Raw genomic sequence first — 48,525 nt, 5'->3', positions numbered from 1 at the left:
GTAGTGGAAGGACGACGCCGCGACGAACATTTCCAGCGGCAGCCCCAGCACCGCCAGCGGCGCGACGAAAAGAAACGAGGTCAGCGACGAATACCAGGAGTTGCGTATGCCCAGCGACAGGCTGAAATGCTCGCCCTGGTGATGCACCACGTGCACCGCCCAGAAGATGCGCCAGGTGTGGTGGGCGCGATGCATGCAGTAAAAGCTCAGGTCCCAGGCGACGAAGGCGAATACCCACTGCCAGAACACCGGCAGCCGGTCCACCAAATGCAGGTTGGCGTATTGCAGCAGCAAGCCGAAGCCCGCCACCTCCACGCCGCGGAACACCCACATCACGATGTGGCCGGAGTTGAGGTTGAAGATGATTTCGCGCCAGGGGATGGCCTCGCGGCGCCAATGGCGCAAGGCGAACAGCTCCAGCAGCACAACCGCCAGCATGACGGTGAAGGTGAGGGCGAATACGTTCATGTGCGTCGATAGGAAAAAGAGAAAACAGTGGCCGGCCGCGCCGCCAGCAGGCCGCAAAGCAGCCCCAGCGCCACGCCGGCGGACAGGTCGATGAACAGATGGCGGCGCAACTGGATCACGGAGAACAGAATGGCCAGCGCCCACGCCAGCGACAGCCATGAGCTCAGCTTGCGGCGGCCATCCCACAAGGCCCAGGCGGCCAACGCGGTCAGCGCGCCATGCAGGGAGGGCAGGCAGTTGTGCGGCGTGTCGAAACGCAGGAAGAAGCGCAACGCCTCGGCATGCCATCCATCGCCGAGGATGGGCGGATAAACCAGCGTGGTCGGACACAGCAGGAAGGCCGCGCCTGCGGCCAGCGCGCACCACTGCATCGAACGCTGCAGCCAAAGCAAGCGTTCCGCACGGGCGAACAGGTAGGCCGCGGGCACGATCAGGAAAAACGACGCGTACAGCCAGATCGCCACCGGGTCAAAGGGAATCCAGCGATCCACGGCCAGCTCGGGCAGGACGATCGCGCGCCGGGGCCACAGGCTGCCCAGCGAGTACGCGCAGCCAACCGATGCCCAGCCCAGCAGCATGTGGCGCAGCCTGGGTGGCAGCCAGTCCAGCGCGCGCCTCATGCGAACTCCCTGACGATGCGCCGGCGCTTGCGCGTGGCATCCATCGGCGGCACCTGATCCGACAGCCGCCACCGCAACGACTCGGCGTCCACGCCCAGGCCCGCCAGCGTCCGCTCCAGGCGATGGCGGATGGCCGGCAATGCCGCTGCCGGCACCTCGGCGTCCAGCGCCAGTTCGGCCGGCCCGGTCTGACGCAGCCGGTAATCGGCCTCTAGCGGCAGGGCGGTCGCCAGCGCGCGGCCCATCACGTCGGCGAACACCGTCAGCTCGCCGCCATCGCGGCCCGGCAGGCGCAACATGTCGTCGCAGCGGCCTTCCACCGCGTCCAGCGCCATCGCCGCCCGCCTACAGGGACAGGGCTCGGCGCGCGCCTGCAAAACATCGTTCAGCCGATAGCGGACGATGGGCTGGGTGCGGCGGCTGAAGTCGGTGATCACCGGCACGAAACGGCGCTTTTCCTCATCCAGCCATTCGGGCTCGACATGGATGTATTCCTCGTTCAGATGCAACGTGCCGTATTCGCAGCTGCTGGCCAGGAAACCCTCGGTCGCCTGGTAGATTTCGTGCACGCAGCCGAAAGCCTGCTCGATCACTGCGCGATCCTGCGGCTCCAGCACCTCGGCGATTGAATACGCCCGCTTGGGGGACAGGCGCAGCCGTCCGTCCAGCTGCGCCAGCGCCAGCGCGCGCAGCACCTGGGCCGGCGCCAGCAGAATGGTGGGCGCGTAAGCGTCAAGTAGCGGCAAATGCCCATCCAACAGCTGGAACAGGTCAAAAAAGCGGAAAGTCAACCAGCGGCTGCGCACCGCGCCGTAGAGATTGCTGTTGGCGCGCAGGAACAGCGCCACTTTTTCGCCGGCCAGCAGGCCATCTGGCAACGCCTTGGCCAGCATGATGCCGGCCCATCGCGCCTGTTCGCGCTTGCTGACGACGAAAGCGCCGCGTTGGCCGGAGGTGCCGGACGACAGGCCAACCGTATGGCCGTTCAACGCGGGGGAAAAGTCTCGGCTGCGCTCAGCGCGCAGTGCGGCGTCCATCACATCGGCCAGCCTCAGTCCCGCGGTGTTCATATCGTCGAAATGCTCGAGCATCGCGGCTTTGTCCATCTGGGGCCACTGCGCGAAGGGCAGGGCGCCCAGCCTGGCGAAATAGGGGCTGCGCCGGCGCAGCCCGGCCAGAAAGCGGCCCATCTGCCGGGCTTGATGGCGCTTCAGCGCCGCGCGGTCGCGAAAACGCAGCCGCCGCGTCCGCCAGTAGGCGGCCAGGATGCGGATCAGCCTCAGCATGCGGTGTCGGCCTCCTGGTGCGTCAGCAGAATCTCCACGCGGCCGCCCCGGTGCAGCGCGTGAAGCCTGGCCAGCGTGTCGTAATAGGCGCGGCGGCTGTGTTGCACCAGGAAAGACAGCTCGGAAGGACCGCGCATCTCCCGGTAGCCTTCTTCCGCCCAGGACGCGTCCGACGCCAGCAGCGTCCAGCCTGAATCGCCCAGCACAAAAGCGCCCAAGTGCCCAGCCGCATGTCCCGGGAGATCCACCACGAACACTTCTCCGCTGCCGCTGACGTCGCGGCCATGGCCGAACGGCGCCAGCTCTGCGGGCAGCGCCTGCAAGGGAAGCGTCTCGATAAAGGACAGACGGTTTTCCATATCGGCCGGCAGCAGGCCAGGCAGAAAGGCCTGCCGCACCGCGGCCAGCCCGCTCAGACCCCGCACCGCGCGCCAGCCTTGCTCCGAGGCCATGACGCGGGCCTGGGGAAAGTCCCGCAGGCCGGCGATATGATCGGCATGAAAGTGCGACAGCAATAATGTGTGTATATCGTTTGGGCTTATGCCGCGTCCGCGCAGTTGCTCGCGCAGCGATCGGGCGTCGTCGAAATGCACTGGCGTCACCATCGGATACAGCCGATAGGCGCCGCGGCGGCTGGCATCGAAAAAATGCTCGGAATAACCGGTGTCCCAAAGCAATAGGCGATCCCGGGTTTCGATCAGGTAGGCGCGCGAAGGGAAGCAGCGGCTAGCCAGCCCCGCGCCTTTCAGCGCCATGCAGGCCGGATGGGTGCAATGCCCGATGCTGAACGCGGTGACGCTAGCCATGTCCATGCTCCCTCAACCAATTCGCCGTGCGCGCCAGGCCTTGGTCCAGACTGTACGGCGGCAGATAACCCAGCACATCGCGCGCGCGAGTATTGTCCAGCGTCATGTCGAAATGGATCGCGCCCAGGCTGTAAGGCGTCAATGCCGGCTCCTTGCCCGTGACTGCGGCCCACAGCTGCGCGAGGCGGCTGGCCGCGCTCAGCAAAGGGTAAGGCAGGCTGACGATGCGCAAGGGCCGGCCCAGCTCCTGGGCGAACACCCGCGTCAGCACATCGCGCAGCACGGCCGGTTGCTGATTGGTGATGTTGAACGCCTGGCCGCTGGCAAGGCTGGGATGCGCGGTGGCCAGCCACATCGCGTGGACCACGTTGCCGACATAGGTCAGATCCAGCGTCACCGCGCCGCCTCGCGGCAGCGGCAGGCGTCCGCCGCGTTGGCTCAGCATGCGCGCCAGCCTGGGCATCAACACCTGGTCGTGCTCGCCGAAGATGGCGCGCGGCCGCAAGATCGTGGCACGCAGAGCGGGATAGGCGCGCGTAGCTTGTAGAACCTTGTCCTCGGCCAGCGCTTTGGTCCGCGCGTAGGCGTTGACGTAACGGCGCGGCCGGAACCATTCCGGCACCGTGTAACGGTGCTGAAAGTCGAAATACAAGGCTGGAGTGGAAATATGGATGAAGCGGTTGGCGCGCGATTGCCCCGCGGCCTTAAGCAGCTTGTCGGTAGCATGAACATTGGCGGCGACGAAATCGACCTCCCGGCCCCAAGGCGCGGAAAGGGCGGCGCAGTGCCATACCGCATCCACGTCCTCCAGCAGGCCGGCCAACTCGCCGTCATCGGCGGCAGCCAGGTCCAGCGCGACGAATTCAGCCCCTAGGCCAGCCAGCTCGACGCCCGCCTGCCGATTGCGGCCGGTGGCGCGCACCGCGCAGCCCTTGCCCAACAGGCAAGCGACGGCGTTGCGCCCCAGGCCGCCCGTGGCGCCGGTGACCAACACCCGTGTCACAGATCCCATACCAACCCGCCCAGATTCAATCCCGCCGCGGTGCCCACCATCAACAAACGCTTGCCGGCGCAGGCGCGGCCATCGACAAAGGCCTCATGCAGAGCGGTCGGCATGGAAGCGGCCACCTGGTTGCCGTGCGAGGCGTAGATGTCGACGATGCGGCCAGCCGCGATGCCCAGCCGCTTGGCCATGTGCTGCATGCCCAGGTGGCTGGCTTGGTGCGGCACCACGCAGTCTATGCTGTCCAGTCCGCCCGGAGTGGCGTCCATCAACGCGTCCAGAAAATCCGGCATCAGCCGCGACGCCAGCTTGAAAACGGCCTTGCCGTTCATGTCGAACAGGAAGTCGCCGTCGACGACGCCCCGGCGCGGGTTGCGCTGGGTGCCGCCGGCGCGAATCTCGCAAAAATTGCGGCCCTCCGGATAGGTGGCCAGCTTGAAAGTCCGCAAGCCGCGCCCAGCCGCGCCGCGCTCGACGATGGCGGCGGCCGCGCCGTCGCCGAAAATAAGCGAGGCCTCCGGATTGGCCCAGTCCAGCCCGCGCGAGGCCAGATCGGCCGATACGATGGCGATGCGGCGATACGCGCCGGAGAGCAGCAGGCTGTCCGCCACTTGCAGCGCGGACAGAAAGCTGAGGCAGCTGGCGTTGACGTCGAAGGCGGGCAGTCCGGCTGGCAAGCCAGCCGCATGGGCAATGAAGCTGGCGGTGCCGGGCAGCGCCTGCTCCGGAATGCCGCAAGCGCCGATCAGCAGATCGATGCCGGCCACGCTTATTTCCGCGCGGTCCAGCGCATCCTTCAGCGCGCGGGCGCCGAGTTGGCTCTGGGATTCATGATCGCCGGCGAAATGCCGGGTGTGGACGCCGCTTTTTTTCAAACTTTGGCCGCGGCGGCAGCCAAGCTTCACATCGAGGTCATCAGCGGTGACGAGCTGGCTTGGCAGCGTCTTGCCGGTTGCAATCAAATTCATTCAGGTTCAAGGTGCAGTTTAGATTTGCTTGCATTTTCATGTATTGCAACGTTCTCACACAAGCTTATCCATATCAAAACCATGTGGGTGCAACGATAAATCCTGAGTAAACCGCTGACGGGCAATGCCAATCATCATAACTGTCAATTAGTACAGTTGTAGGCTTGTTGTTATGGTTTTAAGCATTGTTTTCAGCCACGACGGCCATGCAGCAGTCGGCGACGATTCGCAATACATTGAAAAATACTCATGAATCAAAACGAGGACAGGAAGGGTCTCCTGGGGGAGCAAGCTCAGTCATGAATACCCGCATCGCCGATCAGTCGAGACAGGCGCCATGGCAAAAAAACACTTCGAACGACAACAGCGTCCATTTTCCTACTCGATGCGCAGCCGCACCCAGGCGCGCATTCCACGCTTGCGCCCCGCAATGAGCTGCGCGGCGGCGCTGAAACGCATCGTTCTGGAGTGCTTGCGCCAACTCATGGCCAACACGCCAAGCATTTGCGAAGGGAATGACGCCGAGCCTATCCATCAGGGCAGGGTAGCCATCCGGCGGCTGAGAACGGCTCTCAAAACCTTTGCGCCGCTGATCCGCGGCCGGAGGTGGAAAACCATAGCCGGCGACCTGAAATGGCTGGCGGGCATATTCGGCAAAGCGCGCGATCTGGATGTGCTGACACTGGAAACATTGCCGGCCATTCAGGTCGGCCTATCCAGCGAAACGATGAAACCCGCCCTGGTCGCCCTGAGCGCCGCCCGACGGGATGGCCGGGCGGCCTGCCGCGTGGCGCTTGCTTCCCGTCGATGGCGCACGCTTCCAACCCGCCTGCTGGATGGTCTAACCAGCCTGCCGCCCTCGCATCTCGACAATCTGCCGCGATTCGCCAGCCACGCGCTGGAACGCCAGCGGGCGAGCATGCGCAAACTATGGAAACAAAAAGGACATTCCGCCGAACAGCTGCACGAACTACGCAAGCAAGGCAAAAAACTACGCTACGCCATCGAGTTCTTTTCAGACCTGGAACTCGATGGCAACCACAAGCGCTTTCTGAACAAGTTGCGCGGCTTGCTGCAAGCCTTGGGCGATTATAACGACGCCGTTTCCGCCAAAGAGTGGTGCAAACACCTTGAACCGGAAGGTCTCCGGATTCTTCTGGAACAACGGTTGGACGAACGAGCCGGCCAAGCAAAGACGAAGATGCTTGCTTACTAAAACAATCAAGCATCAGCGTGACCCACGGGCAGGCAATTCGCTTGCCCTTTAAGACTGGCTAGGATAAGAGTCCGCCAGCTCTAAGCGAGACATCGATGGCGGGAAAGTTGCAGCTGGTTACGACCAGACTAACTGAGAGCAGGGCGCTAGCATCTAGCCGGCAACGATTTGAAAGCAACGCCCCGCCTTTGGCGGGGTTTCATAAGTGTTTCCTCGTACATCCCTATGCTTTCGCCAGCGCTAGATTGGGAGTATGTCCTCACAAAAGGTGGGCACCATGCAAGGCTTGATTGTTGATTTCATGGGTGGCGCATCTGACAAGCAGCACCGGGTCGTGGCTGATGAGGCCGAGCTAGATCGGCTAGGGTATCGGGCTTATCTGACTACGCGCGACAAGGCTGGAGAAATTCATACCCTTGCCGTCCCGCTTGCGTGGACTGAAGACGAAGCAAGCTGGGCCATCCTGGAAAAGATGTCCTTCAAGAGCCTGGGCAATCCGGTGATGTGGTGACATTGCCGCAGAGCCGGCGAAGCCGGCCTAGACGGGTGACTGGTATTACCCGTCTTTTTCCCATTTTGACCAAAAACCGCCCGTTTTTGCCTTGGTTTTGAGCGATCAAAATTCCAATGTCATCTACCAGTATCCCGCTCCACGGCGCGCAGCGGAACCGGGTCACGGCGCGGGGCAGGGGGCTGTAACGTCACGCCTGCCGCCATTGGCTGCGGGCTGGCCATGCCGCGCAGCCTCATGGCGATCCGTGCGATGTCCTCTTGCTTCGCCGGGCCGGCAATCCGCAGCGCCTTCAGTCCTACGCTTTCCACAACGCCATCCCGCGCGCGGTCCTTGTCTTGCTTGCCCTGGTGCGACCGGTCATCCAATTCCAAGATGGCCAGCATGGTGAGGTCGTCTTTGCAGATGACGAAATCGGCCACTTTCTGACTCATGGTCATCCACAACTTTCTGTTTTCGGACTGTGTGCCACCAGTCACGTTGAGGATCTGGCTAAAGGCAACTTGCGGGAACACGATGAATTCCGGCCCGAGCTCCTTGACCAGCAGCTTGTAGCAATCGATCTCCCGACCTGTGAGCAGTTGCTTCCTTTTCAGCAGGAAACGGCACTTGCTGGCCTGGGCGTGACTTGTGCGTGCCATTCCTGATGTTTTCTTTAGGGCCAGAACGATGAAGGCGAGAAGGACCAGAAGCAGCAGGACAAAAACAAGTAGGTAGCTCACGATAGGACTCCAGCAAGGAAAACCTTCATTGTCTACCTTTTTGTCATTGCGAATCCTGATGGTGTGCAAAAGGCCGGGCTAGCCTTTATCTCTGTGATTGAAGATGCCGCTCAGCAGCATGCCGTAGCGGGCGTCTTGGTGACAGTTATGGCGATAGTAGTCGCGTTCCTTCATCAGCTTTTCAATCAACTCCGCCTGTTGCTGCGCCAGCCGGTGTGCGCGTCGATACTCGGCCAATAGCGGCAGCTCGGCGTAGTTGATCCGTGTGCCGGTCCCTGGGCAAACCAGGGCGTCGGCGCGGTCGCTGAGTTGGAAGTCGCGGAACGGGCCGTACTGCTTGCCAAGGGTCGTGCCTGTGCGATTGATGAGGTAGAGATAGACCAGCTTCGGCACGGGGTCGCGGCCACGTCGCCAGCGCTCAATTTTCTGAGGAGTGACGTCTAGTTCGTTGGCCAGGGTCTGGACGTCGCCAAAGCAAAGCGCCCGGTACAGATCGTCCGGGCGGCATGGAAAGGTGGCCACAGGGTTGTAGTGCTTCATCTGACGGCAAGCATTGAATCAGGGAATGACGTCAGTTTCGCGAAAGTGTTGCGTGCATGCGACATGAATCGTGTCAGTCGCGTAAAAATTTTCCGGAGCAATCTTGCCCATAATTTGACTGACAAGATTTGACATAATATAGATTGTCTATTTTGCTCAAATCGTTGATTCCAATAGCCTTTGCTGCCTCAGGATGTGCGAGAAGGGCGGCCCCTGCGACCCATCCTGCGAGCCCAAGGACGCCTAGTTTTTTTCTTAGCTCCTCCCAAAACGCGCGACGCTCTTCGCTTTTCTCTCTTTCCATTTGCGCAGCTGCAATTACCTCGATTCCTTCCAGGCCCAACACCTGAGCAACCATCATGCAGGCGTAGTTATCCATGATGCGTTCACCCGATAGATACATGCTCATGCCACCGCTGCTGATGCCTAGTTTTTTAGCCTTTTGGTTCTGGCTGATATCGCCCATGGCCTCTAGCGCGTCTCTCAGATAATCGGAACTCCGTTTCATGTCGTCTCCATTGCGCTTACGTATGTGAGCAGTTTATCATCCCCTTAGCTGCTTACGTCCGTGAGCAGTAAATTGTTAACCGATTTATCCAGGGGGATAGCATGTATAGGGTTCACAAGCCACACGCGCCCAAGATAGGGCAGTACCTCAGCCGCCGCCCCTATGCATCGCAGTTCGTGCTCTTCACCTTGGTATCCCGCAGCACGCTGTTCTTCTGGTTTCTGCACAGCGGCAAAAATTCCAAGCTCTACAACTTCCGCCGCGCCAAGTCTCATGCGATCCGCTTGCATGCCTACCTGACAAGTCAGCAACTGAAAAACGTCCAATGTCCTGACTTATCACAAACTGTTGAAATGTCAGTGCCCGCAGATGCCTGGGATTTTGGTCCTTCAGGCATGGATCTGATTGCCGCCCTAGAGGTTGCCTACCAGGACGCAGACAAACAAATGAGCGTTTGGGCGCTTCAGGTGGCGGATCAGCTTCTGACTCGCCGCCACGGCCACAAACCCGCCTTTCTACTCGGTTATGAACAGACTCGCGAAACCTGCTGCGAGTGGATGCGCCGGCTGTTCATGCTGGAAACCCGTTACGGCGTTTACGCCTTTTAACCCGGCCCGTCCCGGCCCTTTACCCTGATGAGGACTTTTCAATGAACGCACTTTTAGCCGGCTTCACCCATTCCAAGGGCATTGGCAAAGAGTCACAACGCCCATTTGACATTATATCGGCCATCGTCCTGAACCCGGCCGGCAATGTCTCCAAAGACAACTTTTCCAAGCAAGGTTTTGGTTACGAAGCCATGGAAATCCCGGTGACTGAGTCGGCCAAATCGGCATTTGTGTCACTGACGTACCCCTGCCGCGTCAAGCTGGTCATTGATCACGAGATGTTTGCCGGCAAGCTCAAAGCCGTGATTTCCGGCGTACAGCATCCGGTTCCGCTGGTGGAGCAACAAGTCAAGGGCTCTGCGTAGGATGAATTCGCTTTTTATCGACAGCATCACGATTTCGCAGACGTATCCGGGGCGTTACAACCCGGATACCGGCGAAGTCGAGCCGACTCTGCCACTGGTGGACTCGGGGGTTGTCGGTAAGTGGGGGCGGGACATGGAAACCGGCGAGCTAGTTGAAGATGCAGAATGGGGGCAGTCCTCCAAGCTGTTTATTCGCGGCTCATTTGACAGCCTTGTGGTGATCAAAAGCGACGGTTTTCGTGTTTCCCTCACCGGGAATATTGGCCGCCTGGATAGGGCTGATAACCTGTTCAATCTCGATTGGGATGCCACCATTGCCAAGTGCAATGAGATCCTGGGGCGTTTCCGTTTGCCTCCTTTCACCAAGGGTGAACAGGTGATAAACGCAAATCCTTCAGCGTATGACCTTCAGCACGGTATCAACTTGATCAAGTGGACCGGCGCAAAGGTTTCAAACTTCCACGTCACAGAAAATCTAGCCACCGGCAGCCCGGAAAACGCGGCTGCTTTTATGGGCTGGGCCTCTACTCAGTCCATGAACAATATCAAGCGGAATCGCACCTGCCCGGAGTCTTGCTCCTGGGGCAGCAAGGCGGGCCGCAAGATGTTCAAGCTGTATATCAAGCACCTTGAAATGCTCGCCCCTGGTCACATGCACGGGCGCTCTAAAACCGAAATCAAAACTGACCCTGTTTATCAATTCGCAAAGGAACAAGGCATTGTGCGGGCAGAGCTTGAGGCAGGTCGCCTTCTGCTGCGTGACAAGAGCCTTCAGTACCTTGGAGACATTACGATGGAAAAAATCGTAGCTCTTTTCCGCTCAGAAACGCAGCCCTTGCTTAACCGCGTCCGCGAGGACATTACCCGCCTGGACATCGAGGGCTTGCCGTCCAAGATCCGCATGACTGCCGCCTGCTACCTGCGCGGCGAGGACGTGCGCCCGCTGCTGTCCCAGGCCACGTTCTACCGCCACGCCAAGCAGTTGCGTGAGTACGGCATCGATATCAATGAACCGTTGGCCAAGTTCGAAAAAATCAATCACGTCATCAAGGTGATTGAGGTTAAGCCCCTCGAGTGCCCTGAATGGTATTGGGCGCATCAGCAGCGGCTGTACGTGGACCGGGTGCGCAAAGAAACCGCCGAGTCGTTGCGCAAGATCGAGCAGCAGGAACGCATGGCCGCCGTCGCGGCGAACGAACAGGCTCCGGCGCTGATGGTCAGCAACGGCAATGTGATCGACGACCCCGACCGCCTGGCGGCCTTTGCTCAGGCGCTGGGCGACTACAAGATTCCGGCGCGTGATGCCTCCGCGCCTCCGCTGGAGTCGGCGCAATTCTCGTCGCCGTCGCAGGGCTATTACCAGGCCTCACGCGGCGGTCGCCAGCTAGGGGAGGGCAGTCATGGCCATTTGCGTCAGCGCTGATGCCGCTGGCCAGCTGCGCACCGTCGCCACGCCGGTCGAGCAGTGTGCCGGGTTGATCATGCTTCAGCCTGGCGATTACCAACAATTTCAGGCTGCCAATGCGCCGTTTGATTACGGCAACGCCTCGGCGATTTGGGCCTTCGCTTTTTCGACTGTTGTCGGCCTCTGGCTGGTCAGTCATTCCATCGGGTTGGTGCTTGGCTTTTTGCGCCGAGCCTGATCCACGCACCGGACGTAATCCGGGATCTACAAGGAAATCCGTGATGTTCAAAAAATCTTTCTCCGTCGCCCTCGCTGTTGTCGCTCCGGTTGCCGCGCTGCTGGCTCCCGCCGCTGCCAAAGCTGCCGCTGTCGGCCCGGATCTGACGCCGCTGACCAGCAATATCGACTTCGGCACCGTCAGCACCGCCGTGCTGGCCATCGCGGGCTTGCTGGCTGTGGTCTACCTGGCCATCAAGGGCGCAAAAATCGTGCTGAGTATGGTCAAGAGCGCCTAACGCAGCAGGTCAAAAACGAGTTGTTGGACTTCGGGGCGCTTCGGCGTCCCTTTTTTTCGCGAGGATGGAATGTCGATCAATGCGCTTTGGTATCTGTTTATTTTTGCGTTCGGCATGGTCTGCGGCTTTGTCGTCGTCCAGGGATTGCGGGGGCACTGATATGAAACTGTGGAAGCGGATCGTGCTGATTTTTTCGCTGACGTCGGTGCTGTTCCAGCAGCAGGTTTACGCCAGTCCCGCCCTGGCGCTGGCGCCGGTGTTTGAAGGGGTGGTAAACCGGGCGATAGGCAAGGCCATTGTGATGAACCTGGAGCGCCGGGGCGTGATGTACGCCGCCAATGACGCCGTGTTCGCACGCACCATGACCTATGTAGGCAATGCGGCGAACGATGCCATGTGGGCCAGCACTGCGGTGACGACGATTGCCGCCGTCGCCGGCGCGCCGGTGTGGCTGACCTGCGCCCTGGGCGTGGGAGCGGTGGCCGCCGTGGGTGCCATCGCCTGGGGCGCGTACAAGCTCACGCAGGAATCCGCCACGGTGCCCGGGCCTAATGGCCAGGAAACGCCCAAGCTGATGCCGAACGGCCAGCCGGAGCCGGCCGCGCTGACGCTGTCCCATGCGACCGCCACCGACACGCCCACCACGCCACAACCGCAGCCGGTGCCGGTGCCCGGCGCGGGAAGTTTTCGGCTTTACCGCAGCCCGCTATGCAATGCTTCGCTCAGCTCCGATTGCGCCGCCCTGCCCGAAGCGGGTCCGGAGTTCCCGCTCTGGACCAAGGCCGTCGGCTCCGCCAATCAAGCCTTGTTCGTGATGTCAGGGGCCGATGCCACGCAGCAGTATCAGGCGAATTTGCTCAGCACGCTATGCAAGCCCAGCTACAACCGGAACAACTGCCGCGTGACCTGGCTGAAGCCGATTGATTATCAGCTGGAGGATCAGCCCGCGCCGCCTGGTTGGCCTGGCCCATGGAATCCATCGCCAAGTAAACGTTGGTACGGCATCTATCGGTTTGAGTACGACCGGGGCGGGCCGACTCAATTCGATGGCGGTACGGTCTATCTCATGCCTAACGAGGCGTACAAACCGCCCACATCGACCACGGGCACGCTTGAAGATGTCGTCAAGTCGCTGACGGACGAGGATCTGAAACAGCCGGTACCGGATGCATTGATTGCCCAGCTGGCGAATCGCCTCTGGCAGCAGGCTGCCGGCAAGCCTGGCTACGATGGCCTGCCATACTCGGCGACCGATCCCATCACGGCGGAGGACATCGCCAAGATGCGCGCCGAGAACGCGGATATCCGCCCGACCTGGGGCGACATGATCAATAGCACGCCGTCCCGAGCGCCTGGCCAGCCGGTGCCGATCTCGCCGAATCCCATCCCGCTGACGCCGCCGACGCCCACCCCGAATCCCAACCCCACGCCGGATCCCAAGCCGAATCCAGAACCCAGCTCGAAACCCGACTTGGGGCCAGATCCGGGCGTAGGCGTGCCGGGCCTGGAGAACATCCCGTCTGCCGCCGAGATCCTGCGGCCGCTGCTGAACCTGTTCCCGGAGCTGCGCAACTTCCGCATGCCGAACCATTCAGGCGAGTGCCCCAAGCCGGTGTTTGATCTGTTCGGCCAATCCATCCAGATGACTACGCACTGCGACCTGGCCGAGGAGAACCGCGCGGCGATCTTCTCCACGATGTCTGTCGTTTGGATGCTGGTCGCGCTGTTCATTATCCTTTCCGCTTGAGGTCGCCATGGCTCCACTTTTCGGCATTCTGGTTTCCGCGCTCAATACCGCGCTGGCGTTCCTGGTGCGCAGCATCATCGTCAAATTCGTGACCTTCTTCGCGATGTTCTTCGTCGTGCATGAGTTCGTCCCGGTCATTGAGTCGTTGCTACCCAACGGCTACGGCGTGTCGTCCAGCCTGGTCACGCTGACGTCCGGGACTTGGTACTTCCTGGATCTGTGCGCCTTCTCTATCGGCTTCCCGGCGGTGGTCAGCGCCGCCGCGATCCGCTTCATCATCCGCCGCATTCCGATCATCGGGTAATCGCCATGCCAATCAATGTCTATACCGGCCTGATGCGATCGGGCAAAAGTTATGAGGTCGTCTCCTCGGTGATCCTGGACGCGATCGCCCAGGGCCGCCGCGTCGTCACCAACGTGGACGGCATCAACAATGAGCGCATCCGCGCCTACCTGGCTGACAAGCGCAAGCTCAAGCCTGAGCAGCTGGGCGAGGTGAGCCATGTCACCAACGAGGACGTGTTCCGGACGGACTTCTTTCCGTACTACGACGACGCCAAGTCGGCCCACACCGACACCGTGGTGCAGCCGGGCGACCTGGTATGCGTCGATGAGGCCTGGCGCTTCTGGGGCACGGACTGCAAGCTGCTGAAGGAACACAAGTCCTTCTTCCTGGAACACGGCCATTTCACCCACCCGGAAACTGGCGTGGCCTGCGACCTGGTGCTAATGATCCAGGACATGGGCACACTGCACCGCTTCGTCAAAAATGTGGTGGCCTTCAGCTTTCGCACCCATAAGAAAGTGTCCCTGGGGCTGGGCCAGGTCTACAGCATCAATATGTATGAGGGGTGGAAGCAGAACGGCAAAACCTCGACCGGAACCTGGGTCAAGAAGTACAAGCCGGAAATCTTCCCGCTGTACCAGTCGTTCAAGGACGGTGCCCAGGGCAAGACCGTCAATGCCGACGCTCGGCAAAACATCCTGGCGAGTAAAAAGCTGTGGGCGCTGGTGGGCGGCATGGTGCTGACGGCAGGCATGTCGGCGCGCTACACCTGGCTGTTCTTCCACCCGAAGCCGAAGGACGAGGCCACTGCTGCGCCCGCAGATCCTGGCAGGCCTTCTGCACCAGGCACTGCGCCCGCCGCACCCGCTGCGCCTGCGAGTCCGGGCTATTCCGACGCCTGGCGCGTGGTGGGCCGTTACGAGAGCAACGGCACCGCCTGGGTGGTCGTGGCGAATGGTGCCGGCCATCTGCGCGTTGAGTCTCCCTCGGTCTTCAACAACGACGGCATGGCCATGATCGGCACGATTGATGGCCAGCGCGTCACCCGCTGGACTGGCGGGGTTTCCTCTTCACTTGTCGGCGAGTCGAAAAAATGAAATACCTGTTTGCCTTCTTCATCCTCTTGGCCAGCGTGACGCGCGCGGCGGATCTGCCGGCGAAGGCGGTCAAATTCGACTTTCAAGGGGTGCCGGTCTCCCAGGTCGTTCAGCTGGTCTACACGGATGCCTTGAAGTCGGGCTACGTGCTCGATCCCAAGGTGTTGCAGGATACCCGCGTCGTGTCGTTCCGCTTCGACGGCAAAGGCGATTTGCGGGCCTTCTGGCGCGCGTTCATGGACAGCCTGGGCTATCAGGTAGACAGCCGCGCCGGCATCGACTTTGTCCAGGCCAAGCCGGAGGCCCAGGCGCTGGCGGGCGAGGTGTTTGTCTACCGGCCCAAATATCGCGACGTCAGCTATCTGGCGGATCTGCTGGGGCCGTTCGTCAAAGGCTCGTTCGCGGCCAATCGCACCATTGCCGTGCCGCCTGAACAGCGCTCGGACAAACCGGCGCCCCAAGGCTCAGCCGCGGCGCTGCTCGACAAGGCCGGCTCTGATGTCCTGCTGTTCCAGGGCGACAAGACCGACATCCAGCGGCTCAAGCAGATCCTGCCGCAGCTGGACACGCCGACAGGACAGGTAATGGTCCGTAGCCTGGTGTACGAGGTGAACACCGGACGAAAGGAGGGCAGCGCTTTCGACCTGCTGCTGTCTGTCCTGGGCGGCAAGCTATCGGTAGGGCTGAACACCACAGCCAGCCAGCAAGACAGCTTCATCCGCTTCAAGTCTGGCACGGTTGACGCCGTGTTCAGCGCCTTGGCCGGCGATAGCCGGTTCAAGGTGGTGACCAATAGCCGGCTCCTGGTCAACTCCGGCCAGGTGGCGCATTTGTCGGTCGGCCAGGACGTGCCCACAGTGTCGTCAATCTCGTACCCGAACGGCGGCAGCACCCCGGTTCAGTCGATTGAATACCGCTCTTCGGGCGTCATCTTCGACCTGACGCCGAATGTTCGCCCTGGTGGTGTCGATATGCGGGTACGCCAGCAGATCAGCGACTTTGCCAAGACAGAAACCGGGGTGGACAACAGCCCGACGCTGACCAAGCGCGAACTGTCGACCTCGGTCGCGGTGGCGGATGGCGAAATGGTGTTCCTGGGCGGCCTGCAGCAGAACAAGGAGGGGGGCAGGCGCAAGGGTTTCAGCTTCCTGCCGCGCGCCCTGGACAGCGCGTCGTCGGATGCCAGCGCGAGCGAAATCGTGATGCTGTTGCAGGTCAGCACGCAAGGCCGGGGCGGATAAGCGCCCAGCAGCCGCCCGCCCGCAGCGGCAGCGAGGACGGACGGACTGCGGGGCGGGAAGCCGCCGGGCCACATCGAGCGGGCATGCCCCACATCGTCGCGCCGAAGCGCGCGTTAGAACCTCTCCTGCCTGTCAATATCCAAACCGGAAGCCGCACGCGGAGCACAGCCATAGGCGAGCACCGAACGGGTGAGGATTTGCGTTATTGACGGGCCTGCCCACGTAAAGACCCTCCACGGCAAGGCCGGGGGATGTTGGCTTGCCAAACATCCCCGGGGCATGCCGCCCGGCGAGGGCGCTTTTGACTTCCCTTGGACGAGATCCACACCAACGGTCAGCAGACAGTTTGTGCGGACTTGGTTTAGCATTTCCTGAAATTTCACGGAGAAACGCATGCGGGATTTGAGTAGATTCATGGCCCTGGCGTGCCTGCTGCTGGCCGGTTGCAGCACTGCCGCCACTTCGCAACAGGATGACGTCTTTACCGATGATGCTAGGGCCTTGGGCATTGTCCTGGTCAACCATACGGATCGCTATGTTTCCCAGGCCTATGTCGGCAAATATTGGGCGGCAAATATTGGAAAACGCTATGAGGATGGCTCGCCACGCGGGGGGAACTCGTCGGTCTGCTGCTATTCAGGCGTGACCGACTGGCGCAAGCCGGTTCGAGTGGCCTGGACATGGGGCCGAGAGGAAGAGCCCGGAGTCGCCAATAAAAATGGCACTTATACGCCAGGCAAGCTGATTCTTCCCGATGAAAGACATGAGGTGATGGCCAAATTCCCGCCGCGCTTCCCGCTTGATAGCCCGGATCGCTTCAAGCAAGAGACCGCGCTTTGTGTGATTTTTAGAGATTTGAATACGGTGGATTTGGCGTATTCCGTTGGCGGGTTTGATTGCGATAAAAAATAAGGATCTTTAATGAGCTTGCGGCAATCTGGAAATTACATCGAAGATAATATCCTGAATGAAGCGGCAAAAAAGGCCAGGATAGATCGTTACGAAAAAGAGCGTGGCGAATGCAAAAGCATAATGGACAGAATCCGGTGCCGATTATGCGTCAAGATTAGTATTTATTTTGACGGCACCGGAAACAACCTATACGACCAGCAAGCGAAACCACCCGAGAAACAGGCCATATCCAATATTGGGAGGCTGTACCTTGCGAATATAGACGACAAAAGCCAGGATGCTTTTCGTGTTTATGTTCCTGGCGTTGGCACAAGCTTTCGTTCTGAATTTTCTGGCGTGGGAGAAGATAAGGGTGGCAAGCTGGGCCTGGCATTTGGCAAGGGCGGCGAAATGCGCCTGGAACATGGCTTGCGAGCCATGAAAGACATTCTTGATATTAAATATGGCGATGGTGCCATGAAACACATCCCGGTTATTCAGGTGGATGTGTTTGGCTTTTCGCGCGGTGCCACTCTGGCACGCGCATTTGTGCTTCTCTTGCTCAAAGAGCAATGCCGGATACTGGATGATGACTCCATTGAATGGAAATCTCATTTCGGCAAGTGGGTTCCGCTAGAAATTAACTTCCTGGGCATATTCGATACGGTCGCTTCAGTGGGTGGGCCGGGTCTGCATGCCGGCTGGGCATCCGATTTGCGCATTCCGCCCCAGGTGAAGCGCTGCGTGCATTTGGTGTCGGCGCATGAGGTGAGGCGGGCTTTCCCCCTGGACTCCATCGCGCATGATGGCGCGTATCCCAACAATAGCGAGGAAGTCGTTTATCCGGGCGTGCATTCCGACGTGGGCGGTGGCTATTACCCAAACGAGCAAGGCCGAAGTAATGATTTGGCTAAAATCCCGTTAAGGGAAATGTATCTTGAGGCAATTAAGGCAGGGGTGCCGCTGCTCTCTTTAAAAGAAATAGATCCAAAAGTACGGTCTGAATTTTATCTGAGCGATGACTCATGCGTAGATTCATATCTCGCATACCGGGAAGCGCTTACGAGCTCAGGCGGGGACTTGATCAGTCAGATCCAGGCGCACCGCACCCCCTTGTTCCGATGGCGGGGCGAGCTGGCCAGGCGCAACGACATGATTGCGCTGATTTCCGGCCTGGAGGCCAAGGCAGACTGTGCCGCCTGCCAGGCTGCGCCGGCCACAAAGCCGCAAGTCAAATTTAGTGACAACCGGCAATGGAAGGACACGGTGCCCGAGGATGCGACCGAACAAGGCAAGCAGCTTGTCACGGAGCAAAAGCGGTTGATCCGGCGCGTTGAGTTCATGCGCGCCCCCTACGACGAAAGCAGCGGCCAGGAACGGACGCCGCGCGCCCCTACGGATTATGAAAAACTGATTCTGGCCGCCTGGGACAGCAAGGTGCCAGTGCCGGATGCCGTGGCGACGTTCCTGAAGGATCACGTGCACGACTCTGTGGCCCACTTCTCCGGCTGGCCCTGCGCGCTGTACGAGCCCAGGGAGATTTTCTTGCACAAGGACACTATCCTGGCGCAGAGCCCGACAACAGGGCAGGGCGCTATTGTCTAGCCAGCATTGCATGAAAAAAAAGACCCGCCTCGGCGGGTTTTTAACTATTACGATAACGAGCTTGCATCACAAGGGAGGGTCGCATGCAAACTACTATTCATCTTCTCGGTCACGTATTGCAGGCGAATGCAGTCAACATTTCCGTGGACCATGATCCGGTAGTGAACTGGGACAGCCCTGACATTGATCTAACCATGGCATTTAAGATTAAAGTTTTAAACTCTCAAATCGACATTACTTGCGAGCTGAATCGATGGAGTGAAGACTTACTCCCTCATATTTACATGAGAGCTTTTGATCTGAGCCGAGCTTCTGTCGATGTGGTTGCATTTGCAATGGGAAGCGGGCTTTCAGTGCATCTTCATACATTAATCAGGCCTGACGGAACATCAATCCCTCTCTTATTTAATGACCTTAGATTGCCTTCACTTTGTTCGGCTTACAATTTATCAGAGGGGTTTGACGAAATTCTCAGCATGGCTTTGCTAAGCCCAAACCTTTTTATGGCATTTAATGATTTAATTCAATCAATCACGCTTCCTCATAAATCTTTAGTGAATTGCGCGAGAGCTATTGAGAGAATTCGAAACCTCATTACGCCAGGGAAGGGTAAAGACAAGGCTGCTTGGGCGGCCATGTGTGATGCTTTGCGCATTGATGCCACGTATCTAAAGTACATCACTGACCATTCAAAAGCGCCTCGACACGGTGAGCCCAGCCACACCCCCGGTGACATTACGAATGAGGTAGTGGCCCGTTCGTGGTCTGTCATGAATCGTTACCTTGAATATCGAAAAGCTGGTGGAGTGCTGCCAAGTAGCTTGCCTCAACTGACTGGCTAGTAACGTCCCACAAGGCCGCGAAGCGGCCTAGACGGGTGACTGGTAATACCCGTCTTTTTTCTCATTTTGATCGAAGAGCAGCTGTTTTTGCCCTATTTTTATCCTCAAAAAATTCCATTGTCATCCGCAAGTATCCCGCTCGACGGCACGCAACGGAACCGGATCACGGCGCGGAGCAGGGGGGCTGGGGCGGCGGCGATGACTATCGCGTACATGCCACCTTCCATTAGCATTCAGGCACACCCACCGTTTACTAGGGGTTCTATGGACAAAATCCAACTCTTAGACCGCGTTGCGTTTGCTACTGCTGTCATATCTGCGTCAATCTCAGCACTGGCTGGCGGATATGGCTGGACTAAGACAGCCGTTATCAGTGGCTGCATAGCAGCAATCGCCCCAATTGCCAACCGAATCATAAGCAATCGAGTACTAGCGCCTCTACAAGCTCGAGTACTCACACCCAAACAGTCCCAAAAAATCACCACGAAACTACTGGAGGGAGGGCCCTTCAAGGTGTTTGTTGCACACAACCGCCATGAGGCTGAACCCGCCATGTATCACGCACAGTTTTGTGAGGCTTTGAAGGCTGGAGGCGTTGAAATTACATGGTTTGGCGGCATGTCAAATACCACGATAGGCATTGAGCTCAGCGGCCCCGAGACACCTGACATGCGACGTCTCATGGATGCTCTTGACGCTGCAGGTATCAAGTACCAGCTGATTGTCTTTACTGATGCGCCAGGCCTTGCTCTGTGGGATGGTATCGCGCTGTGGATCGGAGGGCGCTTGTGAGGTTGTTGAATGGCCCGCGCGTTCAAATTTCATCACGATCATTGAATATACCGCCCAGCAACATGCCATAACGCGCGTCTCGGTGGCAGTTTTGACGGTAGTAGTCGCGTTCTTTCATCAGCGTTTCAATCAATTCAGCCTGTTGCTGCGCCAGCTTGTGCGCACGCCGATATTCGGCCAGCAGTTGCAGTTCGGCGTAGTTGATCCGGGCGCCGCTTGATGGACATACAAGGGCGTCGGCCCGGTCGCTGAGCCTGAAGTCACGAAACGGCCCGAACTGCTCGCCGAGGGTCGTTGCGGTGCGATTAGTGAGGTAGTAATGGACCAGCCTCGGCACAGGGTCGCGGCCACGTCGCCAGCGCTCAATTTTCTGCGGTGTGACATCCAGCTCATTGGCCAGCGTCTTGGCGTCACCAAAGCAAAGCGCCCGGTACAGTTCGTCCGGGCGGCATGGGAATGTTGTGGTTGGGCTGTAGTGCTTCATGAGAAGGCAAGAACTTGATCAGGGAACGGCTTCAGTTTCCTCAAAGTGTTGCGCGGATACGACATGAATCGTGTCAGTCGCGTAGAAATTTTCCGGCGCAATCTTGCCCATAATTTTGAAATCCAAGATTTGACATAATATAGATTATGCGAATCAATGCGAGGCAGGATGTCGTCGAGTCCGATGGCAAAATTCGTATCCACGAACAGACTGTACGGGGCTCGCATGGCGGGTTGCCGGCTGTTTTGACTAAGTTGCCGACGCAGCTGTCAGAGCGGACGGCGTCTGGCAGCCCACAATAGCCGGCGCTTGCTGGATTAGCTCATCATTGCTCAGCGCTTCCACCATGAACATCGCGAAGTCAACTCGACGCGTGATGTTGCTGGCCAGAATGGCGTCGCCCACGTGCTGGCTCCAAACCGGCAAGCCCTGGCTTGCGCCCTCTTCTAGATTGCTTCCTCGAACCACGGTCCAACGCGTATTACTGGAAAATATGCGCCGGAACGCTTCAACTTGGTCATTGATTTCGCCGATGCGAAGCACTCTCATCAGCCAGCCGCCGATGAGGACCGCAGCTCTGATGGACAAGGGATAGACGTCGCGCCCATCACGCGTAATGTGCCAGCCGCATGAAAAAACCAGCCGTGCGCGTGGCGGTGCGAAATCAAGAACAGCCTGAGCGGTTCCCGTGGAGTATTTTTGCATGCCCCATGGCACCAGTACGGTCAGGACTCCATCGCACCCTGCCACAGCCTGTTCCACTACGCGCCGATCATCCGTCGCGCCAGGAAGAATCGCAATTCGATCCTTGAAACGCTCCAGCTTCCCGACGCTTGCCGCGCGGCAGACTGCGACGACCTCGTATCCGCGGTCCAGCGCATGCTGGACCATGTATTGCCCGAGCTTGCCAGATGCTCCGATGATGCAAATTTTCTTCATAGCCTTACCCGCCAATTTGAACGTGAAACATTGCGTTCTGCTACTCAAAATACTTCGCCGCAAGTTAAGAGACGATTGAATCCTGTCTCGAATCTAACTCGGACCTGAAACAGGTAGGACGGTTACAGCGAAGCGCCGCGCAACGACGCGAAACGTTGCGGCTTCGCTTTGCCATGCATTCATTCATCTGTCCGCCTGCAAGCAGAAACGAATTTGCTAGAGTCTGCCGCAAGCGCGAGTGCTCAGCGCGGCCATGCCGTTTTGAATAATTGTTTCTCCAGCACTTCGAAAGGACGAGCCATGCATACGCCCACCACTTCGGTTCGTTACCGCATTTACGGCGCCAGCCCTGCCCGGGAATGCAGCTTGCTGATCGATTACGTCCCCGCCTCGTCGGATCTGGATAAGATCGCCCTGCTCCGCCACATTCAGCTGGCGGCAGATGAGCCGCTGCGCAGTTGGCCGGCGCGAGATGCCCTGCAAACAGATGACTTGTTTGAAATCGAATGCGTAAGCGGCCAACAGGCCGCATTGCGCGCGGTCGAATTCTGGCGCGCCTATTTCCGGGCATTGGGCGAGCCGGTGATTGAGTCTGGCCATCTGCCTCCGATGGACGCTGTTCGCGAACCGGCTTGATTTGGGCGGGCGTCGATGATCACGATATTCATGTTTTCGGGACAGGGATCGCAATATTTTCAGATGGGCCTGGAGTTGTTTGGCTCAAACCCGGAATTCCGCAGTTGGATGGAAACGCTGGACTGCCAAGTCAGGGAGCGAACCGGCGCATCGGCGTTGGAAGCGATCTACTCTCGCGGCAAGAACGAGACGTTCGACCATATTCCGCATACCCATCCAGCGATCTTCATGCTGGAGTACGCGCTGGCTCAGTGCCTGCAAAGCGAGGGGCTGCATCCGGACCTGACGCTTGGGGCCAGCATGGGGTCGTTCGCCGCCGCCGCGGTTGCCGGCTTTGTTTCTGTTGAGGATGCGCTGGATGCGGTAATCAGCCAGGCAGGCGCTTTCCACGATAGCGCCATGCCCGGCGGCATGCTGGCAGTCCTTGCTCCGATGGACAAAACGGTCGGTCGCCTGGATGGACTGCAATGGGAGCTGGCGGCCGATAATTTCGACGGCCACTTCGCCTTATCGGCTCCCGCGGCGCAATTGACGGAAATCGAAGCCAGGCTGCGCAGTCTGGACATCGCTCATCAACGGCTTCCAGTGCGCCACGCCTACCATTCGCGCTGGATAGACGACGCGCGGGACGATTTTCTGCGGCGCACCTCGCATCTATCTTTCAAAGAAGGCGCGCTGCCGCTGATCTGTTGCGAGCAAGCCGACCCGTTGCGGCGTCTGCCGGCCGACTTTTTCTGGCGCGCAGTGCGCAACCCCATCCGCTTGCGTGAAACCATCGCGCGGTTGGAACGCGATGGCGGCTGTCGCTATATCGATGTCGGTCCGTCCGGCACCATGGCCACATTCGTTAAATATCTGCTGCGAAAAGATGGCGGCTCCAGCGCGCATGCCATCCTGACCCCTTACGGACGCGACCTGAACAACTTGGCTCGTTTGCGCGAAACCATGGTCTGAACCGCTGGTTTCAACGCATGAGAAGCCGCGGTGAACCTCACCGCGGCTTCTCTATACGCGCCAACGCCAGATCACGCCGGCGACACTTCGTCCAGGTCGAAATAGCCGTTGTAACCCTTCATATAAACTGCCGCGCGGTGGCCGAACAGCACCATGGCTTCGGTGCGAGTCTCCAGTTCCGGATAGCCTTCCATCGAGGTTTTCACCTTGCTGCCGATCGGATGTCCACGATTCCAGGCGGCGACTTTGTCGGCTGCGCTCTCCGTGGCCTGCCCGGAGGCGGACTGCTCCGCTTGAGCCGCCTCCTCGGCTGGCTTCTCCGCAGCCTGGCCGGTGGAAGCCGGCATCTGCTGTTTGATGCCGTAAACCAACCGGGTCAGCACGTCGCCGGCGCCCATTTCCTCGAATGCCGCGTCTTGGCCGCGCTCCGCGGCCGTTTCCAGCAGGTACTGGATGCTTTCGGACCAACGCACCGTGCTGGCGATCTGCCGCGACAGCGTGTCGGCGACCTTCTTGTCCTCGTAGGGACGAGCCGAGTAATTGGCGATCACCGGAATCTGCGGCTTGGCGAACTTGAACTGCTTCAAGAATTTAGAGAACGCCTCCTTCGCCGGCAGCATGAAGCGGGTATGGAAGGCGCCGCTGGTATTGAGCGGGTAATAACGCATCTTGCCGCGTTGGAACAACTGCTCAGCCCGGGCGATCTCGTCAGCCTGGCCGGAGATGACGATTTGCGAGGGGGTATTGTAGTTGGCGATGAATACGTTGGAGAGCCCGTTCTCGGCCAGCGCGCTTTCAATCTCCTCCTTGCCTGCGTTGACGATGGCGGCCATCGCGCCGTTGCTCACTTCGCCCATCAGCTCGCCGCGCTTCTGCACCAGTTTGAGCCCGGTTTCGAAGTCGTAGCACCCTGCCGCCATCAGTGCGTTGAATTCGCCCAGGCTGTGGCCGGCCAGAAAGTCCGGCTTGCCGCTTCCCTCTTCCAGCTTGCGGAAATAGCTCAGCGCATTGACCACGTACAGCGCCGGCTGGGTGAAGCGGGTCTGATTCAGCTCGCCGCGCGGGTCGTCGATGCACAGTTCGCGCAGCGAATAACCCAAAATGCCATCGGCCTTGTCCGCCAGGTCCTTGAAACCGTCGAACAAATCGCCGCCCATGCCCTTGTACTGAGAGCCCTGGCCGGGAAACATGAACACTTTCATCCTATTTCACCTCCACTGAATCATTGTTTTACAGATCAGACGCGGCTAAAACAGACCGCTGTGTTGATGCCGCCGAAGCCCATGCTCAGATTCAAGGCATGCCGCATTTCGTGCCGCGCCGCCTCCGAGCCGGTCCAGCCCAAATCCGGAGCCATCGGACTATCCAGGTTGCGGGTGGGGTGCAAGCGCCCTTCCCGCATTTGCAGCAGGCCCGCGATCAACTCCACCCCGCCGGCGGCGCTCAGCCCATGGCCGACCAGAGCCTTGGTGGCGTTCAGGCGAACGTGGTCCAGTCCGCTGGCGCGCAGCGCTTGCAGCTCAGTGGCGTCGCCCAGTGCGGAACCTGTTCCGTGGGGATTGATGTAATCGATGTCCGCTGCGCGCAAGCCAGCGGTTTCGAGCGCTTGCCGTATCGCCTCCACCTCGCCCTCGAGTGCAGGATTCGGATTGCGGTTGCCATCCATCGCGATGCCCCGGCCGGACAGCCTGGCATAGGGGTTGATGCTCTTGCGCCCCGCGCGCTCCACCACCACCGCGCCGCAGGCTTCGCCGTAGATGAAGCCGTCGCGCCCCTCGTCGAATGGCCGGCAAGCGAGCTGGGGCGCGTCCGCGTAACGATCCGACCCCATCGCGCCCAGCGAGCGGAAGCTCTGGCACTCCCAATAGGACAGATCCATCAGCGCGCCCAGCGCGATGCAGACATCCACCCGGCCGCTTTCAACCGCCTCGCATGCCTGCAGCACCGCCAACTGTCCGCTGGCCGACGCGCCGCCCGCCGTATACGCCATGCCCCGTATGCCGAAGGCCTCGGTGCACAATCCGCAGATGTCGCTATCCATGAAGGACAACGCATAGGTCGGCCGTAAAAAGGATTCGCGGCCCCGATAGGCTTCCCGCGACAGCATCAGCTCGCGCTGCTGTAGGTTGGATCCCCCCACCACCAGGCCGATCCGGTGCGGCGGGACCTCATCCAGGCAAGCATCCAGCCAGGCTTCGCCCAGCGCCGCCAGCGCCGCCTTGCCCGACCAGGATGCGGCGCGCTGCAGCGATGGGGAGACTCGATCCGGCAGGCCTAGCTCGCCGATTTCCGCGCCGAGGAAGAGCGACAAGGCCGGATCGGCCTCCGGGCGTTGCCGGCCAGGCCGCTGCATGGCCGCGAAACGCTGACGGCCCTCCATCAAGCCCTGAAGGAAGTCCTTCCTGCCCTGGCCGATGGCCGAAACCACGCCCAAGCCGCTGACGAACAGATCCCGTCGCTCAAAGCTTCGCATGGATGATGCGGGCCAGTTCGCCGATGTTTTCCGCCTTGGCCATTTCGATCAGCGGGGCGTTGAGCGACAGCGACTCCAGCGTCATCATGATGATGTCGGCGCGGTCCACCGAATTGGCGCCCAGCGCGCGCAGCGAGTCGGACTCGCTGAACGCGTGGCCTTGCAGGTCCGGCACGATTTCCCGCGCGTGACGGGCGATGATTTCCAGCACGCCTTCCTGATTCATTCGTTTGCTCCTCTAGATTAAGCGATTGCGTGTCAACGCCCGAACAAGGCCTCGATCCGTTCCCGGACCTCGGGTTGGTGAAAGGTCTGTTCGTGCAACTCAAGTTCCTGCTCGATGAACGCCGGCAGCCTCGCGCGCAAAGAGGCGCTCAGGTGCCGTTTCAGCGTCACCAGCGACTGCCTGGGCTTCTCCGCCAGCGATGCGGCCAGCTCCAGCGCATGCGGCAGCACCTGCTCGCGCGGCAGCACGGGAAACGGCGCGCCTCGCCGCTGCAGCTCTTCGCCGCGGTAGTTGCCGGCGCCCAGCATCATTTCCTGGGCCAGCGCCGGTCCCAGTTTCTCCGGCAGCACCAGCGTCGCGCCCATGCCCGGCGTGAAGCCGTATTTCATGAAATTGGCGGTGTAGACACTTTCCCGCGCCAGCACAGCCAAATCGGCGAACAGCCCTAGCACGAAACCGCCGCCGATGCCGTGGCCCTGCATCGCCGCCACCACCGGCAGCGGGCAATTCAGCGCCACGCTGTACAGGTCCTTGTCGGTGAAGCGGTAGCGGCCCTCGAACAGGTCGCGCAGCCCTTCCTGGGTGCCGCCGCTGGAAAAATAGCTGTCGTAGCCGGTCAGCACCACGGCGCGGACATCCTGCCGCGCGCCGGCTTCGGCAAAGGCTTCGGTCAGCCGATCTATCATTTCGAAGGTGAAGGCGTTCTTGTTGGCGCGGTCCTGCATCCGGATCAACGCCACGCCGGGCAAGGCGTTCTCCACCGCGACGACAGGCCCGCTCATGGCTGGCCTTCCCACGGGAAGCGGCCGGTCCTGACGAAGCGGGCGATCTTTTCCAGGTTGTCCGCGTCGGAAAACACTTCGACGTTGGCGGCCAGCGCCGGCGCCATCGACCGCTGCAGCGAATCGTCCAACTCCGCGGCATAGCGCTTGTAGCGCGCGATGCCGGTCTTGCCCATGCGGCGCAGCCGCAGCAACTGGGCGCGCAGCAGCTTGTCGCTGTTTTCGTCGCAGGCGTCCACCAGCCCCCACTCTCTCGCCAAGGCCGCAGAGACCGGCTGGGTGGTCAAGGTCATGTAATTGGCCTTGGAGAAACCCACTCTCCGGATCAGGAAAGGCAGCACGCAGGCCGGCATCAGGCCGAATAGCAGCTCGGACAGGCCGAAAGTGGCCTTGTCGTCGCTGAGCACGATGTCGCAGGCGGAGACGAAACCGATGCCTCCCGCGTTGGCCTTGCCCTTGACATGGGCGATGGTGACGTAAGGTCCGCACGCCAGCCTCTGCCACAGCCGGTACAAGGGTTCCGGATGCTGGCCCCCGCTCGCGTCGCCCGCGCCCAGCCTTTGCTCGATCTGGCGGAAGTCGGCGCCGGCGCAGAACACCTCGGGCTGCCCTTCCAGCACCACCACCTTGGCCGCCTCGTCGCAGGCGGCCAGCGCCGCGGACATTTCCTCTACCAGCATGTCGTTTATCGCGTTGCCGGCATCCGGCCTGTCGATGCGGATGAAGCAGACCTCATCCTCCAGCCGAACCTGCAGCGTTTCCCCGCTCCGGTTCAGGAGATCCATTCGTACTCCCGATGGAACTCCTTGATTTCTTTCAGGAACAATACCGGGCGGCCCATCGTCTTGCGCGCTTCGGACACGAAGCTGGTATCCACCATCAGGTTGCGGGTGCCGAATTTCAGCCTCAGATTGCGTTCCAGCAATTCGTCGTACTCCGCGATGGTCAGCGCGCGGCGGCGGTCCAGATGCTCGCCTATCCTCATCCCGCGCAGCCGGCGCTGACCTTCCGGGGTGGCGATGCCGCTGAAAAACTCGGAGCAGCAGCCGGAGCCGTAGGAAAACACGCCGATGCGGCGCGGCGCATCGATTTCCGCGTGGTCTATCGTGCTGGCCAGCGATAGCGCCGCCGTCGCGCCCATGATGTTGCCCACGCGCTGGCAGTGCGTCATGCCAGGCATCACGCGGCGTTGGAAATCGGCCTCGATGTCCGCCGGGGTGGCCTTGGCCAGCTTGCGCATCATGTTGCGGTGCGCGCCTTTGACCATGCCGCCAAACGGCGTGTGATAGGCCAGATAGGAAAAGGTTTGGGCGAAATCGGCCCCCGTCACGCGCTTCTGGTATTCCAGGAAAGCGTTTTCGCAGCAATTCAGATAGGACAGCAGCGACAGGTCGGTGTCGCCGGCATCGGTGTCCGGCGAAGGGCGGCAGGTGTCCATCACCTCGTAGCCGTAATAGCCGTTGGCGCCGACATCGATCTGGAAAATATGCGGCCGGTCGCTGACCAGCATGGCCACCGCGCCCGAGCCGCTGCTGGGCTCGGCGAACGACCAGTCGGCCGACAGCGCGTCGCCGCCCGCTTCCACCATGAAGCGCGACACGTCGGTGGCCAGCACCAGCGCCTTGGCGCCCGGCGAGGCCTGGGACAGCACGAAGTTGATCGCGTTCTGCAGGCCCACCACGCCGGAGTAGCAGGCATTTTTCAGCTCGAACAGCCGGCAGTTGCGATTCAGCCCCAGCAGGTCGTGGCAATAGGTGCTCATCGACTTGCCGAAGTCAAACGCGGACTCGGTGCAGGTGATCACCATCTCGATCCGGTCCTTCTCCTCCGGACTCAACGCGTCGATGATGGGCTTGGCCGCGTTGACCGCGAAGGTGATCGGGTCTTCGTACGGCAGCGCCACCGACTTTTCCTTCATCAGCAGGTTCTCGAACCGGCTCATGTCCAGTCCCCTATGCTCCGCCAGCTTGAACACGTCCAGACAGACCGTGCCGGAGAACACATTCATCGCTTCGATTCCAACGATACTCACGTCATTCCTTTCGAGTCACTGTGGTCGGCCGCGCAGGGCAGGCGCGCCGGATCTAACGGAAAGCGAGCAGCTTTTGCATGCTCTGCCCGCTGCGCAGCCGGTATGCCGCGAAGCTTTCCCGGTCGCGAAACTGGAGATAGATGTTGCAGGCCAGCACCTTGGACAGCGGCTGGCCGGGTTCCAGTTGGTAGGTATGGCCCGGATAGATGCGCGTATCCCTGGGCAATGTCCCCTTCAGCCGCTCCAGGCTATCGAACATCTGATGGGCCGCCGCTTCGTCGGGACAGATGCCGCAACCTTCGATGAACAGCACATCGCCGGTGAACAAATGGCCGCCGATCAGATAGCAGGCGCAGCCAGGCGTGTGGCCCGGGGTGAGGATGGGCTGGATGCGCAGCCCGCCCACCTGCCATGGGGTTTCGTCTATGGCGGCGAGGCGGGCTGCGCGGTAGCCTGAGGCCGCGATCTCCCGCTCAGACATCCATACCGGGCAGCCGTGCCGTTCGGACAACTGCTCGGCCAGATGAATGTGGTCGAAATGCGCATGGGTGAGCAGGATGCCGCGCAGCCTGGCGGCGCGGCCAGCCAGCGCGGCCTCTATCTTTTCATCCTGCCAAGCCGGGTCCACCAGCACCGCGTCGCGGCTGAGCGGGTCCATCGCGAGATAGTTGTTGTTCTTCATGAACTGGTGCTCGACGCGGATCACGTCGACCACCGGCGCTACCTCGCACTCCTCCATCCGCATACGCTGCATCGCTCAATCCACTCCTCAGTCCGCGTGCTGCAGCCGCGCATCCCCCATGGAGCCGGCCCCTCCGGCGAAGGCCCGCGCGTACAGCCTGTTCAGCCGGAGCAGCGGTTCGCCGTTTTGATTGAGCAGCAGAATATCGAACTGCTTAAGGTCGGAGGGACGGCCATGCGCAGATTCGCACAGCCACGCGCATGCGTAGCATTCCGGCGGCAAACGCCCCAGCAGCTGGACGCCGCCCAGCGCGAAAGGCAGGTGCGGCGCGGCGCTTGCGCCCTGCCCCGCGACGCCCAGCACCGTTTGCAGCGCGCCGTCCACCAAGCTGGGATGCAGCGAATACTGGTCGAAATCGGCCAGGCAGCCGTCTGCCAGCTTGAGCCGCGACAGCGCGTAGCCCTCCCCGATGTGCAGTTCCTGGATGGTCTGGAAGCCGGGCCCGTAATGGAAGCCCAGCTTCGCCAGCTCGGCGTAGCAATCTGCGCCGGACTTCGTCTGAACGGCCCTGGCCTTCAGATCGTCCAGCCGGATGGGCTCCGCCGCCTCGCCATGGCTTGCCCGACCATAGACCAGGCGGGCCTCGGCATGCACCACGCGCTCGTTGTCCTCGTCAAAGGACACGATCAGGCAATCCGCGCCATCTTCTCCGCCGCGCAAGACGGTCTTCACCAACTGGCTGTGGCCGGCGTCCAGCCGCAGCGGCTGGTTCCACACCACATCCTCCAGTCCCGCCACCGGGCGCTCGCCGGCGATGGAGCCGGCCACGCAGGCCAGTTCCAGGAAACCCGCGCCGGGGAACAGCCGCTGGCCATTGATGCGGTGGTCGCGGGCATAGAAACCGTCGCCGGACAAGCAGGACGAAAACGCCACTTCCTTGAGCGTGGAGGCATTCTCCGCCACCAGCGGATGCAGGCGCGGAGCTAGCGCGGCCGGCTGCGATCGCGTTCCGGGCTGCGAAGGCGCGGCGTCGGACACCCAGTAGCGCAACTGGGCGAAGGGATAAGCCGGCAACGGCAGCCGCGCGGGCGGTTCGCCCTGATGCAGCAGCGGCCAATCCAGCTCCTGGCCAGCCACCCAGGCGCGGGCGATTTCCAGCGTCTCTCCCGCGTCGCGCAGCGCGCGCAGACGAGCCAGCTCTTCGTCCGCCAGCTTCCGGCGGCGCTGATGCGGCTCCACCCTGCCCTCCGCCATGACTGGAGCGGTTTCGCCGGAGGCCGCCAGCCGCAGCGCGTCCAGCAGGCTGGCGCGGTCGTTCGCGGCGATGGCCAACCGTTGCTCCATCGCCTCGCGGCCGGTCTGCAGCGTCCAGGCCAGCGCGTCCAGGCTAATGGCCTGGTCTCCGGCCACGCGCTCGGCCAGCCTGGCGGCCTGCTCGCGCAGCCGGCCCCCGTCGCGCGCGGACAGCGGGAACAGTTTCAATGCTTCCGAGCTCCGCCCGATCGGCGGCAGGTGTTCCTCCAGAATCAGGCAGGCATTGACGCCGCCCGCGCCGAAGGAGTTGATCATCGCCCGGCGCGGCTGGCCGTCGACCGCCTTCCAATCGGCCAGCTCATGCTGCAAATAGAACGGCGAAGCGGCAAAGTCGATGTTGGGATTCGCCTCTCGGGCGTGCAGCGTCGGCGCGATCTGCCGATGGCGCAGCTGCAGCAGGATCTTGGCCACGCCGCCCATGCCGGCCGCCGACTCCGCGTGGCCGATATTGGATTTCACCGATCCCAGCGGGCAGTACTGCTTCTTATCGGTGCCCGCGCGGAAGGCTTGGCTCAGCGATGCCACTTCCAGGCTGTCGCCCAGTTGGGTACCGGTGCCGTGCCCCTCGACATAGCCCATGGCCTCCGGACTCAGGCCGGCCTGGGCTAGCGTGCGGCCGATCAGCGCCGCTTGCGCGCCGGGGTTGGGCGCGGCGTATCCGTTGCCTCGCCCGCTGTGCTCGTAGCCGCTGGCGGCGATCACGCCGTGAATATGATCGCCGTCTGCGAGCGCGCGCGACAGCGGCTTCAGCACCACGGCGCCGACGCCCTCGCCGGGCACGAAACCATCGTCGCCGGCGCCGAAACTGCGGCAATGCGCGCCGCGCGCCAGCATGCCGCGGCCGCACAGCGAGTAATACTTGGACGGATGCAGGTAAAGGTTGACCCCGCCGGCCACCGCCGCCTGGCATTCGCCCCGGCGCAGGCTTTCGCAAGCCAGGTGCATCGCCACCAGCGACGACGAGCAAGCGGTGTCCACCGGCATGCTCGGACCGTTGAAGTCGAAAACATAGGACACGCGGTTGGCGATGGACCACGGCATCGAAGCCGGGGACGCCATGTTTCCGCGGCGCCATTCGTCCGGCGCCAGCATCTGGTAGCTGTTGGTGGTGACGCCGCAGAACACCCCGACATCCGCTCCTCGGCCTTTGGGGTGACGCCTGCGCAGACTGTCCCGGGTATAGCCGGCATCCTCCAGCGCGCTCCATGCCGACTGCAGGAATAATCTCTCTTGCGGGTCCATCAGCCTGGCGTCGTCATCCGGGATGCCGAAGAACGGCGCGTCGAACTGGTCGACGCCGTCGAGAAAACCGCCCCAGCGGCAATAGATGCCCTGCTCGCCCTCGGCCCAGGCGTCGGCGTTCCAGCGCGCCGCCGGCACTGGCGAGATCAGGTCGCGCCCGGCCTGCAAGTGGGCCCAGAAGCTGTCCAGATCATCCGCTCCGGGGAAGCGGCCATGGATGCCCACGATTGCGATTTTTTCGCCGCTTTCCATCGGCGCGACAGCCGATGCGACAGCTAAACCCACGGTCGACGCCGCTTCGGCGGACTCGGCTTCGCCAGCGGGCGCCATCGGCGCCGCCAGCAAAGCGGACAAGGCCGGCGCGGCTTCTCTGCGCAGGTAGCCGGCCAGTTCCGCCACCGTCGCGCATTCATAGAACAGGGTTTTCGGCAACACGCCCAGGCCGCGCTCCAGCTCGGCGTTCAGGCGATTCACCATCACCGAATCCAGGCCGTAGGCGTCGAAACGCTCGTCAGAGTCTATCCTATCCTCCGGCAAGCGGATTTCTCCGCTCAACAGGCGCTTCAGGTAAGCCTCCACCGCCTCCTGCCCCAGACCGCCGCTCGCCACAGCCAGCGAAGAGGCCGCGGGGCGTGGCCGCGCGGCAAGATTGGCGTCCAGCCGCTCGGCCTCGCCGTACAGCGCGATGCCCTGCGTCAGCCCGGACGCCAGGAAATCATCCCAGCAGCGCAGGCCCAAGGCAGTCGGCAGCGGGTGGATGCCGGCCCGCTCGCGCAGCAGCTCGAGATCGGCGTTGGCGATGCGCATGCCGCCATCGGCCCAGAACGGCCAATCTATCGACAAGGTCCGGCCGGACGAGCGCGCGGCCCGCGCTTCAGCGTAAGCATCGAGAAAGCGGTTGGCATAGGCGTAGTCGCATTGTCCGGCATTGCCGGCCACGCCGGCGATGGACGAGAACAAGACGAACAAATCCAGGTCCAGGTCGCGCGTCGCCCGATCAAGGTGGACGGTTCCCAATACTTTGGCGGCGAGCACCGCATCCATGTCTTCGCGCGGCTTGTTGACCGCGTAGGCGTCCCGATGCGCGCCAGCGCTGTGGATTACGCCGTCCAGCCTGCCGAAGCGGGTCAGAATCTTCGCCACCAGCGCGTCCGCCTGGCCGCGATCAGCCACGTCCGCCTGCAGATAGACGGCCTCGCCGCCGCAGGCGCGCAGATGCGCCAGCCTGCTTTCGGTGTTTTCATCCGCCGCTGAGCGGCCGCTGAGCGCCAGTTTGGTGCCGTACTCTCGCGCCAGATGCTCGGCCAGCAGATAGCCCAGCCCGCCCAGCCCGCCAGTGATCAGATAGGCCCCACCCTGGCGGATGGACGCGCTGGTGCGGCCACCCGCGAAATCGGCGTCATCGCAGCGTTCGATGGCGCGGACCTGACGGCGCGCTTGCGCCCCGTAACGCACTTCCTCTCCGCGCCAGTCGGCATCGCCCAGCTCGGCGAGCGCTATGGCGGCCAGCTCGTCGCTGGTCGCGGCGGCTTCCGCCCCGATCACGCGTCCGGCGATGCGCGGCGTTTCCAGCGTCAGGCTGCGCAGATAGCCGGCCAAGGCGGCGTGGGCGGGCAAAGCTCCCCGCGCCGCGGCCAGGATGCGCAGCGGGCCGGCGTTCTTGCGTCGCAATTGCGCCCGGCACAGGCTATGCAGCGCATGCACGCCGCCATCCAGCTGACCGGCGATTTCGCCTTCCGCGCTGAAATGCAACACCGCGCGCGGCCGCAATCCGTCCTGCTCCAGATCGTCCAACAGGCGGTCGAAATCGGCGTCGCTGGCCATGTCCAGCTCATAACGACCCGCCTCGGCGCGGCGATACTCGCTGGCGGCGGTCGCGGAAGCGACCTGCGCCCCGGCATTTTTCAACGCATTCGCCAGGGCGGCTTCGGCGCCCAGCAACAGGATCCCGCCGCTCCACTCTCCGCCGGCCAGCGGCTGATCCCGCCAAACCGGACCATAGCGGCGCAACGCCAGCTCCGGCATCCGCGCTGCCTGCGGCGCGTCGGCGGGCAAAGCCGCCGCCAGCCAGTAGCGCTCCCTTTCAAATGGATAAAACGGAAGCGAGACGCGGCGGCCCGACGCATGCAGCCGCGCCCAGGCGATGTCCGCGCCGGCGATCCACAACCTCGCCAACCGATCCAGGTCTCGCTGCCTCAGCGCTACGTCGAGGAAGGCCGCGCCCGCCTCGCCATCCGTCAGCAGCGACGCGCCGTTTCCGGCATCGCGGACATTGCCTTCATGCGCCGCCTCGCCTTCGCCCCGCAGCCAACGCGCAAGCTTGTCCCGCCATTCGTCCCGGCTGGCGGCGATGACCGCCAGCCGCTCAGGCAACGGCTCGCGCCCTAGCTGCGAGGTGTACGCGATATCGGCCCAGGCTGCCGATTCGTCCGTCGCCGCGAAGGCCAGCATGCGCTCGGCGTAGACCCGCAACGCGGCTCGGCTGCGCGCGGAGAGCAGGAAGATTTCCGGCTGGTCGGCTGTCGCCGGCGGCCGCGCGGCCAGGCATTCCTCTATCACCAAGTGGGCATTGGAGCCGCCCGCCCCGAAGGAGCTGACGCAGGCGCGACGGGCTTGTCCGTTCCGCCGCGGCCAATCCTCTGACGAGGTCTGCACCCGAAACGGAGAGGCATTGAAATCGATGAGCGGATTCAGGGTGTCGGCATGCAGCGACGGCGCCAGCTGGCCATGGCGGATCTGCAACAGCACCTTGGTCAGCGCGGCGATGCCGGCCGCCGACTCCAGGTGGCCGATATTGGACTTCACCGAGCCTATCGGGCAGGACTGGGCCTCCAGGCCGTCGCCGAACGCGCGCGCCAGGCCGGCGATCTCGATCGGATCGCCCAGCGAGGTGCCGGTGCCGTGCGTCTCCACGTAACCGATGGCGGCGGCGTCCACGCCGGCCTTGTCCAGCGCCGCGCGGATCACCTCGGCTTGCGCCGAGGGATTGGGCACGGTGTAGCCATTGGTCTTGCCGCCGTGGTTGACCGCGCTGGCCTTGACGATGCCGTACACCTGGTCGCCGTCCGCCAGCGCGCGCGACAAGGGCTTGAGCACCACCGCGCCCACGCCCTCGCCCGGCACGTAGCCGTCGCCGCCGGCGCCGAAACTGCGACAGCGGCCGTCGCTGGAAGAGAAGTTTCCCTGACTCAGATTCAAGTATTTGTTGGGATGAATGGAGACATTGACGCCGCCGGCGATGGCCACGTCGGCCTCGCCGCCGCGCAAGGCTTCGCAAGCCAGGTGAATAGCGGTCAGCGACGACGAGCACATGGAGTCCAGCGCCAGGCTGGGTCCATGGAAATCGAAGAAGTACGACACCCGGTTGGCGATGGATGCGAACGAGGAGCTGGGCACCCCGTCCTGCGGCGCGTTGACGCCGTATAGCTCGTAATGACCCCACATCGCGCCGACATAGACGCCGACGCGACGGCCGGCGAAACCGGTCTTGCCGTAGCCGGCATCCTCCATCGCCTCCCAGGCGGTTTCCAGGAACAAGCGCTCCTGCGGGTCCATCAGCTCCGCTTCCTTGGGCGAAATGCTGAAGAACAGCGGATCGAAACGATCCACGCCATCGAGGAAGCCGCCCCACTTGCTGTAGGTTTTGCCCGGCTGGTTGCGGCGCGGGTCGAAGAAGCGCGCGTGGTCCCAGCGCTCGGCCGGCACTTCGCCTATGCAATCCACGCCGTCGCGCAGATTGGTCCAGAACTCCGCCAGATTCGCCGCGCGCGGATATCGGCCGGCCAAACCGATGATGGCCACCTCGTCGCGGCCGCCGGCTGGCGGCGCGGTGAAGCGGGCCGCGCCCGGCAGCCAGCGCGCGGCTTGCGGCGGCCGCTCCGGTTCAGGCTGCGCGGCATGATGGCCCAACCCCGCTATGGCCGCGACAGCGCCGGGATATTGGCGCGCCAGATGGCCGGCCAGCGCGTCCAGCGTCTGGTATTCGAACAACAGCGTCTTGGGCAAGGCACCGAAGTGGCGCTCCAGCTGTTGAGTGAATTTCATCGCCAGCACCGAGTCCATCCCATACTTGTCCAGCGGAGCGCGGACATCCACCTCCCTTGAAGGCAGCTTCAGCAATGCGGCGAACTCGCCGGCCAGCCAACGGCGCGCGCCGTCGCGCAAGGCTTCCCCGCCCGTCCGTTCCGCGACGGAAGCCGCCGGCTCGGCTTCGGCGCGCGCCTCCAGCAGCGCGCGGCGCAGCTTGGGCAGATCGCCCTGCGCCACCGCCACCCGCGCAGCCCCCGACGCCAACGCCGCTTCCAGCGCGGCGACGCCGTTCGCCGTTTCCAGCGGACGCATGCCGGAGGCCCGCTCCAGGCTTGCCGCCTGGCCCTCGTCCAGGCGCATGCCCCCCTCCTGCCACAAGGGCCAGGCGATGGACAGGCTGCGGCCCGCGCGCAGGCCTGCCTTCGCCAGCCGCGCGCGATGCTCGGCGTAACGGTCCATGAAGGCGTTGGCGGCGGCGTAGTCGGACTGCCCCGCATTGCCGTAAGCGCCGGCCAGCGAGGAGAACAGCGCGAAGAAGTCCAGCCCGATGTCGAGAGTGGCCAAATCCAGATTGACCGTGCCCGCCGCTTTGGGCGCCAGCACCTTGGCGAAACCGGCGGCATCCTTGCCGGCCAGCAGTCCGTCTGCGGTCATGCCGGCGCTGTGGAGCACCCCGCTCAAGGCGCCGAACTGCGAAACGATGCTGGAAACCAGTTCCGCCACATCCGCGGCATCCGCCAGATCCACGCGGCGATACGCCAGCCGCCCGCCAGCCGCGCCAGCCTGCCCGGCCAGCTCCTGCAAGGCTTGGTCCTGCGCGCTTCCTGCCGGCGCGCGGCCGCTCAGCACCACGACGGCGTCGCGGGTCCGCTCCAGAATGGCGCGCGCGAACACGCGGCCCAGCCCGCCAAGACCGCCGGTGATCAGATAGACGCCGCCATCGCGGAAAGCAGGCGCATTTTGCGGCGCGGCAAGCTCGCGCCAGCGTTGGCCGGAAGCCTGGCCGCTCTGGAATTTCAGCAGCGTTTCCGACGGCAGATTCGCGGCGGCATTCAATTGGGCGGCCAGAACTACCGCGTCGCGCGCCGCATCCGTCAGCAGCAGTTGGACGCGCAAGTTAGGCCATTCCTGGCGGGCGCTGTCCAGCATGCCGCTCAGCCCGGCCAGCAGCTCGTCTTCGCCCCACTCGACCGCCACTTGCAGCGAAACGGGATCTTGCCCGCCAGCGAACAGCGCATGCAATCGTTTCAGCGTCGCCAGCGCCGCCGCCTGGAAGCGTTCGGCCGGCTTGGCCGCGTCGGGCAAATCCAGGGTTTCGACATCCACTTCGGGCAAGGCCCGGCGCAGCGCGTCCGGCTCCATGCCGTCCATGCCCAGCAACAGCGCCGCGCGGCGCCGGCCCGCATCCGCCGCTTGCGCTGCGGCGTGCGCAGGCAACGCCTCCCACGCCGGCTCGGCCATCAGTACCCCGTCGCGCCCGCCCTCCGCGCGCAGCTCGCGCACCTCAAGCCCTCGCAGTTGCACGCAGACCCGGCCGGACGGATCGCACAGATCGATGTCTATCCGGCCCGATTCATCCCTGCGCAGCCAGGCATGCATCTCGGTCTGGCACGGTGCGAATGCCGTTATTGAGTCCAGCGCGAACGGCACTGCCGGCGTGTCCGGCAAAGCCCCGCCGGCCAGGGCGGCTGAGGCCTGCAAGGCGCTGTCCAGCATCCCGGGATGCAGCGCGTAGCCACTGGCCATGTCAGGCAGCGCCAGCCTGGCCAGCGCCTGCCCCTCTCCTGGAAACAGCTCGGCCACGCCGCGGAAACCCGGCCCGTAATGCATGCCCATGGATTCGAAAACCCGGTACAGCTCCGCCGCCTTCATCTCTCCGGCGCCCATTGCGCCACGCAACGCGTCCAGATCCAGCGTTGGCCCGGCTGCCGAGGCCAACGGCGTCGCCTCGCCCAGGCAGAACGGCTCGTTCTCGCCGTTCGCCAGCACTTCGAAGCCTATGCCGCCATCCGCGCGCGGCGTCAGCGCGACATGGACTTCTCCGGCCTGCCCGGCCGTCAGCGGACGCAGCCACGCTACGTTGTCCAGCCGCCAGACTGCCGGCCTGGCTTCGGCCGGCATGGCCAGCTCCGCCGCCGCGCGGGCCATTTCCAGATAGGCGGCGGCCGGCAGCACGCCGCGGCGCTCGCCGGCCATATTCAGCTTGTGATCGGCGAAAAAGAATTCGCCGCCGTCAAAACGGGAAACGTAGCGCTGTCGCGCGAGGTCCGATGCGTTTTCATGCAGCAAGGGATGCAGCGCGGCGGCGGCCCCGGCTTTGCGCGCCTTGCGCCGGTCGGCGATCCAGTAGCGCTCGCGGGCGAAGGGGTAAGCCGGCAGAGAGATCAATCTGCCCGCCCCGCCGCTGCGCAAGCGGCTCCAGTCCAGTTCCAGTCCTCGCGTCCACATCTCGGCCAGCCGCTCCAGCTTGCCGCGCGCGATCCAACGCTCCACGGTTTCCCGCATGTCCTCGTCGCGGACCAGCGACGCGAACTCGTCGCCGTCCCGCCCGGCGTCGCCGCGGAAGCAAGCCTCGATCTCCGTCTCGCCGCGACAGAAGGCCTCCAGCCGTTCCGTCAGCTGGGGGAGGCTGTCGACGACAAAAGCCGCGCGCGCGTCCATCGCCTCGCGGCCGGCTTGCAGCGTATGGCTCAGCGCCGACAGCGACGGCTCATGCTCTTGACGGCGCAAATAGGCCAGCAGATCGCTCGCTTTTTGCGCCAGCTGCTGGCCGGTGCGCGCCGACAGCGGCACGATGGCCGGCCCAGCCAGCTCGCCGGCAAAGGCCGGCTGGATATACTCCGCCACGATCAGATGGGCGTTGGAGCCGCCGGCGCCGAACGAGGAAATACCCGCGATGCGGGGCAGCGCGCGGCCGTTTTCCTCCGGCGCGTCCCACGGCCGCAACGCCTGATTGACGATGAAAGGCGTGGATTCGAAATCGATGTGCGGATTCAACCGGGCGGAGTGCAGCGAAGGCGCCAGGCTGCGGTGCCTCATCTGCAGCAGCACCTTGGTCAGGCCGGCGATGCCGGCCGCCGATTCGCAGTGGCCGATATTGGATTTGGCGGAGCCTATCGCGCAGAATTGGCGACGGTCGGTGGATTCGCGGAACACCTCGGTCAGCGCGGCGATCTCTATCGGGTCGCCCAGCTTGGTGCCGGTGCCGTGCGCCTCGATATAGCCTACATGGCGGGCCTCGACGCCAGCGTCCTTCAAAGCCTGGCGGATCACGCTGGCCTGGGCCCGGGGATTCGGCACCGAATAGCCGTTGGTCTTGCCTCCGTGGTTCAACGCGCTGCCGCGGATCACTCCGTAGATGACGTTTCCGTCGCGTTCGGCGTCCGACAGGCGCTTGAGCACCACCGCGCCGACGCCCTCGCCGGGAATGTATCCGTCCCCGCCCTCGCCGAAGCTCTGGCAGTGGCCATCGCTGGAAATATACTGGCCAGCGCTGAGAATCAGGTATTTGTTGGGGTGTATCGTGACATTGACGCCGCCGGCGATGGCCAGCTCGGCGCGGCCGCTCTTCAAGTCCTGGCAGGCCAGGTGGATGGCGGTCAGCGACGATGAGCACATGCTGTCCAGCGTCATGCTGGGACCATGCAGGTTGAGCAGATAGGACACCCGGTTGGCGATGCTGGCGTAGCTGACCGGCACGCCCACTCGCTCCCCGTCCAGACTGGCTTCGGCGCCGAACAGCTGGTACTCGCCGTACATCACGCCGACATAGACGCCCACCTGTCCTGGCAGATCGCCGTCGCGCGGAATCTGCAATGCGGCCCGGCTGTAGCCGGCGTCCTCCACCGCCATCCAGGCGTGCTGCAGAAACAATCTCTCCTGAGGATCCAGGTATTCCGCGTCTACCGGCGGGATGTTGAAGAACAGCGGGTCGAATTCGTCTACGCCCTCGATGAAACCGCCCCATTTGCTGTAGTGCGCGCCCGGTTTGGTTCTGTCCTCGCTGTAATACTCGCGCCAGTCCCAGCGCTCGCGCGGCACCTCGGTGACGCAGTCCTCGCCGTCGCGCAGCTTTTGCCAGAAGGCGTCCACATCCATGGCCTGCGGATAGCGGCCGCTGAGTCCGACGATGGCGATGGGCTCGTCGCGGCGCTGTGCGGGAGCGGCTGCCGGCTTGGCCAAGGGCCGCATTGCGCGCGCGGCTGGACGCGGAGCGGCGGGAGGCTGTCGCTTCGCGGCGGTTTCCGGCCGCGCCCCAGCGAACAGGCCGTCCAGCTTATCCGCATGCGCGCGCAGGAAATAGCCGGTCAGCTCATCGATAGACTGATATTCGAAAAACAACGTCTTGGACAGCGGGCCGAAGGTCTTTTCCAGCTGTCTGGTCAGGTCCATCGCCAGGATGGAGTCTATGCCGTATTTTTCCAACGGCGCGCGCGCGTCTATCTTGTGGTGCGCCAGCTTGAACAGCGCCGCGAACTGGCGACGCAAGTAGTCGCGGGTTTTATCGGCCAGGTCGCCGCCAACGATGGCCGGCATCGGCTCTTCAATCGGTTCCAATCCAGCGGACGCCGGCGCGTCGAACAAAACCTGGCGGATGCGGCGGCCATCGCCCTCCACCACCACGGTCTGGGACACCCCTGACGCCAGGCTGATCCTGAAGGCGGACATGCCGCTCTGCGTCTGCAGCGCGCGCATGCCGGTGGATTCGAACATCGCGGCAAGCTGGCTCTCAGGCATGCTCATGCCGCCGTCGCGCCACAGCGGCCAATTGACGGCCAGCGCGCGGCCCTGGCGCAAGCCTTGCTCGGCCAATTGGTCGCGGTGCGCGGCGAAAGCGTCGAGAAAACCGTTTGCCGCCGCGTAATCGCCCTGTCCCGGATTGCCCAGCACGGATGCGCCGGATGAGAACAAGGCGAAGAAATCCAGCGGCGAATCGGCGCAGGCCAGATCCAGGTTGATTGTGCCGGCCACCTTTGGCGCGAGCACGCTGCGGAATTCCGCTTCATCCTTGCCCGCCAGCAGCTTGTCCCTGACCATGCCGGCGCAATGCAGCACGCCGTTCAGGCCGCCGTGAGCGGATGCGATATCGGCCACCGCGCGGGCCGCCGCGTTGCGGTCGGCCAGGTCCAGCTGCCGATAGTGCAGCCGCGCCCGCGATGCCGGGTCCGGCGCGATCTCGCCAAGCCGGGCCTGGATGCCCTCCCCGTCGGCGGCCCGGCCGGCCAGCACCACGCGGGCGCGCGATGCCTGGCTCAGGATGTCGGCGGCGAACAACGCCCCGATGCCGCCCAGCCCCCCGGTGATCAGGTAGACGCCGTCTTCTTTGTACGCCAGCGGAGCGCGCTCGTCCGCCGGCAGCGCCGCCCAGCCGCGCGTCTTGCGCATGCCGTTGCGATAATCGACCAGCGCGTCGGCGCCGGACTCCGCCTGCAGTCGCTCGGCCAGCGTTGCCGCGTTGCAGTCCGGCTCAAGCAACAGCAATTGCGCGCGCAGCCGCGGACGCTCGAGCGCGGCGGTCCGCAGCAGGCCGGACAAACCAGCGTGCAGCTCATCGGCAACCGCCAGTTGCAACAGGACTTCTCCTTCTTCGGAGAACAACCGCTGGATCGCGCGCAGGCAGGCCAGCGCGGCGGCCTCGTAGCCGCTGGCCGCGTCTTCGCCAAGCCAAGGCAGGCATTCGATGGACGCGCCCGGCAACGCCCTCCTCAGCGCATCGGCCTGCCCATCGGCCACGCCGCACAACAACACATGGCGGCTGCCCTGGTGGCTGCCCGACGCCACCGCCTCGCGCCAGACCGGCTTCGCGATCACCAGCTCGTCGGCCGAGCCGTTTTGCAGCGGCCGCGAGCAAAAACCGCGCATCGCGGCGCACACCCGGCCGTTTTCGTCGCAAAGGTCGATGTCCAGCCGCGCGGTCAGATCGCCGCCGCGCTCGCCCGGACAGCGGCGCACCCAGGCGAACATGCGCCGCGCGCAGCCGGAGTAAACGGTCAGGCTGTCCAGCGCGAACGGCAGCGAAGGCTCGTCCGGCGCGGCGGACGGATCGGCCAGCAAGCCCATGGCAGCTTGCAGCGCGCCGTCCAGCAGGCTGGGATGCAGCCGGAACGCGCCCAGCGTGTCGCCCACCGCGGCCGGCAGGCTAAGGCAGGCCAGGACTTCGCCGTCGCCGCGCAGCACCCAGTCCACCGGCCGATGGGCCGGACCGAAACGCATGCCCATCGCGTGATAGGCGGCATACAATTCCTTCGCGTCCAGCCGGCCGGCCATCATGCGCGCCTGAAGTCCCGCCAGATCCAGCTTGGCGGGCGGCTCGTCTGGCGACGGCCTGGCCGTGCCGCGGCAGTGCGGCGATGGCTCCCCGCCGCCGCCGGGCACGCTCAGCACCTCGAAGGCGATGTCACTGCCCTCGTCGGCGGACAGCTCCAGCAGCACATCGACGCGGCCGTCCGCCACCACCGGCTGCAGCCATACCACGTCGTCGAGGCGCAGCGCGTCGGATGCCTGGCGTTCCGGCGAAGCGTCCACTGCGGCTGCGCGAGCCATTTCCAGGTAGGCGACCGCGGGCAATACCCGGATGGGCTCGCCAGTCTGCACCGCCACCCGATGGTCGGCCAGGAAGAACTCTCCGCCATCGAAGGACGAGCCGTAGCGCTGGTGGTAAAGATCGGAAATATTGTGCTGCAGCAGCGGATGGCGCGCGCCGTCCGGACGCCCCGCGCCGCGCTGGCCGGCGTACTGCCGGATCAGGCCGAAGGCGTTGTCGCGGGACAGGCGTCCTTCTTTCAATTCGCTCGCCACGTACTCGATAAAATCCATCATCTCTCGTCTCTTTCTCCGCGCGGCCGCAGCCGCCGCGCTGTCATGGATCGCACTCGCGCGCGCCGCGCTGGCGGCGCGCGGCGGCTTGTCAAACCAGGTTCTTCAGCAAGCGCGCGCCTTCGGCGGGGCTCAGCGTCGAGTCCTCTATCCGGCCCAGGGTTTCCATCAGCCGGGACAGGCCGTCAACTTGAGGCGCGGCCGATTCGGCGCGGCCTTGAACGGTTTCCGGCAGCCAGTACTCGTCCCGGGCGAACGGATAGCCCGGCAACTCGATCCGGCGCGGTTCGCGCCCGCGGTACAACCCGCGCCAATCGATATCGAAGCCTTGCATCCACAGTTCCAGCAGCTTGGTCTGCCTGCCGGCGGCCGCCCAGCCCGCGATCGCGCTCTTGATGTCCTCGTCCTGCAGAACCCGCCTCGAGCCCTCCGGTCCGCGCTGCGCCAGGCCGCGCCAGACGCCGTCGACCACACGCTCCTCGTCGGCATAGCCGCTGAGCATCGCGATCAGCTGTTCCGGGGATTCCGCCGCCAGGCCCAGCCGTTCCTCCATCGCTTCGCGCCCCACTTGCAGCGTGTAGGCCAGAGCCGCCAGATCCACCTCCTTGCCTGATGCGGCGAGGTAGTCTCGCAACTCCCGCGCCTTCTGCCTCAGCTGCTCCGGCGTGCGCGCGGACAAGGGTAGCGCGGCGATGCCGCCAACCGGCGGCCCCGCCGGGCGCGCGGGGCTCTGGACCCGGTATTCGCCGACGATCACGTGGGCGTTGGCCCCGCCGGCTCCGAACGAGGAAATGCCGGCGATGCGCGGTTTCTCCCTTCCGTCCGCCGCCATCGGCCGCCGCCACGCCGCCAGCTCGCGGTTGACCTGGAACGGGGTTTTGTCGAAGCGGATATGCGGGTTCAACGTCTGCGCGTGCAGCGACGGCGCCAGTTGACCATGCTTGATCTGCAGCAGCACTTTGCTCAGCCCCGCCACGCCAGCCGCCGCCTCGCAGTGGCCGATGTTGGATTTCACCGAGCCGATCGCGCAGAAGCCGGTATCGGCGGTGTCTTGGGCGAAAGCTTGTTGCAAACCGGAGATTTCGATGGGGTCGCCCAGCTCGGTGCCGGTGCCATGCGCCTCGATATAGCTGACGTCGCGGGCGCTGATGCCGGCCTTGTCCAGCGCGCGGCGCACCAGCTCCGCCTGCGCGGCCGGATTGGGCACGGTGAAGCCGTTGGTTTTGCCGCCGTGGTTTACCTGGGTGGCCAGGATCACGCCGTGGATGATGTCGCCGTCGGCCACGGCCCGCTCCAGGGGCTTGAGCAAGACCACGCCGACGCCCTCGCCCGGCACGAAACCGTTGGCCCCGCCGCCGAAGCTCTTGCACTTGCCGTCCGCGGACAGCATGTGCTGCGACGACATGTCGGTGAAGCTGGTGGAATGCAGGTACAGGTTGACCCCGCCGGCGAAAGCCAGATCGCAATCGCCATTGGCGATGTGCTCGCAAGCCTCATGCAGCGCGGTCAACGAGGACGAGCACATGGTGTCCACCGGCAGGCTGGGGCCGTTGATGTCCAGGAAATAGGACAGCCGGTTGGCCACCGAGGCGAAGGAGGTCCGCGGCCAGAACTTCTCGTCGTTGCCGTTCAGCGGCCGATGCAGGTTGTAGCCGGCGCGGGTGATGCCGGCGAACACGCCCACCCTGCCGCCGAAACGCTCTCGCAGGTCGCGACGGGTATAGCCGGCGTTCTCCAGCGCGTGCCAGGCGGACTGCATGAACAGCCGCTCCTGCGGGTCCATGTTGTAGGCCTCGCGCGGCGGAATGCCGAAAAACAGCGTGTCGAACTCGGCGAAGCGGTCGACAAAGCCCCCCCACTTGCAGTAACTGAGGCCCGCGTCCACAGCCCTCTGCTCGTCCGGCTCGTAAAACCCGGCCAGTTTCCAGCGCCGCGCCGGAATTTCGCCGACGCAGTCGTCGCCGTTTTTCAGCCGCTGCCAAAAGGCTGCCAGATTGTCCGCGCCAGGATACATGCCGCTGATGCCTATCACGGCGATAGGGCCGCGTCCCGACTGCTTCGGCGCGATTGCCGGATGCGCCGCCGCAGCGGCAGGCTCCGACTCGCGCGTCGATGCGGCCGCCGCGCCTTGCCCGCACAGGCGGGTCAGCGCGTCGGCTCGGGTTTGCGCCAGGTGGCCGGCCAGGGCGTCCAGGGTCTGGAACTGGAACAGCAAAGTGCTGCCGATCTCGCCGAAATGCTGCTGCAAGCGCTGATTGACCAGATTGACGATGATGGAGTCGAAGCCGTAGCGCTCCAGCGGCTCGGCCGGGTCGATATGGTTCGGGTCCAGCTTCAGCGCGTCGGCGAAGACCTGGCGGCACAGTTCCACCGCCTTGGCACGCAACGCAGCCGGATCGGGCTGCGCCGCGGCCGCAGAAGTCAGCGTCGGCGAGGCAGACCCCTCTCCTCCCCCGAACATCGCCTCCAGCCTTCCGCGCTGCGTCTGCAGCAGGTGTTCCGCCAGCGCGGCTATGGTCTGGAACTGGTACAACAGCGTGCTGCCGATGTCGTCGAAATGCCGCTGCAGCTGCTGGTTGACCAGCCCGATCACGATGGAGTCTATGCCGTAGCGTTCCAGCGGCGTCTCGGCGTCCAGCTCGCGCTCGTCTATTTTCAGCGCCTCGCCTATGACCCGCTTGCACAGGGCCACGGCGCCTTCGCGCAGCGACGACGCCGATGGGCGGACGGCTGTGGCGGGCGCTTCCACGCGGGCCAGCTGGGATGTTGGCGCCGGCGGCGGCGGAGTGTCCGGCTCGCGCTGGCGCATCACGCCGTCGCTGACGGCGACGATGATCTGCTGGCCGGCGGCATGCGCGCCGCGGCAAAGGAAATGCACGGTGGAGAAGCCCTCCTCCTCCAGCACCCGCCGCCAGGCTTCGGGAAACAGGCCTGGGGAGCCCGGAATCCGCACCTCGTCGTCTTGGTTCAGCCACCAGCCGTCCAGCAGGCCGAAAGTCAGATGGCCGCACACCGAATGCAGGCTGATTTCGTTCATCAACAGCGCGCCGCCGCGCCGCAGCAGTGCCTTGGCGTTGCGCAGCGTGTTGCGGATGTTGCGGGTGGCGTGGATCACGTTGGCCGCCACCACGAAATCGTAGCTGCCCGGCACCACATCCTGGCCGGCGAGCGGCTTCTCCACATTGAGCAGCAGCGTGCGCAAGTACGGCGCCCTCGGCGCATACTCGCGCTCGGCGTGGAACAGGAAGGCTTTGGAGATGTCGGTGTAGGCGTACTCCTCGATGCGGTCCGCGCGCGGCGCCAGCCGGTCGAGGATGCCTGAGGTGGTGGCGCCGGTGCCCGCGCCGATTTCCAGCAGCCGCAGCCGCGCGGACGGCTCCGCGGCCAGCCGCGCGTCCACCGCCGCCAGCAGCGTGTCGCGCAGGCCTTGATTGAAGGCCAGCGAATGGACGTCGGTTTTGTACACCCGCTCCACCCACTCCAGCGAGGAGCCCGGGAAGATCACGTCGGTCGCCTTGCGCGCGCCGCTCAGGATGTCGGGCAGCGCGCGGACGCAGCGGTCCACCAGCCGGCACAGCTCGCTGCCGCCGGGCTTGTCCAGCCAGGCCGGCAGCGCGGCATCCCACTCCCGCCACGCGGCATCCAGCGGCGCGTTCTCGTCCACGCCGGCCCTGGCGATGATCTTGCGGCTTTCCTCCAACCAGCGGCGCAGGCCGGGCGCGGGATGGATCGCGCCGCGGATCACGCCGGCCATCAGCCGGATCAGCAGCGGCTCCATTTGCTCGCCCGCCCGGCCCTGAAGGGCCGCGAAAGCCTCGGGCAGGGGCTGGCTGTCGAAATCCGGCAGCGCCGGCAGCGTTGCGCCATGGGCCGGCTCGGCCAGCCATTCGCCGTCCGCGCACAGCCGGGCGGCGGAGCCGCGCGCCACCCGCGATATCGACATCTGGGAGAAATCGCCTGCCAGGAAGGCGTCCAGCGCGGCCATGGCTTCGGATTCCCGCAACGGACGATATCCGCTGGCATGGAAGAAGCCCTTGAGCGCATCGCTCAGTTTGTCGCCGGCGCCGATGTCCCAATAGCCCCAGTTCACCACCTTGACCGCGCACGGCCACAAGCGGGCCAGTTGGCCGGCGAAGGCGTCCTTGAACGCGCAGCCCGCCGCGTAACCGCCCATGCCCGCGCCGCGGACGAAGGAGGCGTTGGAAGAGAAGAACAACGCGAAATCCAGCGCCTCGCCGGCGAAAGCCTGGGCGATGCGGACGCTGATGTCCACCTTGGCGGCCAGCACTGCGCGAAAATCGGCCTCGGACACTGTTTTCAGGCTTTGGTCGAACGCGCCGACCGCCGAGTGCGCCACCCCGTGGATGGCGCCATGGCGACGCTTGATCTCGTCGCGAGCCGCCTCCAGCGCGCCGGGCTGCCTGGCGTCAGCCTGGATGTATTCCGGCCGGGGGCCGAAGGCGGCCAGACCGTCCAGCTTGCGCCGCAACGCCTCGTCCAGCGGCCGGCGGCCTATCCAGACCACCTGCGCGCCGCAGGCGGACATCACATGCCGGGTCCAGGCCTCGCCAATGCCGCCGGCGCCGCCTATCGCCACATATACGCCGCCAGCGCGGTACGGCGTCTCCGCCGGCTGCGCCATTTTGGCCTCCACCAGCTTGCGCGCGAACCACTCGCCGCTGCGCCAGGCGTAGCAAGCGCCCTTGCCTCGCAGCGACAAGCCGCCCAGCGCCGCGACCGCGTCCGCGCTCCAGGTTTGCAAATCGCACAGCCGCAGCGACCAGGCTGGGTAAGCGTCGGCCAAGCTGCCGCACAAGCCCTGAAGGCCGGCGTGGGCCGGATTGGCCGCTTCGGTCCTATGCGTGGCCAGCGCGCCTATGGTGATCCAGTCCCACTCCAGCGCCTGCGAATCCAGACCGGCGCGCTGCAAAGCCCGCGCGAGGCGCAAGGCCCGCAGCGCGCCGCGCTCCTGATCGGCGATCAGCGACTCCTCGGACAGCTCGGCCGCGTCGCCGGCATGCGCCAGCCAGACCAGGCGATCGAAGCGCTGCCCGGCCAAACGATCCGCCAATTCTTCCATTTCGCCGTCGTCGGCGAGAAAAGCGAACGCCGCGGCCGGATAATGCCGCCGCAGCAGTTCGGCTTGCGCCTCGTCCGCGCCCAGCACCAGGGCACGGCGTCCGGCGGACGCGTCGCGGCCGGTGTCGAACAGCCTGTCCCATACCGGCGTCGCCGTCTCCAGCATGTCCTCGTCCGCCGCCTCGGCGCGATCGGCCGGGCTCTCGGCCCTCGCCCTGCCCGCCGCGATCCAGTAGCGCTCCGCGGCGAACGGGTAATTGGGCAGCTCGACGCGGCGCGGAGCCGCGCCGGGATACAGCAGGCTCCAGTCGAAATCCAGACCCTTGGCCCACAACTCCAGCAGCTTGCCCAGCCTGCGCTGGCTCAGCCATTTTTCTACCAGACCGGAGCGAACTTCCGCGTCCTGGTTCAACAGCTTCAAGCTGTCGCGGTTGCGCCTCGCGTCGCCGCGGTGCGCGCCATCCGGCATCGGCTCTCCGGCGACGAAAGACGCCAGCTGCCCGCGCAGCTCCGCCACGCTGGCGGCGAGGAAACCCACGCGTTCGTCCATGGCCTCGCGGCCAAGCTGCAGCGTGTAGGCCAGCTCGGCCAGCTCCGGCTCGCTGACATTCAACGCCGACAACAGATCCGCCGCCTTGCGCCGCAGTTGTTCCTCCGTTCGCGCGGACAACGGCACCATCAGCCTGCCATCCTGGTTCAGAACCTCTATTTCACGGCTCTCCCGCCGCGGCGCCTGGTATTCGCCAAGCACGATGTGGGCGTTGGTGCCGCTGAAGCCGAAGGAGCTCACCGCCG

The 48,525-nt window shown here is 63.7% G+C and carries 37 protein-coding genes; 17 read left to right on the top strand and 20 right to left on the bottom strand.

Annotated features, from left to right (window positions below; translation table 11 throughout):
• The 6 genes from VL52_RS17560 to VL52_RS17535 form a co-directional block, all read right to left on the bottom strand.
• A partial coding sequence (locus VL52_RS17560) for a sterol desaturase family protein (protein WP_046158244.1) occupies positions 1-468 on the bottom strand: 468 nt, incomplete at its 3' end.
• Positions 465-1,088: a phosphatase PAP2 family protein gene (locus VL52_RS17555; protein WP_046158243.1), complete on the bottom strand. Its 624-nt coding sequence runs from the start codon at positions 1,086-1,088 to the stop codon at positions 465-467. The genes VL52_RS17560 and VL52_RS17555, both read right to left, overlap by 4 nt.
• Positions 1,085-2,374, bottom strand: coding sequence for a F390 synthetase-related protein (locus VL52_RS17550; protein WP_046158242.1), 1,290 nt, complete (start codon positions 2,372-2,374; stop codon positions 1,085-1,087). The genes VL52_RS17555 and VL52_RS17550 overlap by 4 nt, the downstream gene beginning before the upstream one ends.
• Positions 2,368-3,180, bottom strand: a complete 813-nt coding sequence (locus tag VL52_RS17545; protein WP_046158250.1) for an MBL fold metallo-hydrolase — start codon at positions 3,178-3,180, stop codon at positions 2,368-2,370. The genes VL52_RS17550 and VL52_RS17545 overlap by 7 nt, the downstream gene beginning before the upstream one ends.
• Positions 3,173-4,192: an NAD-dependent epimerase/dehydratase family protein gene (locus VL52_RS17540; RefSeq protein WP_046158241.1), complete on the bottom strand. Its 1,020-nt coding sequence runs from the start codon at positions 4,190-4,192 to the stop codon at positions 3,173-3,175. The genes VL52_RS17545 and VL52_RS17540 overlap by 8 nt, the downstream gene beginning before the upstream one ends.
• Complete coding sequence (locus VL52_RS17535) at positions 4,180-5,151, bottom strand: 3-oxoacyl-[acyl-carrier-protein] synthase III C-terminal domain-containing protein (RefSeq protein WP_046158240.1); 972 nt, start codon at positions 5,149-5,151, stop codon at positions 4,180-4,182. The genes VL52_RS17540 and VL52_RS17535 overlap by 13 nt, the downstream gene beginning before the upstream one ends.
• A 337-nt stretch (positions 5,152-5,488) precedes the next feature.
• On the opposite strand from VL52_RS17535, the gene VL52_RS17530 reads away from it, so the two are divergent.
• The gene (locus tag VL52_RS17530; protein ID WP_082113813.1) at positions 5,489-6,367 is read left to right on the top strand and encodes a CHAD domain-containing protein; all 879 of its coding nucleotides are present in this window, start codon (positions 5,489-5,491) and stop codon (positions 6,365-6,367) included.
• A gap of 277 nt (positions 6,368-6,644) precedes the next feature.
• Positions 6,645-6,878, top strand: coding sequence for a hypothetical protein (locus tag VL52_RS17525; RefSeq protein WP_144408724.1), 234 nt, complete (start codon positions 6,645-6,647; stop codon positions 6,876-6,878).
• Between the two features lie 119 nt (positions 6,879-6,997).
• Here VL52_RS17525 and VL52_RS17520 read toward each other — a convergent pair whose 3' ends face one another.
• The 3 genes from VL52_RS17520 to VL52_RS23540 form a co-directional block, all read right to left on the bottom strand.
• On the bottom strand, positions 6,998-7,600 hold the full coding sequence (locus tag VL52_RS17520; RefSeq protein ID WP_046158238.1) for a DUF2726 domain-containing protein: 603 nt from the start codon (positions 7,598-7,600) through the stop codon (positions 6,998-7,000).
• A gap of 78 nt (positions 7,601-7,678) precedes the next feature.
• Complete coding sequence (locus tag VL52_RS17515) at positions 7,679-8,140, bottom strand: hypothetical protein (protein ID WP_046158237.1); 462 nt, start codon at positions 8,138-8,140, stop codon at positions 7,679-7,681.
• A 73-nt stretch (positions 8,141-8,213) separates the two neighbouring features.
• Positions 8,214-8,648: a helix-turn-helix domain-containing protein gene (locus VL52_RS23540; RefSeq protein WP_052729384.1), complete on the bottom strand. Its 435-nt coding sequence runs from the start codon at positions 8,646-8,648 to the stop codon at positions 8,214-8,216.
• Positions 8,649-8,749: 101 nt separating this feature from the next.
• Here VL52_RS23540 and VL52_RS17505 point away from each other — a divergent pair, with 101 nt between their 5' ends.
• The 13 genes from VL52_RS17505 (at position 8,750) to VL52_RS24740 (ending at position 20,042) form a co-directional block, all read left to right on the top strand.
• Positions 8,750-9,256, top strand: a complete 507-nt coding sequence (locus tag VL52_RS17505; protein ID WP_046158236.1) for a hypothetical protein — start codon at positions 8,750-8,752, stop codon at positions 9,254-9,256.
• Between the two features lie 41 nt (positions 9,257-9,297).
• Positions 9,298-9,621 (top strand): CTX-RstB family phage integration protein, encoded by a 324-nt coding sequence (locus VL52_RS17500; RefSeq protein ID WP_046158235.1) that lies wholly within the window; start codon positions 9,298-9,300, stop codon positions 9,619-9,621.
• A gap of 1 nt (position 9,622) precedes the next feature.
• Positions 9,623-11,044 carry a phage/plasmid replication domain-containing protein gene (locus VL52_RS17495; RefSeq protein WP_046158234.1) on the top strand — a complete coding sequence of 474 codons (1,422 nt, stop codon included), beginning with the start codon at positions 9,623-9,625 and terminating at the stop codon, positions 11,042-11,044.
• Positions 11,022-11,264 carry a hypothetical protein gene (locus VL52_RS17490; protein WP_046158233.1) on the top strand — a complete coding sequence of 81 codons (243 nt, stop codon included), beginning with the start codon at positions 11,022-11,024 and terminating at the stop codon, positions 11,262-11,264. The genes VL52_RS17495 and VL52_RS17490 overlap by 23 nt, the downstream gene beginning before the upstream one ends.
• 43 nt (positions 11,265-11,307) lie before the next feature.
• Positions 11,308-11,541: a major capsid protein gene (locus VL52_RS17485; RefSeq protein WP_046158232.1), complete on the top strand. Its 234-nt coding sequence runs from the start codon at positions 11,308-11,310 to the stop codon at positions 11,539-11,541.
• A gap of 160 nt (positions 11,542-11,701) precedes the next feature.
• Positions 11,702-13,288 carry a hypothetical protein gene (locus VL52_RS17480; protein WP_046158231.1) on the top strand — a complete coding sequence of 529 codons (1,587 nt, stop codon included), beginning with the start codon at positions 11,702-11,704 and terminating at the stop codon, positions 13,286-13,288.
• 7 nt (positions 13,289-13,295) lie between these two features.
• Positions 13,296-13,592 carry a DUF2523 family protein gene (locus VL52_RS17475; protein WP_046158230.1) on the top strand — a complete coding sequence of 99 codons (297 nt, stop codon included), beginning with the start codon at positions 13,296-13,298 and terminating at the stop codon, positions 13,590-13,592.
• Between the two features lie 5 nt (positions 13,593-13,597).
• A complete protein-coding gene (locus VL52_RS17470) occupies positions 13,598-14,671 on the top strand; it encodes a zonular occludens toxin domain-containing protein (protein ID WP_046158229.1) in 1,074 nt (357 codons plus the stop codon).
• The gene (locus VL52_RS17465) at positions 14,668-15,912 is read left to right on the top strand and encodes a type II secretion system protein GspD (RefSeq protein ID WP_046158228.1); all 1,245 of its coding nucleotides are present in this window, start codon (positions 14,668-14,670) and stop codon (positions 15,910-15,912) included. Before VL52_RS17470 ends, VL52_RS17465 begins: the two co-directional genes overlap by 4 nt.
• A 393-nt stretch (positions 15,913-16,305) precedes the next feature.
• Positions 16,306-16,824: a DUF3304 domain-containing protein gene (locus VL52_RS17460; RefSeq protein ID WP_052729383.1), complete on the top strand. Its 519-nt coding sequence runs from the start codon at positions 16,306-16,308 to the stop codon at positions 16,822-16,824.
• 9 nt (positions 16,825-16,833) lie between these two features.
• Positions 16,834-18,408, top strand: a complete 1,575-nt coding sequence (locus tag VL52_RS17455) for a T6SS phospholipase effector Tle1-like catalytic domain-containing protein (RefSeq protein WP_046158227.1) — start codon at positions 16,834-16,836, stop codon at positions 18,406-18,408.
• A gap of 83 nt (positions 18,409-18,491) precedes the next feature.
• Positions 18,492-19,250, top strand: coding sequence for a DUF8168 domain-containing protein (locus VL52_RS24745; RefSeq protein WP_144410314.1), 759 nt, complete (start codon positions 18,492-18,494; stop codon positions 19,248-19,250).
• 264 nt (positions 19,251-19,514) lie between these two features.
• Positions 19,515-20,042, top strand: a complete 528-nt coding sequence (locus VL52_RS24740) for a hypothetical protein (RefSeq protein WP_144410313.1) — start codon at positions 19,515-19,517, stop codon at positions 20,040-20,042.
• Between the two features lie 22 nt (positions 20,043-20,064).
• On the opposite strand, the gene VL52_RS17445 is transcribed toward VL52_RS24740, so the two are convergent.
• Positions 20,065-20,526 carry a hypothetical protein gene (locus VL52_RS17445; RefSeq protein ID WP_046158225.1) on the bottom strand — a complete coding sequence of 154 codons (462 nt, stop codon included), beginning with the start codon at positions 20,524-20,526 and terminating at the stop codon, positions 20,065-20,067.
• 249 nt (positions 20,527-20,775) lie between these two features.
• Positions 20,776-21,465 carry an NAD(P)-dependent oxidoreductase gene (locus tag VL52_RS17440; RefSeq protein WP_046158224.1) on the bottom strand — a complete coding sequence of 230 codons (690 nt, stop codon included), beginning with the start codon at positions 21,463-21,465 and terminating at the stop codon, positions 20,776-20,778.
• 300 nt (positions 21,466-21,765) lie between these two features.
• Here VL52_RS17440 and VL52_RS17435 point away from each other — a divergent pair, with 300 nt between their 5' ends.
• Both VL52_RS17435 and VL52_RS17430 read left to right on the top strand, forming a co-directional pair.
• Positions 21,766-22,101 carry a hypothetical protein gene (locus VL52_RS17435; protein ID WP_052717349.1) on the top strand — a complete coding sequence of 112 codons (336 nt, stop codon included), beginning with the start codon at positions 21,766-21,768 and terminating at the stop codon, positions 22,099-22,101.
• A gap of 15 nt (positions 22,102-22,116) precedes the next feature.
• Positions 22,117-23,055: an acyltransferase domain-containing protein gene (locus VL52_RS17430; protein WP_046158223.1), complete on the top strand. Its 939-nt coding sequence runs from the start codon at positions 22,117-22,119 to the stop codon at positions 23,053-23,055.
• 71 nt (positions 23,056-23,126) lie between these two features.
• Here VL52_RS17430 and fabD read toward each other — a convergent pair whose 3' ends face one another.
• The 9 genes from fabD to VL52_RS17385 all read right to left on the bottom strand — a co-directional run.
• Complete coding sequence (fabD, locus tag VL52_RS17425; RefSeq protein ID WP_046158222.1) at positions 23,127-24,257, bottom strand: ACP S-malonyltransferase; 1,131 nt, start codon at positions 24,255-24,257, stop codon at positions 23,127-23,129.
• A 35-nt stretch (positions 24,258-24,292) separates the two neighbouring features.
• The gene (locus VL52_RS17420; RefSeq protein ID WP_046158221.1) at positions 24,293-25,528 is read right to left on the bottom strand and encodes a beta-ketoacyl synthase N-terminal-like domain-containing protein; all 1,236 of its coding nucleotides are present in this window, start codon (positions 25,526-25,528) and stop codon (positions 24,293-24,295) included.
• Positions 25,515-25,754, bottom strand: a complete 240-nt coding sequence (locus VL52_RS17415) for an acyl carrier protein (RefSeq protein WP_021476122.1) — start codon at positions 25,752-25,754, stop codon at positions 25,515-25,517. Before VL52_RS17415 ends, VL52_RS17420 begins: the two co-directional genes overlap by 14 nt.
• A 32-nt stretch (positions 25,755-25,786) precedes the next feature.
• Positions 25,787-26,536, bottom strand: a complete 750-nt coding sequence (locus VL52_RS17410; RefSeq protein ID WP_046158220.1) for a polyketide synthase — start codon at positions 26,534-26,536, stop codon at positions 25,787-25,789.
• Positions 26,533-27,321, bottom strand: a complete 789-nt coding sequence (locus VL52_RS17405) for an enoyl-CoA hydratase/isomerase (RefSeq protein WP_046158219.1) — start codon at positions 27,319-27,321, stop codon at positions 26,533-26,535. Before VL52_RS17405 ends, VL52_RS17410 begins: the two co-directional genes overlap by 4 nt.
• Positions 27,309-28,568, bottom strand: a complete 1,260-nt coding sequence (locus VL52_RS17400) for a hydroxymethylglutaryl-CoA synthase family protein (protein WP_046158218.1) — start codon at positions 28,566-28,568, stop codon at positions 27,309-27,311. The genes VL52_RS17405 and VL52_RS17400 overlap by 13 nt, the downstream gene beginning before the upstream one ends.
• Before the next feature lie 52 nt (positions 28,569-28,620).
• Positions 28,621-29,322, bottom strand: a complete 702-nt coding sequence (locus VL52_RS17395) for an MBL fold metallo-hydrolase (protein WP_052729381.1) — start codon at positions 29,320-29,322, stop codon at positions 28,621-28,623.
• A 15-nt stretch (positions 29,323-29,337) separates the two neighbouring features.
• Entirely contained in the window at positions 29,338-42,654 is a 13,317-nt protein-coding gene (locus VL52_RS17390) for an SDR family NAD(P)-dependent oxidoreductase (RefSeq protein WP_052729380.1), read from the bottom strand.
• Between the two features lie 88 nt (positions 42,655-42,742).
• Positions 42,743-48,525, bottom strand: a 5,783-nt coding sequence (locus VL52_RS17385) for an SDR family NAD(P)-dependent oxidoreductase (protein ID WP_046158216.1), incomplete at its 5' end; no start/stop codon positions are given.

This window comes from Chromobacterium vaccinii (genome assembly GCF_000971335.1).
In the GTDB taxonomy this organism is placed as follows: domain Bacteria; phylum Pseudomonadota; class Gammaproteobacteria; order Burkholderiales; family Chromobacteriaceae; genus Chromobacterium; species Chromobacterium vaccinii.
The sequence above is the reverse complement of the archived record's forward strand: the minus strand, read 5'-3'. Positions and strand labels throughout refer to the sequence as shown.

What these genes read in the sequence shown, in the direction of transcription:
- VL52_RS17470 (WP_046158229.1), top strand. Translation starts at nt 13,598, where the DNA reads ATGCCAATCAATGTCTATACCGGCCTGATGCGATCGGGCAAAAGTTAT.
- VL52_RS17430 (WP_046158223.1), top strand. Translation starts at nt 22,117, where the DNA reads ATGATCACGATATTCATGTTTTCGGGACAGGGATCGCAATATTTTCAG.
- VL52_RS23540 (WP_052729384.1), bottom strand. Translation starts at nt 8,648, where the DNA reads ATGAAACGGAGTTCCGATTATCTGAGAGACGCGCTAGAGGCCATGGGC.
- VL52_RS17480 (WP_046158231.1), top strand. Translation starts at nt 11,702, where the DNA reads ATGAAACTGTGGAAGCGGATCGTGCTGATTTTTTCGCTGACGTCGGTG.
- VL52_RS17555 (WP_046158243.1), bottom strand. Translation starts at nt 1,088, where the DNA reads ATGAGGCGCGCGCTGGACTGGCTGCCACCCAGGCTGCGCCACATGCTG.
- VL52_RS17475 (WP_046158230.1), top strand. Translation starts at nt 13,296, where the DNA reads ATGGCTCCACTTTTCGGCATTCTGGTTTCCGCGCTCAATACCGCGCTG.
- VL52_RS17460 (WP_052729383.1), top strand. Translation starts at nt 16,306, where the DNA reads ATGCGGGATTTGAGTAGATTCATGGCCCTGGCGTGCCTGCTGCTGGCC.
- VL52_RS17405 (WP_046158219.1), bottom strand. Translation starts at nt 27,321, where the DNA reads ATGGATCTCCTGAACCGGAGCGGGGAAACGCTGCAGGTTCGGCTGGAG.
- VL52_RS17420 (WP_046158221.1), bottom strand. Translation starts at nt 25,528, where the DNA reads ATGCGAAGCTTTGAGCGACGGGATCTGTTCGTCAGCGGCTTGGGCGTG.
- VL52_RS17550 (WP_046158242.1), bottom strand. Translation starts at nt 2,374, where the DNA reads ATGCTGAGGCTGATCCGCATCCTGGCCGCCTACTGGCGGACGCGGCGG.
- VL52_RS17515 (WP_046158237.1), bottom strand. Translation starts at nt 8,140, where the DNA reads ATGAAGCACTACAACCCTGTGGCCACCTTTCCATGCCGCCCGGACGAT.
- VL52_RS17445 (WP_046158225.1), bottom strand. Translation starts at nt 20,526, where the DNA reads ATGAAGCACTACAGCCCAACCACAACATTCCCATGCCGCCCGGACGAA.
- VL52_RS17545 (WP_046158250.1), bottom strand. Translation starts at nt 3,180, where the DNA reads ATGGCTAGCGTCACCGCGTTCAGCATCGGGCATTGCACCCATCCGGCC.
- VL52_RS17540 (WP_046158241.1), bottom strand. Translation starts at nt 4,192, where the DNA reads ATGGGATCTGTGACACGGGTGTTGGTCACCGGCGCCACGGGCGGCCTG.
- VL52_RS17485 (WP_046158232.1), top strand. Translation starts at nt 11,308, where the DNA reads ATGTTCAAAAAATCTTTCTCCGTCGCCCTCGCTGTTGTCGCTCCGGTT.
- VL52_RS17435 (WP_052717349.1), top strand. Translation starts at nt 21,766, where the DNA reads ATGCATACGCCCACCACTTCGGTTCGTTACCGCATTTACGGCGCCAGC.
- VL52_RS24740 (WP_144410313.1), top strand. Translation starts at nt 19,515, where the DNA reads ATGGACAAAATCCAACTCTTAGACCGCGTTGCGTTTGCTACTGCTGTC.
- VL52_RS17490 (WP_046158233.1), top strand. Translation starts at nt 11,022, where the DNA reads ATGGCCATTTGCGTCAGCGCTGATGCCGCTGGCCAGCTGCGCACCGTC.
- VL52_RS17415 (WP_021476122.1), bottom strand. Translation starts at nt 25,754, where the DNA reads ATGAATCAGGAAGGCGTGCTGGAAATCATCGCCCGTCACGCGCGGGAA.
- VL52_RS17465 (WP_046158228.1), top strand. Translation starts at nt 14,668, where the DNA reads ATGAAATACCTGTTTGCCTTCTTCATCCTCTTGGCCAGCGTGACGCGC.
- VL52_RS17535 (WP_046158240.1), bottom strand. Translation starts at nt 5,151, where the DNA reads ATGAATTTGATTGCAACCGGCAAGACGCTGCCAAGCCAGCTCGTCACC.
- VL52_RS17505 (WP_046158236.1), top strand. Translation starts at nt 8,750, where the DNA reads ATGTATAGGGTTCACAAGCCACACGCGCCCAAGATAGGGCAGTACCTC.
- VL52_RS17455 (WP_046158227.1), top strand. Translation starts at nt 16,834, where the DNA reads ATGAGCTTGCGGCAATCTGGAAATTACATCGAAGATAATATCCTGAAT.
- VL52_RS24745 (WP_144410314.1), top strand. Translation starts at nt 18,492, where the DNA reads ATGCAAACTACTATTCATCTTCTCGGTCACGTATTGCAGGCGAATGCA.
- fabD (WP_046158222.1), bottom strand. Translation starts at nt 24,257, where the DNA reads ATGAAAGTGTTCATGTTTCCCGGCCAGGGCTCTCAGTACAAGGGCATG.
- VL52_RS17390 (WP_052729380.1), bottom strand. Translation starts at nt 42,654, where the DNA reads ATGATGGATTTTATCGAGTACGTGGCGAGCGAATTGAAAGAAGGACGC.
- VL52_RS17410 (WP_046158220.1), bottom strand. Translation starts at nt 26,536, where the DNA reads ATGAGCGGGCCTGTCGTCGCGGTGGAGAACGCCTTGCCCGGCGTGGCG.
- VL52_RS17500 (WP_046158235.1), top strand. Translation starts at nt 9,298, where the DNA reads ATGAACGCACTTTTAGCCGGCTTCACCCATTCCAAGGGCATTGGCAAA.
- VL52_RS17525 (WP_144408724.1), top strand. Translation starts at nt 6,645, where the DNA reads ATGCAAGGCTTGATTGTTGATTTCATGGGTGGCGCATCTGACAAGCAG.
- VL52_RS17495 (WP_046158234.1), top strand. Translation starts at nt 9,623, where the DNA reads ATGAATTCGCTTTTTATCGACAGCATCACGATTTCGCAGACGTATCCG.
- VL52_RS17440 (WP_046158224.1), bottom strand. Translation starts at nt 21,465, where the DNA reads ATGAAGAAAATTTGCATCATCGGAGCATCTGGCAAGCTCGGGCAATAC.
- VL52_RS17530 (WP_082113813.1), top strand. Translation starts at nt 5,489, where the DNA reads ATGGCAAAAAAACACTTCGAACGACAACAGCGTCCATTTTCCTACTCG.
- VL52_RS17395 (WP_052729381.1), bottom strand. Translation starts at nt 29,322, where the DNA reads ATGCAGCGTATGCGGATGGAGGAGTGCGAGGTAGCGCCGGTGGTCGAC.